This window comes from Flavobacterium seoulense (genome assembly GCF_000695795.1).
GTDB lineage: Bacteria > Bacteroidota > Bacteroidia > Flavobacteriales > Flavobacteriaceae > Flavobacterium > Flavobacterium seoulense.
The window spans coordinates 1-55,340 of sequence record NZ_JNCA01000004.1; the positions used below are offsets into that span (position 1 = coordinate 1).

Here is a 55,340-nt window from a genome sequence, read left to right on the forward strand (position 1 = left end):
TTACAGGCTTTTGAATTTAAGACTAATTTTGATTATTTATAACAAAAAACTATTTTTATCAACACTAAGCTATCTGCAAATCTTAGGTAAATTAGTTGCTCAAATGAAACTACAAATGTAAACTTCAATAAAATATATCATGTTTATTTCTGGAATATTACTATTACCTATTTTAATATTTATCCTTTTAAGAATAAAGGATAAAAAATTATTAGAAACTGTTACCAAATCTAATCGTGGTACGAAGACAGAAAGAAAATTAGTTCTTAAACTTTTAAAATCAGGATTTCCGTCTCAAACAATTTTTCATGATTTATATCTTCGAAATAGATATGGAAATTATTCTCAAATTGATTTGGTTCTCGCTACCAAAGTTGGAATAATTGTATTTGAAGTAAAAAATTACAGTGGCTGGATTTTTGGTTCTGGAAATCAGAACAAATGGACACAAATTTTAGCTTATGGTAAAAAGAAATACTATTTCTACAATCCAATACTTCAAAATAAAAAACACATTGAAAATCTTAAAACAAAACTTACTGATTTCCAAAACATCCCATTTTTTTCAGTTGTGGTATTTTTTGGTGATTGTGAATTTAGAGATGTCAGTTTTATTCCTAAAGATACTTTTTTGACAAAATCGTCAAGAGTAATTGATGTAGTAAACATGATTATCAAAAACAATGAACTAGCCAAATACAAAAGTAAACGTGACATTGTTAATGTATTATCTAGAGCAGTTGAGAATGGAAACTATCAAAAAGTTTTAGATAAACAAATCAAAGACATAAACGATATGCTAGGAGAAGATAGAATATTTCATTAACAAATATCTTTATTTTTGATCTTCAAAAACACGTGTTAAAAACAATAAACATTCACGTATTAAAAAATCACTTAACTTTGCATCTATTAGTTCAACTTAAAAAAACGTGTGTTATGAATACTAAACTCACATTAACAATTGAACAAACTGTAATTGAAAAGGCTAAAAAATATGCCAAAGAAAAAGAACGCAGTTTATCTGATTTAATTGAAAATTATTTGAAAGCATTAACAAAGGATAATGAGCAAAATGATATTGAGTTAACTCCTATCGTAAAGTCATTAAAAGGATTGTTCAATGCTCCAAAAAATAGCTATTACAAGAAAGATTTGACTAATAGATTATCTGAAAAATATTTATAATCTAAATTCTGCTTTCTGAAATCTAAAATCTACAATCTCTTCGCTTCTTCCCAAAGAATTGTAATATTTGAAAATCGAAGATTTTCTAATTACATTTTTTTGGCTTCTTCCCAAAAAACATCCATTTCAGCTAAGGACATATCCATTAAAGATTTGCCTAATTCTCCCGCTTTACTTTCTAAATACTGAAAACGTTTAATGAATTTTTTATTGGTTCGTTCCAGAGCGTCTTCGGGATTGATTTTTAGAAAACGGGCATAATTAATCATTGAAAACAATACATCACCAAATTCGGCTTCCATAGCATCCTGATTGCCTGATTTCACTTCTTCTTGTAATTCCTGTAATTCTTCCTGCACTTTGTCCCAAACCTGATGCGATTCTTCCCAATCAAAACCTACTCCTTTTACTTTATCCTGAATTCGGCTTGCTTTTACTAAGGCTGGCAAACTTCTTGGAACACCTTCTAAAACTGATTTTTTACCTTCCTTTAGTTTCAGTTTTTCCCAGTTTTGCTTGACTTCTTCTTCATCTTCTACCTCAACATCTCCATAAATATGCGGATGGCGATGAATTAATTTTTCGCAAATTTCGTTACAAACATCAGCAATATCAAAATCATTGGTTTCGCTTCCTATTTTAGCATAAAAAACAATGTGAAGTAAAATGTCACCCAATTCCTTTTTAACTTCATTTAGATCATTATCTAAAATGGCATCACCTAATTCGTAAGTTTCTTCGATAGTAAGATGTCTTAGCGTTTGTAGGGTTTGCTTTTTATCCCAAGGGCATTTCTCACGTAAATCGTCCATGATATCTAATAATCTTTCAAAAGCCTGAAGTTGGGTTTGTCTTGTATTCATTGTAATAGGTTTTGGGTAAAAATAAGAAATCCTGTGCTCTAAATAAATTGGAACACAGGATTTTTATAAAAATTCAGAATCAATTATTCTGTTACTTTTGTTGCTTTTTTAGGTTTTTCGGCTGGAGCTTCTGTTTCAGAAACAGCAACTTCTTCTGCTGGAGTTTCTGCTACAAGTAAACCTTTAGCTTGCAATGTATTGTACCAATTTAGGATTTTCTTAATATCTGAAGCATATACTCTTTCTTCATCATAATTAGGTAAAACTTCTTTAAAGTACGCTGCAAGAGTTGCATTGTCTTCTTTATGCGAAATTGCAGCTCCGTTACTTTCTTTCTCAGCGATGCTTTCCATTACTTCTTTCAATGGTTTTTCGCCATCATAAGTGTAAACGGAAATCTCAGATAATAAACTCACATTACTTTTTAAATTTACTGTGATTTTTTTTCCATCTGTTAATGATTCTGCTACAAAACCAGTACGTGTTTGTACTTTTAAAACGTATAAACCTGGTTTTCCAGAAATCGCTAATATTTTTTCTAAATTCATGCCTTTATTGTTATTATTAAGAATTCATTTTATTATTTGTTGCTATTGCTCAAAAACAATACCAAAAGAATCTTTGTTAAAGATTTTTATCTTGCTTTTTTACCAAAGAAACGCATTCTGTAATCCTGAAAAGTTTTACCTTCCATGATGTTTTTTAGTTTCCCTTTGATTAATCGCTTTTTTAAAGACGAAATTTTATCTGTAAACAAAATACCTTCAATATGGTCGTATTCGTGCTGAATAACTCTTGCTACCAATCCGTCAAAAACTTCTGTTTTCATCACAAAATCTTCTTCGCAATATTCCAGTGTTACTCTTTCTTTTCGATACACATCTTCGCGAACATCAGGAATACTCAAACAACCTTCGTTAAAAGACCAGTCGTTTCCTTCTTCTTTAATGATTTTGGCATTAATAAAAGTACGTTTAAAACCTTTTAACTGTTTTTGTTCATCCGCTGCTAAATCTTCGTCATCACTAAAAGGTGTTGCATCTATTACAAATAAACGTATCGCTATTCCTACTTGTGGCGCTGCCAGTCCTACTCCAGATGCATTATACATTGTTTCGTACATATTGGCAATTGTTTCTTTCAAGTTAGGATATTCGGGTGTTACTTCCTCTCCTACTTTTCTCAAAACCGGATCACCATATCCTACAATTGGTAAAATCATTGTTGCTGTATTAAATGTTATTCGCCTTCAATAAAGGTTTTAATCCTCTAATTTAGGATTGCCAAAAATAGTAAAAATTTAGACACAGCTTAAACCGAAAATGATAAATAGTATTTTTAAATTTAATCCTAAAAAACACCTTGATTTATTGAATAGATAAATTACACAATTCATACCTTTGTGTATAATCCCTAATTTATGACTTCTAAAATTCAGAAATTCATTTCCGGTACTGATTTCAGCAACGCTTTAAAAATAACTATTGCCTCTGTTTTTCCTGTATTATTATTTTCATATTTTGACCATTTTCAAATAGGTTTTACCATTGCCTTAGGCGCTTTTTTTACTTTTCCAAGTGACATTCCCAGTAATTTTAGACATAAAATAAACGGATTACTGGTTACTTCATTGATTATAGCCGGAGTAAACCTGATTGTTAATCTTTGTTACTCTTTTTCGTTACTATTTTATCCTGTTCTTATCGTATTACTTTTTTGTATTTCGATGATATCCGTTTATGGACAACGCGCTACAATGGTTTCTTTTTCGGCATTATTATCAATTTCTTTGGCTTTTGCTCATTTAAGTACGGGTTGGGAAATGTTGCGTTATGCAGGTCTTTTATTTACCGGAGGATTATTTTATACTTTTATTTCGATTATATTTTTTTATATAAAACCGCATCGTTATGTCGAATTACAAATGGCCGAATGCATTCGTCTTACCGCTAAATACCTGAAATTACGCGGAGATCTTTGGGAATTAAATTCGAATAGAAAAGCGATTACCAAAAAGCAATTGCATTATCAGGTAGAATTAAACGTTTTACACGAAAACATTCGGGAAGTTTTAATTACGAACAGAACCAATTCTGGTCCGTCAGGACAGAGTAGAAAAATGCTGTTGAGTTTTATTTCATTAGTTGAAATTCTGGAATTAGCTATTTCGACTTCATTCGACCATAATAAACTGCATCAGAAATTTGATGATTATCCAAAAGCTCTGGAAACTTATCAAAATTTAGCTTACAATCTAGGATCAACTTTAAGATCATTGTCACAAAGCATTCATGACAGAAAACCATATGAATCTAAGCAAAATTTAATTGAAGATTTACAAAAATTTGAAAGTGTTATTATAGATTATAAAAAAGATTTAAAAGCCGATTCGTCTTCGGAAGAAGTTTTAATGCTCATAACCATGTTGCATTATGCCGAAAAACAGGTTGAAAAAATAAAAACTTTAGAACGCGCTTACACCGATGATATTAATTCTAAAGATTTAAAAGGAAGAGACAAAGACATTGAAAAATTCTTTAAAACTCAATATTATCCATTAAGTACTTTTGTTGAAAATTTAAGCTTTTCATCTAGCGTTTTCAGGCACTCGCTTAGATTAACCATCACTATTTTACTAGGTTACATGATCGGAAAAGTGCTTCCGCTAGAAAATGTTTATTGGATTATTCTAACAATAGTGGTGATTATGAAACAAGGATTCGGAATCACAAACGAGCGTACTTACCATCGTATTTTTGGAACTTTAGCGGGAAGTTTAATTGCTTTTGGAATTCTATATGTCGTACATGATTCTTACATCATTAGTACCATGGCAATTATCGCGATGCTTTTAGGATTTTCATTCAATCCATCTAACTATAAAATTGGAGCGACATTTATTACAATTTATGTAATTTTAATTTACGGAGTTTTAACGCCTGACAACGGAAATGTAATCGAATATCGAATTCTCGATACTATTATTGGTGCGATGTTATGTTTTTTTGCCAATTATTTCTTTTGGCCGTCCTGGGAATTTTTAAATCTGCCGTCTTATATCAGAAATGCTATTGAAGCTAATCGTAATTATCTAAAACAAATCTCTTATTTGTACAATAAAAAAGGGGAAGTTTCTACAGAATACCGATTGGCCCGAAAACAGGCTTTTATCGAAATTGGTAATTTAATGGCTTCTTTTGAGCGAATGTTACAGGAACCAAAGTCGAAACAAAATAAAATTGATCAGGTTTATAAGCTTACAGTTCTCAATCATTCATTATTATCATCGACTGCTTCATTAGGAACTTATATTCAATCACATGCTACAACAGAAGCCTCTAAAGCCTTTAATGTTGTAGTAGATAAAGTGATCGAAAATTTAGAATTTGCTATAATTATTTTGAGTAATCCTTATCCGGACACCAATTTAATAGCTTCGAATGAAGATTTTGATCAACGTCTTATCGAATTGAAAAATATCCGGTCTAAAGAGCTCAAGCAAGTAAAACTGATTGACGAAGAAGCGTATCAAATTAAAATGCAGGAAGCTCAATTAGTCATCGAACAATTAGTATGGATGACTAGTTTATCTGAAAATATTATAAAAACAACCGAAGTGTTGAAAGGCATAAAAAAAGAAACCCATTAGCAGCGCTAATGGGTTTTTCTTAATATTCTGAATTGATTATTTCAATTTCAAAGTTGTTGCAGTATTTTCTCTAACCTGAGCTAACAATTCTGGGTTTTCATTTAATTTTTGTCCGTAAGACGGAATCATCTTTTTAAACTTTTCCTGCCATTCCGGAGTTTTCATTTGTTCTTTATAACATCTTCCTATTACATCAATCATAATAGAAACAGCAGTTGAAGCTCCAGGAGAAGCTCCTAATAATACTGACAAAGTTCCGTCAGCAGAAGTAATTACTTCAGTACCAAATTCTAACTTACCACCTTCTTTTTCATCTTTCTTGATTACCTGAACTCTTTGACCAGCACGTTCTAAAACCCAATCCTTAGATCTTGCACCTGGAACGTATTCTCTTAAAGCTTTCATTCTGTCCGCCGGAGACTGACGTACTTGCTCGATAAGATATTTAGTCAAAGGAATATTTTTAATTCCAGCCATAACCATAGGAACAATATTGTCTAATTGGATTGATTTTGGCAAATCAGAATAAGAACCATTTTTTAAGAAACGAGTAGAAAATCCTGCGAAAGGTCCAAACAATAATTGTTTTTCACCATTAATCATTCTTGAGTCAATATGCGGAACTGACATTGGTGGTGCACCTACACTCGCTTTTCCGTATACTTTTGATTCATGCTTAGCAATAACTTCAGGATTAGTACATTTTAACCATTGTCCGCTTACTGGGAAACCTCCAAAACCTTTTCCTTCCGGAATATCAGCTTTTTCTAATAATGGTAACGAACCTCCACCTGCACCAATAAATACAAATTTAGTGTAAGCTTTACGTTTTTCTCCATTTCCTAAATTAGTAATTTTTATTCTCCAGGATTTATCTTCACGCTGTCTAAGTTTTCTAACTTCATGGTTAAAATACATATTAACACCTTCCATTTTTGTCAGATGAGTAAACATATTACGAGTCAATTCACCAAAATTCACATCGGTTCCTAAATCCATGAAAGTTCCGGCCACTTTTTCATTTTCTTTTCTGCCTTCCATTACAAGAGGCATCCATTTATTTAATTCTGAAAAATCAGTACTAAATAACATTTCTTTAAAAAGAGGGTTTGACTGTAAAACTTTATAACGTTTTGTTAAGTATTCCACGTTTTTATCTCCCCACACAAAACTGATATGTGGAATTTTTTTAATAAAATTTTCTGGTGCTGATACTTTTTTCTGTTGAACTAAATAGGCCCAAAACTGACGAGAAACCTCAAAAGATTCAGCAATACTAATGGCTTTATTAGGATTAATACTTCCATCAGCAGCTTCTGGCGTGTAATTTAATTCGCAAAAAGCAGAATGTCCTGTTCCTGCATTATTCCAGGCATCAGAACTCTCAGCAGCTGCGCTATCTAATCTTTCGTAAATATCAATGGTAATATCTGGTTGTAATTCTTTTAGAATTAAGCCTAAAGTGGCACTCATAATTCCAGCTCCAATAAGAACTACATCACTATTTGAACGTATGGTTGTATCAGACATAATTATTTTTTTATTAAAGCGCAAAGATACTTTAATATTATCATAATTAAAATAACATTTAGCGGTAAATAGTTACATTTATCACTAAGTTTATCCGATTTGGCAGAGAATTATTAAAACATTTTACGGGATAAATAATCCTGTAACATAATGGTAGCCGAAATCTCATCAATCAAGGCTTTATTTTGACGCTGTTTTTTCTTCAACCCACTATCAATCATAGTTTGGAAAGCCATTTTTGAAGTAAAACGTTCATCAACACGCAACACTTTCATGTCCGGAAAATGATTGGTAAAATGCGTTACAAATCCTTTAATTATTGAAGCACTTTCTGATGGTTGTCCATTCATTTGCTTAGGTTCACCAATAAGCACTAACTCTACTTTTTCTTTAGAAAAATAATCTTTCAAAAAAGCAATTGCTGTTGCACTGGGAATTGTAATCAATCCAGATGCTATAATTTGCATTTCATCGGTAACAGCAATACCTGTACGCTTTTGTCCGTAGTCTATGGCGAGTATTCTTGGCATTTATTTTATTTTTTAGCAAAGATACTATTTTAATTTCCCGATTCTTAACAATAAAGGAAAGCTCACTTTTTTATCATTCTTTTCCCAAGAAATTTCTAGTTCATCACGAATCAAATCAATAGGATTTTTACCGTTTTTTGATATGTAATGTTGTGTTGAAGACCAGGTTTCCAAATAGCCTATTAAATCTTCAAAAGTCCAACGGAATTGATTTTGGAACTTTCTTGTTGGAATTTCTTCAAATGGAAACGGAATTGTTTCATAATTCTGATCCAAATAGCTTCGTTCTTTATCCCAATAAGGCCCTATAATATTATAATAGAAATCACGTAAAATGGTATCCGAATGGGGATTGGTCGAAAACAATCCATACCCCATAACTGCAAAAATTCCATCGGGTTTTAAAATTCGATAAACTTCTTTGTAAAACACCTCAAAATCAAACCAATGTACCGCCTGAGCGACAGTTATCAAATCAAATTGCTGGTTTTCAAAAATTGATTTTTCTGCCGATGCCAGCTGATAAATAATGTTCTCTTTTACAATAGCATTATCTAATTGTTTCTGACTAATATCTGTTGCATAAACGGTTTCAAAAAAAGCAGAAAGTTTACTTGCTACTTGTCCGTTTCCAGTAGCAATATCGAGTGCTTGTTTTTTATTTTTAACAAATGAAATTATATAATCAATCATTTCGTCGGGATATTGCGGACGAAATTTTGAATAACCAGAAGCTTGTTTCGAAAAATTATCTTTCATAATCGTTTTATATCATTAATCCCAATTCTCTTTCTAAGATATTAAATAAATTTGACTTTTTGTTTTTGCATTAAAAACATATCTTTGCCAAAAATTAATTTAACGATGAATAATTTACAAACAATTATAGAACAAGCTTGGGAAAACAGAGCTTTGTTGCAGGAAGAAACTACTACTAATGCTATTAGAGAAGTTATCGAATTATTAGACTCAGGAAAATTGCGTGTTGCTGAACCAAAAGGTGACGGATGGCAAGTAAACGAATGGGTTAAGAAAGCGGTAGTAATGTACTTCCCTATTCAAAAAATGGAAACTTTAGAAGCTGGAGTTTTTGAATTCCACGACAAAATGGAATTGAAAAAAGACTATGCTGGAAAAGGTGTTCGTGTAGTTCCTGGTGCTTCTGCACGTTACGGTGCTTTTATTTCAAGCGGTGTTATTATGATGCCTAGTTATGTAAATATTGGAGCTTATGTTGATGCCGGAACAATGGTTGATACTTGGGCAACTGTAGGTAGCTGTGCTCAAATTGGTAAAGACGTTCACTTAAGTGGTGGTGTTGGAATTGGTGGAGTTTTAGAGCCATTACAAGCTGCTCCGGTAATTATTGAAGACGGTGCTTTTATCGGTTCACGTTGTATTGTTGTAGAAGGAGTTCACGTAGGTAAAGAAGCTGTTCTTGGCGCTAACGTATGTTTGACTGCTTCAACAAAAATTATCGACATCACAGGTGAAGAACCAGTTGAAATGAAAGGTTTTGTTCCTGCTCGTTCAGTAGTTATCCCTGGAAGTTACACTAAAAAATTCGCTGCTGGTGAATACCAAGTACCTTGTGCTTTAATCATTGGTACTCGTAAACCTTCAACTGATTTAAAAACATCTTTGAATAACGCTTTACGCGAATATGATGTAGCGGTTTAATTTTATAAATTAAATATCAAAATAAAAAAATCCAAATTTCAATTTTCAAGATTGTGATTTGGATTTTTTATTTGAGATTACACCTTTATTTTCTGCCAATTTTTCTTTTCAGATATTTCTTCTTAGTGATTTTTCTTTTGAATTGGATTGTTTTTTCCAAAAGTATAATGTGTAATTTTTCTTCAGGCTCATTACTCAATTTTGCATAAGCCTTCGCAATCACTTTTACCATTGTTTTAGACAGCCACATTTTCTTAAAATTATCCATTCGTTCTTCAATCGATAATTTTTTGAAATTCATTCTATTTAAATCAATCAAATAGAAATCGTATTTCCCATCCGCTTTTTTTATAACTAAAGTATTTCCTGGTGAATGATCGAGAAAATTAATTTTTGCTTCGTGCATTTTAAAAGTAAATTCAGCAAATTGTTCTAAAATCACATTTCTTTCCGGAAATAACGGATCATGAATTAATTCCCGAATCGTAAAATCATAATCGATTTGCTCAGAAATATAATAACTGTCTTTTAAAAGCCCTAAACCGTTTCTATTTTCAATATATGCAATTGGAAACGGAGTCAAAATATGATGTTCTGTCAAATAATTAGCATAATCAAAAGAACGTTTGGCTTTAGTACTTCTAAAAAAGGAATAAATAATCGATTTGAATAAACCTGGTTTCTGAAAAAATTTGATATTTACCTTTTTATCGTCAAGAAAATTCGATTTGATTGTATTTCGTGCACCGGCAACAATCATATCTCCTTCGTTAAAAAAATTAGCAACTAATTGAAGAATAGCTTCTTCTTTATTTTTATATTTTGAATGAATGATTATTGGCACAGCTTACAATTATAATTTGGTTTAAAAGTATAAAAAATAGTACTTTGCGGCAAGGAATACTATCACAAAGAAATAAAGCACAACTAACCAATAAAAAACAAATAACTTAGGATGAAAGTTTTAATCATACAAAATAAACGAATTGGCGATGTTTTAATCAGTTCGATAATTGCCAATAATTTTAAAGCAAAATATCCTGATAGTGAAGTTCATTTTATGGCCTATGATTTTACTCACGGCGTAATTACGAACAATCCAAATATTGATAAAATCATTACCATAAATGATAAGGAATTAAAAAAGCTTCCTGTTTTATTCAAATTAATCCGCCAAATAAAAAAAGAGAAGTACGATATTATATTTGATCCGTATTCTAAAACACAAAGTAAACTGATATGTAAGTTTTCTAAAGCCAAACAAACCATTGGTCATAAAAGCAGAAAAAAACTAGGAAACTGGGGCTATTACACACATCCTGTAAAAATTTCGAAAGAAAAAACTAAAATCTGCGGAAAAGCCATTGAAGACCGAATTCATTTATTGAGTCAGTCAGGTAATTTTGAACCTATTGTTTACGAACCTAAAATATTCCTTTCTGAAGCAGAAAAAAAAGAAAATTGGCTTGATAAATATACTGATAAAAAAGTAATTGTTTTAGGGGTTTTAGGAAGTACTCCTCAAAAATCAATGCCATACGAATATGTTGCCAAAATAGTCGATTTTATTGCTTCAAATTATGATGTAAATATCCTTTTTAATTATGCACCTCATCAAAAAGAAGAAGCTCAGAAAATCTACGAAATGTGCCAAAATAAATCAAACATTATCTTAGATATTAATGCTAAAAGTATTCGCGATTTTATTAAAGTAATGAATCAATCAGCACTTTTGGTTTCGAATGAAGGAGGAAGCGTTCACATTGCTAAAGCATTGAACAAACCTACTTTTACTATTTTTTCTCCTTATGTAAACAAAGATCACTGGGCGAGTTTTGAGGATGGAGAATTTCATCAATCAGTACATTTACTCGAAATGAAACCGAACTTATTTGATAGTTTTACTTTTGAAGAACGTAAAAAAATAGAGAAAAATCCAGATGAATTATACAAACAATTGACTCCCGAAATGATAATTCCAGAATTAGATACTTTCCTGAAAAACAATTTATAAACAAAAAAGCATTCGTTGAACGAATGCTTTTTTGCTATTTCTCAATTCCGAAATCAGTTCTTTTTTTCTTTTGAATTTTAGTTTCTTTTCGGATATTTTTATTCTTATTAATAGACTCCGGAGTTGCATAACCTCGAGGATGATCAAGGTGTAAACAAGTGGTACTGTAGCGTATTTGCTTCGGAATTATACCATAATTCACCAGTCGCTCCCCTATTTCTCTGTCCTGACCACCATATTGCATGCGCTCGTCAAAACCATTAACAGCTAAAATATCTTTCTTCCATCCCGAAGCATTATGTCCGTTCCAGCTTGGTTTTGTTGGTGTTAAAAAGTTTAAAACGGTACTTTTTAAACCTGTTGCACTTAATTTATTATTCTTAAAAGAAGCTTTCATTCCGTTTTTCTTTAACCAGGAAACATCAAAACATTTTCCTGAGTAAATATCTTCTTTGGTAATATTTTGAGATAATTGCATAGGCAATTTATGATAACCGCCAGAAAGAAAATAACCTTCTTCTCTAAATTTAATATGCTGTTCTACAAAATCAGGACGCGGAATACAATCACCATCAGACATCATAATATAATCTGTCGTACTAGCTAAAATTGCTTTGTTTAAAATTTGTGACTTTTGGAAACCGTTGTCTTCATGCCAAACGTGAATAATGGGATAAAAAACTTCTTTTTTCAGTTCTTCAATTACATCGAAAGTATCCTGACGGGAACCATCATCGGCAATAACCATTTCGAAATTACGATAAGTTTGTGTATTATATCCCCAAATGACTTTTTTAAGCCATTCGACAGAATTATAAGTACTAATTATAACGGAAATATTCTTTTGCATAATACCACAAAGGTAACCTAAAATTATTAATTTTGTTTTTCTTAAAATAAAAAAATGAGCCGATTAACCGTAATAATTCCTACTTACAACGAGATTGATTATATTGAAGATGCTATTAAATCAATTGAATTTGCCGATGAAATTATTGTGATTGATTCTTTTAGTTCTGATGGAACCAAAGAAAAAGCCATTGAATTAGGCTGTATCGTGCTTGATAGAAAATTTGATAATTTTTCGAGCCAAAAAAACCATGCCATTGCCAAAGCAACTGGAGATTGGGTATTATTTATAGATGCAGATGAGCGTGTTTCCCAGAAACTTAAAATTGAAATTCTATCGGTTATTAAAAACGGAAAACATCAGGGATATAAATTACAGTTTCCACATTTTTACATGAATCGTTTTTTATATCATAAAGTAGATAAAGTGGTTCGTTTGGTAAAAAATGATTCTATTTCTTTTTCAGGCGATGTTCACGAAAAACTGCTATTTAAAGGAACCGTAGGAACTTTGAAAAATTTCATGATTCATTACACTTATAAAGGACTGTTTCATTTAATACAAAAGAAAGATTCTTATGCCTGGTTTCAGGCTAATACTTCTTTCAAAAAAGGAAAAAAAGCAACTTATTTTCATTTAATTTTCAAGCCTTTTTACCGCTTTTTTTCTTCTTATATTTTAAAAAGAGGCTTTATGGACGGTGTTCCTGGATTGGCGTTAGCGAGTATTAATGCTTACGGTGTTTTCTCCAGATATGCTAAAATTATCCTAATCGAAAAAGGATTAAAATAATTTCAGTTTTCCAAAACGGAGTTTGAGTTTAAACTTCAACAAACTATCTTCACCTTTAATATCAATCCGCATAATTTCATACGGATTTTTAAAGGGAAATTTATTGATTCTGTTTCCTATTCTCAATCCTGCTTTTACATTATTTTGTTGTAAAAGAACTGCAAACTTAGATTTATTAGGTTCTTTTTTAGGATAATTACCATAAGGATAAGCCAAAGCCTTATAAACTTTTAAATTATTTTTCTGAATAACTTCAAAACACTTAGAAAAATCTTCATTAATTTCAGCTTCACTCAAAGCAGCATATCGTTTATGCGCAAATGAATGCAAACCTAATTCTATCCTGCTATCCAATGATTTCAACTGCTCAACAGACATGATTTTTTCTTTTCCAGAATTCCATGAATCTACATCATTGATATATGCAAACGGAATAAAAAAAGTGGCTTTCAGATTGTATTTTTCAAGCAGCGGAACTGCATAAATCAATTGATTTTCGGTAACATCATCAAAAGTAATAATCACACTTTTAGAATCAATTGTCTTTTTATTTTCCAATTCAGAAAAATGATAGGTAGTAAATCCTTTGTCTTTTAAATAACGAAATTGTTCGTCTAATTTATCTCTAAAAATAGTCAGTCCAATACTATTTTTATCATCAGAAACATTGTGGTACATCAAGATAGGTAAACGTGTCATTTCGTAAATTAAGTTCAAATTTATGAGTGTAAATTTATTACATTTGCAATTCATAAACTTCTTATGCAGGAAAATAATTTCTTCTTTAAAACCGGTATTGGGTTTGACGAATACAATTCGCAATTAACACTTGAAGCTAAAGAGCTTGCTAATGTATTGTATGAAAAGAAAATCAAACCAAATTACTTTCATCTAATCGTAATTCCTTTTGGAAATTTCATCAAAAATTATTTTTTAAAACTGCAAATTCTAAAAGGTAAAAAAGGATTTATTTTATCTTACATTCACGCTTTTGCAACTTTTAAAAAATATTTGTTTTTATGGTTGAAGTATAGAAAGTTGGAATAAAAAATCACACCTGATACCTATCTAATATTGGTTTCCAAAAAACATTAACCTTAGATTTATTTATACCATGACACCCAAAAGGCAGTTGATTATTAGTCAACTTCATACCTATGTTAGGTTTACGATCCATTCCAAAATAAATACCTTCTTTATAATCTGGAATTTTAAAATTCGCATCCAATTCTGGAGCTTTCAACGACCAGAAAACGTCTTCAATAGCATAAATTTTCTTTTCTTTTTCGTTTAACATATTAGAAATAAATCCCTCATGCTTTTTTACAATAGCTAGATGCGAGGCAACTTTACGAAGAGAAAAACCTCCATTACCTACTTTATAGAAAATTTGCTGCCTTTCTTTTTTCTTTTTTGACCAAAATATTCTTGCTATTTTATCAAAAATCTTCATTCCTATTGAATCTACTGGTGTAGCAATCCAAGGAGAACCAATGTAATCGTAACCTTTATTACACCATGTTGCTAATTCATCTTTAAAAACAAAAGCATCCAACTGATAAATTAAAATATACTCGCTACTTGAAAATCTTTCATAAAACAATGGCTTTAACAACAATTCATTGTAACCATCAATACTATTGAAATAATGTTTAGGAAAGCTCTCAGTTGTAATTTTACTATTCTTTTCTAGTAAATATGAATAATCCAATCCCTCCGGATGTACAATTACAATTTCATAATTGTTTAAAACTTTGCAGCACTGTAAAAATGATTTTTCTTCAAGTTCTCCAAAAAACTCCCTGTAAACAGGAATCACTACTTTAACAAGATTTTCAGACATATTTTCTAAAAGCTTTTTTTAAAATTAAAAACAAAAGTAATCTTATAAATATTAAATTCTGAAATTATTTATAATTAAATACCAGTTTTCCCATGTTAAATTATTTCTTTTTAAATCATCAATTACTGTAAGAAAATGAATATATTTGCCGTTTTTTTATTACAAAATAAGTTATCTATCTAATAAACAACAATATAAATAATTCAAAAATTTAACCATTTATTAATTATTTCATTTTATTAAAGATTAATAAGCAACCTTTTAGATTCAACAACATCTTTAGAATAAATTATATCTAATAATTATTTTCATTAGAGATTAAATAATCAATGATTCCAGATAGAACATGAAAATAATAAAGTCTATAAAGAAATATTTTAAGAAAAAGAAAGCTTTGAAGACACAAAGCATTTCTTTTATTCCTAAAATTGACGTGTTTGATGTTAATCAAAAGACTATTGTATTTATTAGTAATACGTTGCCTAAATACGATCAGGATTCGGGTTCAAATAGACTTAAAGAAATAATTATGTCTTATAAAGAATTAGGATATAATTGTATTATTTGTGCCGAAAACATCTTTGAAGTTGATAAGTATGTTAGTTTTTACAACGACTTAAATGTTATTGTTTTTTTAGAAACTAATTTGCATAAAAATTATATTGCATTTTTAAAATCGATTCCTCATATTGATTATTTCTGGTATAATGGCCCTAGAAATCTTAATAATTATCTCTGCAAACTCTCTAGAATATTTCCCAAGTCGAAATCTATATTTGATATGGTTGATATTCATTTCTTAAGATACAAAAGAGAAATTAAAAAAGATCCAACCAGAATATCACTAAGAAAAAATTATTATCGATACTTTAGAATTGAAACTCAATTAGCAAAAAAAGCTGATTTAATTATTGCTATATCTGAAGTGGAAAAAGAAATTATGTCTCAATATTTGAAAAACAATCATATTCTCACCATCTCAAATGTACATTATTCTAAAATAAAAGAAAACCAAATTACTCCATTTGAAGATAGAGAAGACATACTATTCATTGGTTCCACACACGAACCAAATATTGATGCGATTCATTATTTATATGACGAAATTATGCCTAAAGTTTGGCTAAAATTACCTGACATTAAAGTAAATGTTATAGGTAATGTAAAAAATAAAATCAATTCTATATCACATCCTAATTTTAACTTATTAGGTTTTCTAGAAAATATTGAACCCTATCTGCTGAATTCAAAATTAATGGTTGCGCCTTTACGCTGTGGTGCTGGTGTTAAAGGCAAAATAGGACAATCATTCGAATATTATTTACCCGTGGTCACTACTCCAATTGGAGCGGAAGGAATGTATCTTGAAAACAATAAAAATGCCTATATTTCTGAAAATGCAGATGATTTTTCTAAACAAATAATCAAATTATACAATGATAAGAAGATTTGGCATCAATTATCGCATAATTCAACCGAAAGTCTTTACCCTTTTTCTAAAGAAAAATTAAAATCTGTATTAATAGAAATCTAGAACATGCAAAATACCATTGTTAATTACCATGCTACTTTTTCAAAAACCTCTGGTATTTCTGAAGCTGCGAGAGCTAATTTTTCTGCTTTAAAAAATAAAAACTTTGTACTTAATCAAATTAATTATACCGAAAAAAAGAAACAACTACTTAAACAAAATATTGACATAACAAATAATACCACTCAAAAAACAATCAATATTTATCATATTAACATTAATGATATTCCTTGCTTTTTATTAAATAACGATATTGTATACTCAGCAAACATTTATAATATTGCTTATTGGGCATGGGAATTTGATAAACTTCCGGAAGAATTTATTGTTTTATTAAGACTTTTTGATGAGATATGGGTTCCTAGTAATTTCTGTAAAAATGTATTTGAAAATTATTCTTTGCAACCTGTCATAAAAATACCTCATCTAATAGAGGCTACTAAAATTGAAGATAGTAATAGTAAACCCAAAATTGCATTACCAGGTAAATTCATTTTTTTGTCTATTTTCGATTCACTAAGCACACCTGAAAGAAAAAATACGGATGGACTTATTAAATGTTTTTTAGAAACTTTTTCGAGTGACTCAAATGCTGTCTTGATATTGAAAACAGTGAATCTGGAAAAAAACAAACGTCTATATAAAAAACTCATTGACAAGACGAAAGGTAACAAATCAATTATTCTTATTAATGAAAATTATTCGAAACAAGAATTAATACAACTCATTGATTACAGTCATGCCTACATATCACTGCACCGTGCAGAAGGTTTTGGATTAACTATGGCAGAAGCTATGCTAAGAAATAAAATAGTGATTGGAACTGGCTATTCAGGAAATCTGGAGTTTATGAATGACAAAAACAGTTTCCTAATTCAATATGAATTGATGACAAAGCATAATGATTCCGGTTTCATTAAAAAAGGATATCAATATGCCGAACCTGATATCAAAAATTCTAAAGAAGTTTTAAAGTTTGTTTACGATAATTACGATAATTTGGAACAAATGAAACTGACTGCTAAAGAAACTATTGAAAATTCTTTTAGCAAAAAAAATATTGGTGATTTAATGCGATACAGACTAACTGAAATAAATAATCTTATTCAAGAAAGAGATACTCTTTCAATTAAAAATAATGAATTAATAATTGAAAACATAAGACTCAAAAATACCATTAAAAAATATGAAAAGAATATCCTTATAAAATTAAATAACTACCTAAAAAACAGATAATAAAAAAAACAAACTAACATTAATTATTAATCAATTGACTTTTTTATATTTTGATTTAACATTTCTCAAGAGTTGCTTAACTCCCAATACGCAGGCAATTACTTTACTTTTCTTGATTTTTTTTAATTCCATTTCAAGTTCAATTATCCTGCTTTTATATGATATTAAAAGCATTTTATCTTCATCAGAATTTTTAAAATTTCTTATAATGGACTCTACTCTTTTAGCAATTTTAGACCCAACACTTTTGTAGGATAATTTATTTTGTGTGTCAATTTGAGCTTTTTTAGCTTTCTCACTAGCTAAAACGCGATTATTACAAACCAATCGCATTTTATTAACACTATCAGCTAACAAAGGATCTGCCCAAATGGTTTTTTCACAAAAATTCACATCTGGTTCTTCTATTGAATTAGTGACATAATCTACCAGAAAACTATTCTGATCATTCATAAACTCTAAATTACCTGAATAATTTGTAGCAATTGTTGGTTTACCTAGATACATTGATTCTGCTAATGTTAATCCAAAACCTTCTGAATGATGTAATGAGATATAACAATCACATTGATTTATAAAATGATTTAAATCGTTTTTGTCTAAATCAATATCAATTAGTTTTATATTAGTTCGTGTCCCTATTTCCTTGAGCACTAAAGCATAGTCCTTTGGATTTTTTTTAGCATTTGAACATTTAATAATTAACTCGGCATCATTTTCAACTGGAAAAGCCTCAATAAACGATTGAATCAAAAACAGCGTATTCTTTCTTTTGATTGAACTTCCAAAATTAAAAATAAATAAAAAGCTATACTTTTGTTTATCATAAATTTTTAAAAAGTCGTTTTCTATCAAAGGAGTCAATTCTACTTCGACAGGATGTGGTACTGTCATAACCGGCCCTAAAAAATGTTGCCTGAAAATTTCACAACAATAAGATGACGGAGTCCATATTTCATGAAATAAATGCAGTACTTTTTGTATTTCTTCAGGAACATATTCTGATTCCCAAACAAGAAACAAAATATTATATCTATTTTTTAAAAAAGAAGACGCTTTAAATTTTGCAAAAAAATCAGAAATATCATTTAATGATAATTGAATTAAATTGATATTATATTTAAAAACACTTTCATTAATCGTTTTTTTATTAAGCTTTAGATAGTCAATCTTAACATAAGGTAAATCTACAGATTCCATTGCTTTTAGATTAAGCCGAACTGCTTCACCTAAACCAAATTCCCCATCAATATAACCAATAACATTAATACCTAAACCTAAATTATTCATTCTTATTTTTTAAATTGTAAATCTAATTAACCTCCAATGACTGTAAACTAACCAAATTAGCATAGGTTCCATTCATCTTCAATAATTCTTCGTGAGTACCTTGTTCAACGATTCTTCCTTTACTCATTACCACAATTAAATCAGCAGTTTGAACTGTTGACAAACGGTGTGCGATAACTATAGAAGTCCTATTTTCCATCATATTTTCCAGACCTATTTGTACCAATTGTTCTGATTCGGTATCCAATGCTGATGTAGCTTCATCAAGAATCATAATTGGAGGATTTTTCATCACTGCTCTTGCAATAGCCACACGCTGACGCTGTCCACCAGAAAGCATTCCTCCTCCATCACCTACCGGGCTATTGTATTGCTCTGGAAATTCTGAAATAAAATTATGAGCATTAGCTACTTTTGCAGCACTTACAATATCCTCATGACTAGGATTATCAATACTTAACGAAATATTATTTGCAATAGTATCATTAAATAAAATCGAATCCTGGGCAACAATTCCCATTTGTTTTCTTAACGAATTTGTAGTAACATCTTTAATATTTACTCCGTCAAAAGTGATACTTCCTTCAGAAACATCATAAAGTCGGGTTACTAAATTCGCTAATGTCGACTTACCACTTCCGGACTCTCCTACTAATGCAACTCGTTTCCCTTTTGGAACCGTTAGATTAAAATCTTTCAGTACATATTCCGAATCGTATTTGAATGAAACATTCGTAAACTTAATTTCATTTTTAAATTCGGTAATTTCTATAGCATCAAGATTGTCTTGTAACGGATTGGTTGCGTCTAAAATAAAAGCAACTCTTTCATAAGCGGCATTTCCTCCCATTAAAGCCTGATTTGCTTTAGTAATCGCTTTTGCCGGAGTCAAAATTTGGTAAGCTAATCCCATATAAGCAATAAAAGCACTACCACTCATCGAACCGTCAATCAATACTAAAGATCCTCCGTAAACTAATAGAATAGAAATTACAAAAATCCCTAAAAACTCACTCATAGGTCCCGCTAAACTCATACGGGCTCCCATTTTGTTATTCAAATTATTAATATATTCTGTAGAATTAAAATAACGACGTATAAAGAATTTCTCAGAAGTAAAATTTTTAATCACTTTAATTCCACCCAAAGTTTCTTCAATATCTGATAACAAATGACCTTCTAATGAAAAAATATCTCCCGACTGACTTTTAATGGATTTACTCATTTTTGATATTAAAAATCCAGAAATCGGAAGAAAAAGAAATACAAAAATGGTCAACTTCCAACTGATAAAAAGCATAGATGCCAGTGTAAAAACAATTGTCAAAGGTTCACTCACCATCATCAAAATACTTAAAAAAGCACTTTTTATCGTATTAATATCAGATGTCATTCTCGAAATCAAATCTCCTTTTCTTTCATTCGAAAAGAAAGATACTGGCAGACTGATCACTTTTTGGTACACATCATTTCGTAAATCTTTTAAAATTCCGTTATTCAAATACGTCATATAAACTATCGAAATGAAATTGAACAGATTTTTCAGTAAAAATGTAGTAAGTACAAAAACTACCATCCAAATCAAGGTACTCAAAGCTCCATTAGTTTCTGTATTATGGGTGATGAAATAATTTAAAGACTCTTCTAAGTAACGTTTATCTATACTTTTAATCCCCTCATAAACTGGTTTAACATGTATTTTTTCACCATCATCGAATAATACTTTCATCAAAGGAAAAAGCGAAAGCATAGAAATAGCCGAAAAAAAGGCATACAAAATATTAAAAACTATACTAATTATTAAATTTCTCTTATGAGGTACTAAATACTTTAAGAAACGTTTGAAATTTTTCATTGAATTACTTTAGATTAAGACTAACCTAATTATGTTATAGAAGTCGTTATTTTTTTGCTGCAAAGATAAACTTAAAATAGTTTTAAAACCAGAAAAAACACTCCTGAATAAACCTACAAATCCTAACATTTTACTTTTCATAAGCTCTTTAAATAGATGAGTTTTCTAGAAATATTTTTCGTTCCTTTGCAAACATTAATTTGTCACTAGTATTTTAAATATAAATGGAAAATCTTAACGAAGAAGTCCACAAAGCCTACGAAATAATAAAAGACGGAGGCATCATACTATATCCTACAGATACGGTTTGGGGAATTGGTTGCGATGCAACTAACATAGAAGCCGTAAAAAAAATATACGCTTTAAAGCAACGTGAAGAAAGTAAAAGCATGATTGTTTTAATGAATGGTGAAAAAATGATGTACAACGTCTTTAAGGAAATCCCTGAAGTTGCCTGGCAAATTATGGATTTATCTGAAAAGCCAACTACCTTAATTCTTGACAATCCCAGAAATGTAGCTGCTAATATTATTGCCGAAGATAAAACACTGGGGATTCGTCTTGTAAAAGAGCCTTTTTGCTACAAATTAATGGAGCGAATGAAAAGACCATTAGTGTCTACTTCTGCTAATATTTCTGGCCAACCTACTCCAAAAAGTTTCAAAGAAATTAGTCCTGAAATTATAAAAGGCGTGGACTATGTTGTAAATTTGCATCACGAAAAAATATGCCAGAATCCGTCAACAATTATTAAATTGACTAATGATTCTCAGGTGAAGATTATTAGAAAGTAATTTTTTTTACCGCAAATTCGCAAATTATTTTTTTATATACTTTATGGAGGAAGAATATATCTACAAAAATGAAAATTTCAAGATAGTCGGAATTCTATTTGAAGTTCACAGAAATCTTGGAAAAGGTTTTTCAGAAATTGTATATAAAGATGCTATAGAATATGAATTTAAACAAAATAATATTCCATACGAAAGAGAAAAAGAATTTTCAGTACAATATAAAGACACTGTTTTAAATCACAAATTTTATGCTGATTTTGTAGTTTATGACAAAATTATTCTTGAAATAAAAACAGTAGATTGTTTCAATAACAGTCATTATAATCAATGTCTAAACTATTTAAAAATTTCTAACAATAAGTTAGCAATACTTGCCAATTTCAATTTATTATCACTAGAATATAAACGCATTATAGATTCAAAAAAATAATTTGCGAATTTGCGGTAAATCATTATGAACTACAAAGAAGCCCTACATAATCCTATTTTTGAAATTATTTCACAAGCATCCAAAGCACTCAACGTTGAAAGCTATGTTATTGGCGGTTTTGTGAGAGATTTAATTTTAAAAAGAGACTTCAAAAAAGACATCGATATCGTTGCTGTAGGCAGCGGCATCGAACTTGCCCTGAAAGTTTCTGAATTACTTCCTAAAAAACCAAAAGTACAGGTTTTTAAAACCTATGGTACGGCTATGTTGCGTTTTGAAGACACCGAAATTGAATTTGTAGGCGCCAGAAAAGAATCTTATACTCACGACAGCCGAAATCCTATTGTAGAAAACGGAACATTAGAAGACGACCAAAACCGTCGTGATTTTACTATCAATGCATTAGCATTATCATTAAATGAAACTAATTTTGGTGAATTACTTGATCCTTTTGGTGGTTTAATTGATATCGAAAACAAGACTCTAAAAACACCTTTAGATCCGGATATTACCTATTCTGATGATCCTTTACGAATGTTACGTGCCATTCGTTTTGCTACGCAATTAAATTTCGAAATCGAAGAAAACTCCTTTGAATCCATTCGCAAAAATGCCGAACGAATCAAAATTATTTCCGGCGAACGCATTGTAGACGAATTAAACAAAATCCTTTCAACAGCAAAACCTTCTATTGGATTCTTATTACTTTACAAAACAGGACTTTTAGATTTAATTTTGCCCGAACTAACTGCGTTAAATCAGGTAGAAGAAATTGAAGGTCATACTCATAAAAACAACTTTTATCATACCTTAGAAGTCGTAGATAATATTTGCCCAAATACAGATGATGTCTGGCTACGTTGGGCTGCATTATTACACGATATTGGAAAAGCACCAACCAAAAAATTCAATAAAAAACAAGGTTGGACTTTTCATGGTCACGAATTTTTGGGCGGAAAAATGGTAAAAAAACTATTCGAACGTTTACACATGCCTTTGAACCAAAAAATGAAATTTGTGCAAAAAATGGTTGTAATGAGCTCCCGACCAATTGTTTTAGCACAAGATATTGTTACTGATTCGGCAGTGCGAAGATTGGTTTTTGATGCTGGCGAAGATGTAGAAGATTTAATGACTTTGTGCGAAGCTGACATTACCACTAAAAACCCAAATAAATTTAAAAAATACCATAAAAACTTCGAAATAGTTCGTAAAAAAATCATTGAAGTAGAAGAAAAAGATTCCATTCGTAATTTTCAACCGCCTATTTCCGGCGAAGAAATTATGGCAATTTTCAACCTAAAACCTTCGAGAGAAATTGGTATTTTAAAAGAAGCCGTAAAAGAAGCAATTCTGGAAGGAGAAATCCCAAATGAGTATGATGCTGCTTACAATTTCGTATTAAAACGAGCCGAAAAGTTAGGCTTGAAAAAGGTTTAAACTTTGATTGTTTCATTTCCATATTAAATTACAAAAACTCAACCCCTTGAAAAAACATTTTTTAAAATCAGCCAAAATTGCTTTAATTCTTGTATATGTTGTAATTTTTGCCGGTGCGTTTGTTCGCTTAACCGGTTCCGGAATGGGATGTCCTGACTGGCCAAAATGCTTTGGATATTATATTCCGCCTACAGAAGAACAAGAGTTACTTTTTACTGCTGAAAAAGAATACAACAAAGGACAAGTGATTATAAAAGACGAATCCTTATTGGTTGCCAAAAAAAGTTTTACATCAAAATCAGTTTTTGAAGCCTCAGATTGGGAAAAATACACCAAACACGATTATGCTGTTTTCAATCCGTTGCATACCTGGGTAGAATATATTAATCGTTTGTCGGGTGCGTTGGCTGGAATTGCTTGTTTTGTAACATTTATACTTTCTTTTGGTTTTTGGAAAGACAATAAAAAACTCATTTTACTTACTTTTTTAGTTTGTATTTTAATGGGATTTCAGGCATGGTTAGGAAAAACCGTTGTAGATTCGGTATTGAATCCGGTAAAAATTACTACGCACATGTTGGCTGCTTTATTGATTGTTGCTTTTCAATTAATCACTATTTATACGGTTCAAAACAACCGAAAATCATTGATTTTCGACACTAAATTTCATTGGTTTTTAATTATTTCGTTGATTTTAACGTTAATTCAGGTTGTTTTAGGAACAAGCGTTCGAGAAGAAATTGATACCGTCATTAAAACTGGTGCTCCAGAAATTTTATGGCTTCAAAATCCGAGTGTATCCTTTTATATTCATCGTACTTTTTCGATTGTAGTATTTTTAATTAATTTGTATTTATTTTCCCGAAACAGAAAACTCAATTTAGGTTTTTCAAAAATGAATTGGGTAATGATTTTACTTTCAATTGAAATCCTTTCCGGGATTTCAATGTATTATTTCCATTTCCCTTTTGGCACACAAACCATTCATATTGTATTAGCCAGCATACTATTTGGAGTTCAGTTTTATTTAATATTAGAATCAAAAGCTAAGAAAACAATTTTATAAACTATCTTTGTTTCTGACTATATTGTCGCAATATATTGTTTTTGATATAGTAAAATGTCTAAACTTGCAGCCGAAGATAAATTTTTGGATTTATCCGATTACGGAAGACCTTTTGGTAAATTACTTGCCAATTCATTAAAAAATACCCGATTTACGCCAATTCACGTTACGTTGCTTTTTGGTTTTTCTGGTATCATAGGCATTTTTTGTATTTTGAATAATCACTACGTTTGGGCTGGATTTTTCATACTTTTAAAATCAATTATTGATGCAGCCGATGGAGAATTAGCACGAATAAAAAATACGCCTTCTTATACCGGAAGGTACTTGGACAGTATTTTTGATATTATCCTCAACTTTTTATTTTTTACAACCATCTGCTATGTTTCAACAACATCACTTTGGTTAACATTATTAGCTTTTTGTTGTATTCAATTGCAAGGTACTTTATACAACTATTATTATGTAATTCTAAGAACCAAATCCATTGGAGGCGATTCGACAAGTAAAATTTTCGAATACAAATCACCAAAAGCACTTCCTGGAGAAAGCCAGAAATCAGTTGATGTTTTATTTCAGATTTACACTATTGTTTATGGTATTTTCGACAAAATCATCCACACTTTAGATCCCGAAGCTTATAAGGTAAAAACGTTTCCAAACTGGTTTATGACGTTTGTTTCTTTATACGGATTGGGTTTTCAATTATTACTAATTGCCGTTTTATTGCCTTTAGGCTGGATTGAAATGATTGTTCCTTTTTTCATCGTTTATTCTTCACTGATCTTCATTTTGATCGCGATCAGACGAATTTACATCAAATAAAAAAAGAGCAAAAACGAATGTCTTTACTCTTTTCAAATGATAATTATACTCCAATTATTTTTTGGCCTTAATTGTACAGCCAATAGCTTTAGTCGTTTCTGGTGAAGGTGTTTTTCCGCTTTCTAAAGCTGCAATAGCATTTTCAAGGTATTTTTCTTTCACATCTTTTGCGCTATCCACATTGTCATCAATAGCTCCAATGTATTTTACCACACGATTTTTATCCAATAAAAACGCATGAGGTGTTTTGGTAGCGCCATATTGCGGATAAATCTTTTGTCCTTCATCAAATAAATAAGGAAATGCAAAACCTTTTTCTTTAGCTCTTACTTTCATTAATTCGAAGCTATCTTCAGCCTGAACCGCCGGGTCATTTGGATTAATTGCCAATAAAATATATCCTTTAGATTTGTATTTTTTAGCCAAATCATTGATTCTGTCTTCATATTTCACCGCAAACGGACAGTGATTACACGTAAAAACAACTATAAAGCCTTTTGCGCTCTTATAATCAGACATCGAATATGTTTTTCCATCAACTGATTTTAGTTTAAAATCAGTCGCTGTATCACCTATTTTGTAGGGTGTTGGTGCATTAATAGTAAAAGCAGTTGTAACAACAAAAGCAGCAAATAGTAATAAAGAAGCTATTTTTTTCATGGTATAAAATTGTTAGTTAATATTCGAATTTACATATTGATTTAATTCTTCATAGCTGGCAAACATCTTTTCTACGAATACTTTTTTACCATTTTTAATAATTAAAGTTGCCGGAATGGAACCCGACCAATCTTTATCTACAGTCGGTAGCCAGGTATTATAATCCTTATCTGTTAGTAAAACCACTTCTGATTTTATGGCTTTCTTTTTCAAAAAAGGCAGCAATTTTGCTTCATACTGATTCTTAAAATCCAAACTCACAAGCACTACTTTCACCTTTTTATTCTCAGCATTGAGCTGCTCAAAATGGGGTAATTCTTTCACACAGGGAGCACACCAGGTGGCCCAAAAGTTAACTACATAAGTAGTATTAGTATCACTTAAAACTGCTTTTTCCAAGGCAGCATAATTATCGTAAACTGCAATTTTCTGGGCTTGAATTTGAACCGAAAAAAGAAACATCACGGCAAAGAAAATATAATATTTCATATCTGTTTTTTAAAATTTTAATCGAACGAATTTACAATCTTTAAGTTGTTTTTGATACTCTGTTAACAAAAAATTATTACCCGATTCACAGAATAAATAATTTAAAAAACAGGAATAAAATCTAAAAAAAACAGCTTAAAAACTAAGCTCAAAAAAATCATTTTTGAGTTAGCAAAAAGCATCGTTTTTCATTACAAAAAAACACGATTTTCATAGCGTATTTTTCAGCTACAAAACGCACAAAAAAACATCCAAAAGTAAGTCAAAAAAACGCCTAAAAAAGAGATCAAAAAACGACTTCGAATGATATACTTTTTACTGTTCATTTTTAATTAAAATTTTCTACAAATTTATTCTGATTTCAAAAACGCAATTCAAAAAAGTAATTTTTAAAATCAAAGAAAAATGTATTCAGGAGGGATCAATGTAAAACGAAAAATATTTTTTGAATACGAAAAACAAATAATGACATTTCACTTTTCACCAAAAACACAAACACTAAAAGAGCTTAAAAAACTAACCAAAAAACATCTTTAAAAAAGATTAAACAATAAAAAAACAAAACTATATTTTCATTGTTAAATGCAAAAATTAACCAAAAACAAAAATCATCATTTTTAAAAAAATTTCAACAAAAAAAGTCTTTAAAAAGTCACTAAATAGCCTAAAAAGGGTGAAATCAATCCAATAGAAATAATCTATAACAACTATTTAAAATATTATTTACCAATATTTTAAAACAACACACATAAACTTTAAGTTTAATATTTAGAATTTAAACTTTTTAGTCGTCAAAAAATAATTTCAAAAACAACACTGCCTTCAAATTAAAAAAACAAACAAAACAAAAAGTATTTTTATGTAAAGTAAAACTTTAAGTAAAAACAATGGCTAAATCTTCATTTTTAATTCTCAAAAAACAACTCTTCTCTTCTTCTATTTCTTCTCAAAATCGATTAAAAAATAACTCTTATTGAAATTCAAAAACAGTTTTAAAAAGCTTTATTCGAATAATTAAATTTCAAAATTGTTTCACAAAAACAATTTCTGAATTTGAATTTTGATTTATATTTACAAAAAACAAAGCTTTAAAAAAGTAAAACTAACTGAGTAGATTTAACCGGAAAAAGCACGAGAAAAAAATCATTTTTTCATCACTATTTTCCGCCTAAAAAACAACACTAAAACCGACTAAAATCAGAACCAAAAATCAACTCGAAAAACAACTAAAAAAAGACAAGAAAAAACAATCAATAAAATCATCATAAAAAATGAAAACTGAGAAAGAAAAAATGATCGATGGAGAGTATTATTTAGCAGGAGATACCACTTTAGTAAAAGACCGAAGAAGAGCTAAAAATTTACTCCATCGATTAAACGTTACCGAATACCGATTGACAAAAAAAGCGAAGGATATTTTAAAAGAGTTAATTCCAAATGCAGGTTCGAATTTATATATTGAACCACCTTTTCATTGTGACTATGGATACAATATTATTTGCGGAGAAAATGTATATTTTAATGTTAACTGCGTGGTGTTAGATTGCAGCACTGTAACTATTGGTTCCAATGTTTTTTTCGCTCCAGCTGTACAACTTTATACCGCTACTCACCCGCTCGATGCCGAGCTGAGAAAAACACTTGAAAATGCCTTACCAATAACTATTGGCGACGACTGCTGGATAGGTGGCAATTCAGTAATTTGTCCCGGAGTAACTATTGGTAACGGATGTGTAATTGGAGCTGGTTCAGTCGTGACTAAAAACATTCCCGACAATTCTCTTGCAGTAGGCAATCCTGCCAAAGTAATTCGGAAATTAAATCAAGAATAATTCAGCATCCTAAAAAATGATTCAACTAAAAAACATTCATCATATCGCTATTATTTGTTCGGACTACGAAAAATCAAAATACTTTTACACCGAAATACTCGGACTAGAAATTGTTCGGGAAGTATATCGCGAAGAACGAAAATCTTACAAACTTGATTTAGCACTAAACGGAAATTATTGTATCGAATTATTTTCTTTCCCAAATCCTCCCGAAAGAACTTCGAGACCAGAAGCCAGAGGATTACGCCATCTTGCTTTTGCTGTTGAAAATTTAGATCAAACAGTTTCTTTCTTAAATTCGAAAAACATTCACGCAGAACTTATTCGCATAGACGAATTCACAGGAAAGCGATTCACTTTCATTGCTGACCCCGACAATTTACCTATTGAATTCTACGAACTTTAATTTATTTCTAAACCTAAAAAAAACCAGATTAACCAATCTCTTTCATTGTAAAATTTCATTAGTAATATAAATCAAAACAGATATTTGATGTTTTTCTATAGTTAAAAAAAACTTGTTTTTTGTTGCGAAAACGCAGGTTTTTGTTTTTTTTACATAATTTTGCCGTTCAATAAAGATTTCAAGTAATGAAAACTACCGCACAAATTAAAAAAAACTACCAATTTATTAAATTTCAAAAACTAGTAATCGTCTCTCTTTTAATCGGTTTCCTCTCTGCTTTTTTAGGAATAACTTTAAAAAAAATGACCGAACATTATGAAGAAATATTTTTTCATCAGGCCAATGTTAATCCGTATTTCTATATTTTATTTCCTGTTTTTGGTTTATCGGTAATTTATTTTTTACGTGAATATGTTTTCAAGAAAAAAGAAAACAAAGGAATTAAAGAAGTGTTTGAAAGTACTAATTCTAAAACTAAAAATCTTCCTTCCTACAAAATCCCTTCGCATACCATCAATGGTTTATTAACCGTAATTTTTGGAGGATCAACCGGCATTGAAGTTTCTACTGTTGTTGCCACTGCTACCATTGGTTCAGTAGCACATCAAAAAGAAAATGTTTTTCGTCAATACAAAACCGAACTTATTTGCGCAGGAGTAGCTGCCGGAATTACGGCTTTATTCAGCAGTCCTATTGCCGGAATTTTATTCGCCCTTGAGGTAATTTCGAGAAAAGTAACCCGAGCGTTTGTTATTGCTAATTTAATTGCTGTATCGATTGCTTTTGGATTATTAACCATTTTAAAAGAAGAACCTTTATTTGCTGTTTCTATTACAACCTGGCATTTAAGAGCAATTCCTTACATTATCTTATTAGGGATTTTAGCCGGAATCAATTCGGTTTATTTGACAAAATGTGTGTTGTTTTTCAAATCGCAATTTGCTAAAATCTCAAAACATTATCATAAAATCATTATTGGTTCTGTAATTTTGAGCGCTTCTCTTTTTATCTTTCCGCAATTGTATGGAGAAGGTTATCATGCTATAAAAAACATCATTATTAGCGGTAACAACCAACTTCCATTAACACTAACATTAGCTTTTACATTCATCGGAATTTTGATTCTAAAACCTATTGTAACCTCTGTAACTCTTGCTTCAGGTGGAGATGGCGGAGTTTTTGCTCCCAGCCTGTTTATAGGCGCCTTTTTAGGAATATTACTAGCTTCTATACTAAATACTTTTTTCGATACTCAAATCCTGCCTATTAACTTTATGGTAATTGGTATGGCTGCCATGTTAAGCGCTAGTATCCACGCTCCTTTTACCGCTATCTTTTTAGTGTGCGGACTTACCAATAATTACACTTTATTTTTTCCAATATTAGCTGCCTGCCTTATCTCTAAATATACCGCAAAAATGATTTATCCTAAAACGGTTTACACTTTTGCTCCAACTGTTTAAATTTAAAATCACGCATCATGCCTACAACTAAAATTAAGCGAGGTTATCGCAAGACTCGTTATGTTTTATACAAAGAAACACTAATTGATTACAAAGAGCATTTTTGGTCTTTCTTAGGTTCATTTGTTGGAATAGGCCTTATTGCTTATTCACAAAGCCAGCAATTTTCACATCAGGATGTGGTGTATCTTATTGGCTCTTTTGGTGCATCAAGTGTTTTAGTTTACGGGATTATCCAAAGTCCGTTTTCACAGCCCCGCAATCTTATTGGGGGACATTTAATTTCGGCTTTAGTGGGTGTAAGCGTTAATTATTTATTTCCTACCATCATGTATATTGCCGCACCACTGGCAGTATCCTTATCGATTGTTTTAATGCAAATAACTAAAACACTTCATCCACCCGGAGGAGCAACTGCCCTTATTGCAATTATTGGTACTCCAAAAATTAAAGAATTAGGTTATTGGTATGTTGTATCTCCGGTTTTAACAGGTGTACTAATATTATTCCTTACTGCTTTAATTTTTAATAATATGACTCCAAGTCGTAAGTATCCTACGAGCAATAGCAGCTACAAACGTTACCATAAAATGATTAAGCGTATTCTTAAAAACAACTGATTCAGTATCAAAACAGTTAGCGTTTTTTTGATAAAAATTCACTCATCGCATTGGGATTAAAAAGGATTAAATGTACCTTTGGCTTTTCTATAAAAAACAACTATTATGGTTTATAAATTTAGAGTAATCTTAGACGCTGAAGAAGATATTTTTAGAGATATCGCTATACTTGATGATGATACTTTAGAAGATTTACACAATGCTATCTTTAATTCTTTTGGATTCGATGGTATGGAAGTCGCTTCTTTTTACACTTGCGATGAAACCTGGAATCAAGAAGATGAAATTTCGCTTTTTGATACCGGAGATGTTCCTGGCGAACAACGTATCATGAGTGATTATAAACTTTCGGACATTCTTGACGAAGAAAACACTAAAATCATTTATGTTTATGATTTTATCAACATGTGGACTTTCTTAGTAGAACTAGCCGCTATCGAAGAACAATCTGCCGGAGCTATTTATCCGGAAACTTTATTTTCTCATGGTGAAATGCCTGATGAAGCTTTAGAGAAAAACTTTGAAGCAGATAATGCTGACGATTTCTACGACGAATTTGAAGACGGTCTGGACGATGACGACATGGATATGTTTGAAGGAGACGACAGCTACGAAGATTACGGCTTTGAAGAAAATTGGAATTAGGATAAACCAATAATATAAGAATCAAGAGCCAAGATGAAAGACTTCAACAACTGTCTTTTTTCTTGGCTCTCGCATCTAAAACAACAACTACACTATGATCAACCTTTTCAACACACACATCGACACACTTTCTATTCATAGAGTAGGAAATAAAAGCCGAAACGAGGCTATTTTTTTATCAGAGCAACCCTATAAGCTACAAGATGAAATTGTGCCGCTTATCAAAGAATTCTTTTTTAAACCTTTTAGAGAAAAAGAAGAAAACTATTTTCAATTTGCCCACGAAGTTGATTTAGATTACAACGATATGTACAAATATGCTACTGAAATTTTTGAAAACCCAAGCACATTGCACGAAGGTTCTAAAAAAATAACTAAGCATTTATTTGAACAATCAAATCATCCGCATATTAAAAACGGGGAAGTTTATGTTACTTATTTAACTAACATAAACATCGACAATAATGTGGTAGATGCTATTGGTATTTTTAAAAGTGAGTTACAAAGCGACTTTTTACAGTTTGAAGAAAAAGAATCTAATTTAGAAATGATCCTGCAACAAGGAATCAATTTGAATAAATTAGATAAAGGCTGTTTGATTTTTAATCATAAAAAAGAAGAAGGTTACAAGATTTTAACTGTAGACAGCAATCGTTATGATGCCCGTTACTGGTTAGAGCACTTTTTATCAGTTGATGCTTTTGAAGACGAAAATTTCATCACAAAAAAATATTTGAAATTCTGTCAAAACTTTGCTAAAGATGTAGTTTTCCCTGCCGAAGACAAAAAAGAAGAAGTAATGTTCATGAACCGTTCGGTAAATTATTTTGCAAAGAATGATGAATTTGAAGAAACCGAATTCCTAAACGAAGTTTTAGATAATCCTGATTTGATTCCGGAATTTAAAAACTATAAGGTTGATAAAGGCGAAAAATACAGTATTGAAGATGTAACTTCGTTTCCTATTGCTAATGCTGCTGTAAGTGATGCCCGAAAATCAATCAAAAACGTAATCAATTTAGATACAAACATTCAAATCAAGATGGATTTCATCAATCCTGAAAGTGCCGAAAAGTTTGTAGAAAAAGGCTGGGACGAAGAAAAACAAATGTATTATTACTTAGTGTATTTCAATAAAGAACAAAAATCTTAATCATTTAAGATTTGAATTTCACTATAAAATCAATCTCCAATTGTTTAACAGTTGGAGATTTTTTTCAAACAGCTTTTTATCAAATTCAATTATTCTTTAAAAAAGGACAAAACAAGCCATTAGCACTTTTAAATAAAAGACAACAAACGAGATAATTCACTATTTTTGTAGTGCTAATATAATTTCAAATGAATCATCTTTTATTTAAAGAAAGTCCTTTTAAAACTTTAATTTCTTTTCATAAACTCATTGAGTCGCTAGAAGAAATCGCACAATCAGATGTTGATTATCGCTCTAATTATGCCAAATCCTTACTAAAGGAAATTGAAAATTTCCCTGAACTAAAAACCGGAATTGAAGATTTCTCCATTATTGAGGAAAACAAAAAACTCATTAAAAATTTATTAGCCGATTTATTCCCTACAGCTCTTACCAATAATGAAATTAAGGCCGTAGCAATTCCGTTTCAGAACGTAACTTTCAATTACACTAAACGATTTAAAAAGATAGTAAAGAACGCTGGGAATTTTGATTTGATAATCGACAATTTCAATCAGGATCAATTTTATGTTTTTAGTTGTATTCTAATTTTAAATACGCATTACAATCAAAATTTTGATTACAGCATCCCTTTATTTTACGATATTCCCGATGCTGACGGAATCATAAAGCATTATCGTATTCTTTACAATGCTGATTTTATTGATGTTTATCCTACTGAAAAAGCTCCCGATTTGACTCAGGAAGACATTGACGAATTAATGAATAATTTTGAAAATACAGCCTTATGGAAAGAAAAATTTCCAATAGAAAGCTGGGTTTTAAAAGGATTCGGAATCATTAGTTTATTTGATACAACCAAAGAAAGTGCTATTTCGAGTTTAAAAAGTCATCTTTTAAAAAGAGACAAAGAATCGGTTGACAATAGTGAAAATCTTTCAGAAATATTCAAATCTATTTTTAAAGTCCCTGATTTACGAATTGGAATCAGCATTTACAATGATGAAGAAAAAAAATTCGTCAAAGTACCTTTCGAGCAAAAGAAAATTGGAAGTTTTATTCTTAATGATAAAAACGAAATAGAATGCTGCAATGCTTTTTGCGGATGCTCGCTGGAGAAACTTTTAAACGATAAAGAACCTATTTCTATTTCGAATGTAGCTGCTTTTGGAACAATTACCGGAAATTCAAAATTTGCCCAAATATTATTAGATCAGGATATTCAAAGCTGTATTTTTACTCCGGTTGTCAAGGATGATAAATTATTAGGAATTATCGAATTAGCTTCGGCTACTCCAAGAGCATTAAACAGCGTAAATGCTAATAATATAAAATTAATTCTTCCAAATATTGTTGATACCTTAGAACGTTACAATACTGATTTTCAAAACGAAATTGAAGCCATTATTCAACGTGAATATACAGCAATTCATTCGAGCGTTTATTGGAAATTTAAAGCCGAAGCTCAGAAAAACTTAGAAACTAAGACCATTGGAAGCGAAAACCTTTTTAAAGAAATTGTCTTTAAAGAAGTGTATCCATTGTATGGTCAAATAGACATTAATGGTTCTTCTGAACACCGAAATAATACCGTAAAAGAAGATTTAAAAAATCAATTACAAAGTATTTTACAAATTTTCGAAAATTCGAAATCAATACACAAATTGCCTTTAGTCGAACAACGCAATTTTGAATTAAATTCTTTCTTTAAAGAATTAGAAAAAGAACTAAAAGCAGATACTGAACAGCAAATTCAAAGTTATATTGACAGAGAAATTCATCCTTTGTTACGAAATGCCATTATTGCTAACGAAGACAAAGCACTGATTGATGCTTATTTTGAAAATCTAGATCCTAAAACACACTTGTTTTACCAGGCTCGTAAAAATTTTGACGATGCAATGGCTATTATAAACAAAAAAATGACCACTGTTTTAGACAAAGAACAAAACGAAGCGCAACAAATTTTCCCGCATTATTACGAGCGTTTCAAAACAGATGGTGTAGAACACAACCTGTACATTGGTGCATCCATTACTCCTACCCAATCTTTTGATTTAATGTATTTAAATAATCTAAGATTATGGCAGCTGCAAACTTTGTGTAAAATGGAATTAGAACACCATCGATTGAAACAAATTTTACCTTACAAACTGGATGTAAGTTCGTTAATACTGGTTTTCAGTTCTCCTATTTCTATTCGTTTTAGAATGGATGAAAAACGTTTTGATGTAGACGGAACGTACAACGCTCGTTATGAAGTCGTTAAAAAACGTATCGATAAAGCTCATATAAAAGGAACTAAAGAACGAATTACTCAAAAAGAGAAAATCACGATTGTTTATTCGCATCAATATGAAGAAGCTGAATATTTAAAATACATTCAGTTTTTACAATTTAAACAAATTCTTGAGCCAACCATTGAACAATTTGAAGTTGAAGAACTTCAAGGAGTTTATGGTTTAAAAGCAATTCGAATAAAAGTAATCAATACCGAAGGAAATATCGATACAAAATATACTTATCAGGAATTATTAGCAAGCTTACATTAAAAATTCTGGATGGAATGAAACGCTAAGAAAAATGCAAGAAACGAAACAATTATTCCTATCATAAAGATATTATAGGTAATTCGTAATAACTTGTATTTTTTCTCTAATACAATTCCTAAAAAGTACAAATCCTTAATCATCGAATTGTATAAATAAGTATTGTCTTTCATTATTTCGTTCATTGCCCATTCGTATTCTTCCAAAGGCATTTTGTAGAAATTACCAAAAAACAATAAATTTACTTTTCTATCCTCAATATCCCTTCTTGTAAAAACGCCGGTAGTCACTTTTGGACGTGTTGAAAGAATAGCAAAAATAATAGATACCACACTAAAAGTCAATAAAATAAAAGTAGGAATAACTAAATGAGCATTACGCGGACTATCTAATTTTGGTACAATTGTAGACAAAGCAATCGAAATAATAATAGCATTAACTGATAATAAAATATTCGCTTTACTATCGGCAATTCCGCTTAAACGGGTATGATTACTCAGCGTAATTCTAAACAAAGTATCAATTCCGCGATCTGGTTTGGCTGCTTTTCCCTGTTTATCGCCTTTATTTTTTTTCTCTTTTTTTACTTCCTGACCACTTTCCATACTTTTAATTTTTTCTTTAATTATGCTAATATTTTTCTCTTTTAGCGGCTGCCAGTTAGCAATTGCATAATCAGTATAAAATTGATGACATTCAGTAAGAACGGCTAAATTTTCCTGAGCCCATTCTAAATCTGAAGTTTGTTTTTGTTTCACACATTCCCATTCTCCTCTCAAAAGTTCGCATCGGTCACAATAATTAACGGTTGTAAAATGATAAAAATCGGCATCCTTTATTATTTTCTCAAGAACATTTTGCGGTACATAATGATATTCTGTTGCTCTAATTAAAGCATTTACCTGATCGATATATTCAGTTGTTTTATCATATTGCTTTAAAAATTCAGTTGCAATTACAATACTTCTTTCTTCATGATTTTCAAATCCATGAATATAACCTGTATCGTGAAACCAAGCGGCAACTATTGCTATTTCAGACTCTAAAGCACTTATTTTTTCCTGTTCTGAAAGTATTTTTACTGCCTTAACAACATCCGAAGTATGGCTGAAATTATGGTAAATAAATGAACTAGAAAGTTTATCTTTGAGTAAATTATAAACAAAATCCTGTACTTGCTCTATAAAGGTCATAAGTAAAATTTTATACTACTAAATTATGAAATTGTTTCCAGTTATGCGATTCATCAAAATTAAACTATTTTTCTACTCCGTTGTTGCGCTTTTAATCATTAGTTCTTGTGCAACACACGATTCACAATTTGGAAAAAATTCGAAAAAAATCACATTTACTAACGACAAGGATACAACAAAAATTGCACACCGTTTTTTTTTAATTGGCGATGCAGGAAATGCTGATGAAGAAAAAGCGCAAAAAATTCTGAAATCTTTACAAGAACAGCTTCAGCAATCAGATAAAAATGCTACACTGCTTTTTCTGGGAGATAATATTTATCCTAAAGGAATGCCAGGCAAATCTGAAACTAAAGAGTATAAAATTGCTTTAGAAAAAATCGAAGCACAATTAGCTATTTCGAAAAATTTTAAAGGTAAAACTATATTTATTCCTGGAAATCACGATTGGTATTCAGGCATTAACGGATTAAAACGTCAGGAAAAAATAGTTAACAATTATTTGAACGAAAAGAAAGCTTTTCTTCCTGCTAACAGCTGCCCTATTGATGACAAAAAAATAAATGATCAGGTTTGTCTGGTTACGATTGACAGTCAATGGTTTTTAGAAGATTGGGATAAAATTCCAACTATCAACGATGATTGTACGATAAAAACACGTGAAGATTTTTTTGAAGAATTTGAAAGTATTTTAAACAAAAACAAGGACAAAACTGTAGTTGTTGCTATCCATCATCCATTAATGAGTAACGGAACGCATGGCGGACAGTTTTCGCTTGAAAAACAACTATTTCCACTAGAACAAAAAATCCCATTGCCTGTAGTAGGATCGTTTGTTAATTTCTTACGAAAAACATCTGGAGTTAGTCCGCAGGACCTTCAAAACAAGCAATACCAACTTTTAATAAAACGTATCAAAACGCTGTTACAACATCAGGAAAATGTAATTGTTGTTTCGGGACACGATCATAATTTACAATATATTGAAAGCGAAAAAATCCACCAGATAATCAGTGGTGCCGGATCAAAATCAGAAGCAGCCAGAGCTATTAACGCTAATGATTTTTCGTATGGTAAAAATGGTTTCGCAACATTAACCACTTATAAAAACGGGAAATCAGTTGTGCATTTCTACGGAATTGAAAACAATCAAACTACAATTTTGTTTCAAAAAACTATTTTCGAACCTAAAAAAACAGACACAATTACTTATCCGGATTCTTTTGCTTCTAATACAAAAGCATCCGTTTACAATGCTAAAATGACTTCAAAAAGTGGATTCTATAATTTTCTTTTTGGTAAACATTATCGAAAATATTACAGCACTCCTATCGATGTTCCTGTTGTTACTTTAGACCAACTTTATGGCGGCGTTACGCCAATGAGAGCCGGTGGCGGACACCAGTCTAAATCCTTGCGTCTTGATGATTCTCAAGGAAGAGAATATGTAATGCGTGCCTTGAAGAAAAGTGTTGGGCGTTTTTTACAAAGTGTTGCTTTCAAAGATCAGTATGTAGAAAACGAATTCGAAAACACTTTTGCCGAGAATTTTCTTTATGATTTTTATACCAGTTCGCATCCTTATACTCCGCTGGCTGTTGGAAATCTGGCGGATAAAATTGGTGTTTTACACAGTAATCCAAAGCTTTATTATATTCCAAAACACAAAGCATTGGGTGAGTTCAATACCAACTTCGGGGACGAACTTTATCTGGTTGAAGAAAGACCTTCAGACAGTCAAAAAGAGTTGGTAAGTTTTGGAAAATCAGAGTCAATTATTGGAACTAATGATTTACTTGAAAATTTAGAAAAAGACGAAAAATATGCTATTGACGAAAACGAATATATAAAAGCCCGTTTATTTGACATGCTAATTGGTGACTGGGACAGACATTACGATCAATGGCGATGGGCAGAATATAAAACAGCTAACAAAATTATTTACAAACCTATTCCTCGTGACCGTGATCAGGCCTTTTCAAAATATGATGGCACTTTATTATCATTATTGATGAATATTCCAGCGTTGCGACACATGCAAAGTTTTAAAAATGATATTAAAAATGTAAAATGGTTCAATAGAGAACCTTATCCATTAGATTTAGCATTATTAAAAAGTGCTACCGAAAACGAATGGATTGCACAAGCTAAATTTATCGAAGAGAATTTGACTGACGAAAGTATTGATACAGCTTTTAATAGTTTGCCAACTGAAATTCAAGACGAAACAATAGCAGGGATAAAACAAAAATTAAAACACCGAAAAACAGCATTAATCGCTTATGCAAAGCAATACAATAAAATTTTAGAAAAAACAGCAATTGTTGTTGGCACCAATAAAAAAGACATTTTCCGTATTAAATCTATTTCTAAAAACAAAGTTGAAATCACCGTTTTACGAAGCAAAAAAGAAGGAGAAGAACTTGTTTTTAATAAAACCTACGACAAACATTCGACAAAAAACATCTGGATTTACGGTTTAGATGACGAAGACGTTTTTGATTTTGAAGGTGTTCAAAAATCAGATATTAGAATAAAACTAATTGGAGGTCAAAATAATGACAGCTATAATATTGCCAATGGAAAAAACATTACTATCATTGATTTTAAGTCGAAAAAGAACAATTTTAATATTAATTCCAGCACAAAAAAACGTTTAACAGATGATTATGAAACCAACTTATACAATTATGAAAAGCCGAAATACAATGCTTTTTCAGGTTTGCCAACTATAGGTTTTAATCCTGATGACGGAGTGAAATTAGGAATTATTGCTAATTATACTGTAAATCATTTCAAGCAAAATCCGTATACTTTTAAGCATGTTTTAAAAGCTAATTATTATTTTGCGACTGATGGTTTTGAATTAGGATACCATTTTGATGCTCCGAAAATAATAGGAAAATGGAATTTTGGTTTTGACTCTCAATTTACAAGTCCAAATTTTGCCATAAACTACTTTGGTTACGGAAACAACAATCCAAACTCTGATAAAACAGATGGAATGGATTACAACAGAGTTCGCATTCGAATGCTCAAGTTTGCTCCTAAAATTGAAAAAATAGATCGATTAGGAAGCCGCATTAATTTTCAGCTTGCGTATGAAAACTTTAATGTAGAAAATACTGCTGACCGTTTTATTTCGATTCCTGATATTGTAAATCCTGACATTTTCAATCATCAGCAATTTGCCGGAGCTACAATTGAATATGGTTATGAAAATTATGATAATGCTTCATTACCAACAATGGGAATGGGATTTTTAATTTCGGCTAACTGGAAAACAAATCTTGATGATAGCAAACAAAATTTCCCAACATTAGAATCAAAAATCAATTTTAATCATAAAATAGACAAACAAGGAAAAATTGTATTGGCCACTTTATTAAAAGGAAAAATGATTTTAAACAATAATTTCGAATTTTATCAGGGCGCTGCTTTAGGCGGAGATTATGATTTAAGAGGTTATCGAAATCAACGTTTTCTAGGAAATCATTCGTTTTTTCAAAGTAGTGATCTTCGTTTTTCTATTGGAAAAATCAAAAACAGTATTGTACCAATGTCTTATGGCTTTTTTGGAGGTTACGACTACGGAAGAGTCTGGCTCGACGGAGAAACTTCAGACAAATGGCATCAGGCTGTAGGCGGCGGTTTATGGCTGAACGGAATCAACACATTAACAGCAAAACTCAGCTATTTTAAAAGTACTGATGACAAAGCCCGAATTAGTTTCGGGCTAGGTTTTGGATTTTAATTAATTGAATTTAAATTGAGTTCATACACAATTCCACCTATTTTTTTTGTCTTTTCATCGGCAATTAAAAGGGTGGAATTGTCTTTAAAACAAATCGCTTCTTTTTGCGAATAATGATTAAGTTGTACTCTTTTTACTTTTCCCAAGAAAAAATTATCCGATTTAAAATTATCAAAAATCCATATTTGGCTGTGACTTAACAAAACCACTTTTTTGCCATCAGGACTAATGGTCGCACTTGTTATTGCTGCATTTTGGTAACCGCCTTCGGCTTTGAACTTTCCTAATAATTTTGCCTGATGAAATCCTGCTTTGTTAGGAACTTTGTACAAAAATGTAGTTCCATCAAAACCTTTGCTTCGATTTTTAGTAAACAAATAAAAATTATTCTGGTATTCAATGAAAGCTTCAACATCATAAAAAAGTTCTGTTTTCTTTGGCGGAAATTGAGTTTGTTCAGGATAAGCAAAACTAATTTTATACGAAGGAGTCACTGATTCATTATACAAAGAATCTTTATCAATTTTATAAATTGCTAAGTCTTTTCGAATATTATCATTATTTCCAAAATCGCCAATGTACAGATTTTCCCTGCTATCCTTTGTGATATCTTCCCAATCTATATTTTGGGTTTTAGCAATGGTTATTGTTTTCTTCAGTTTTCCTTCGCTGTTTAATCCGTAAATTTCATTGGCATTGCCACTATCTTCAAGAACCCAGGCTAGCTGAGAATTCGTAGTAAAAACAATTCCTGAAACTTCTTTCAACTTTTTTGGTAAAGCATAAAGTTCAGCAATTATAGCCGGATTTCTTTGACAAAAACATAATAAAGACGACAATAAAACGATAGGTAAAATCTTTTTGATCATAAAATTTATTTTATAAACCTGGTTTAAACAAATCAGGATGTTTGAAATTTCTGGTAACAAATTTAAAAGCGGCACTAAGAACATATCCCATAGAAGTCGCATTTTTAAAATTCAAATCATTGGTATAACGATACAACTCTAATTTTAATTGTTTCAAATGCGCATCAGGAGCAATATTATCATTAGACATGATTCGAAGTATTTTCTGGATTCGTGTTTCGGCAGAAAGAATTCTTTTGGCCAAAGCCGCACGTTCTTCGTTCTTATATTGTTCAATAGAACTATCCTGCAATTTTTCTTTTATCAATTGTATCATCGGAAAATTTTCCTTGAAAAACTGCGGACGATAAATTTTAAAATTTCCTTCGTAACATTGCTGATCAAAATCAATGGCTCTAATTTTATACACTACCTGATCAAAATCATGAATAGGTACAATTACGTAATTGTAAGCCCGCATATCGCCTAAAAGACGAATCATACAACGTTCATTAAACTTAACAAACTCTTTAGCTATTTGAGATTTTTCGGTTTCAGAACAACTTTCTAACAATGTTTCTATAAAAACATCGCCCGGAATTCCTATAATATGTTCTTCAATCAATGTGTCTTTATACACCAAAAAATTGATTTTATCAGGCGATAGAATATGCTCTAATTCTAAACCATAAATACGCGAAGCATCGGCTTTTTTTATGTAAAAATGTACATAGTTATCATTGAGTACATTTCGAACTTTTATTCGAAAAGGTTTCGAATTTCCGAAAGTACAGTAATCAATCGCATCGACATTCAAAAATTTGATGATATCCGAATTTCCATCTGAATGTAGTAAAGAATAGACTTTCTTTAAATACAAATCAATTTCTGCTCTTTCATATTCATTATAAAAAACACGTACCCATAAAGTGTCTTTATCAAACTTATCATAAACATTTATGGAACCTGAAAATCGCAATAAATCATCATAAGAAATGGCAACTTTTGAAATTCGGTCAAAACGTTCTAAGTAATCTAAAAGCGACTCGTTTATAGGATAACTTGGCTTTTTAAACAATGGAGAAATATCGCTCATTCACAGTATTATTTATGCAAATTTACGCTAATTATTTGAAAGCTGATTTTTAAAAAATAAACCAGAATAATCCCGAAACAAAAAAATGAGTTAGAATTCTAAAAAACACTTAATTACTGATTACCAACCGCTAGGAATAAGTGATTTTTCAACACATATAGTAGCCTTAAAGAAAAAGATGTTGTTCATCGATTTTATTTGTATGCTGTAGTATAGTTAAGTATTTTTATTTTTTAAGATGAATTAGTTACGTATAAACACCTACTAAAACACCTAGAAAATTCGTATATTTTAAATATAGACATAACCCCCAAAACAAAAATCAATGTAATGCGTTACAATAACTTTTTATGAAAAATAAACAGGAATTTTGTATTAAAGAAATTTTTGAAATTGGAATTTGGGAAGTCAATTTAAAAACAAATACTCTTTTTTGGGATACTAAAACCAAAGAACTATTTGAAGTAGCTGAATCTTTTATCCCTGATTATAAAAACCTTTCTAATTTTATAAACAGAAAAAATTTAATCGATTTAAAAACACTTATACAACAAGCGACCAAATACAAAATACCAATTCACGGCAAATTTCAAATAACGACAGCTAATAAAACAATTAAAACCCTGGACTGTATATGTCAGGTTGATGTAATTGATGATAAGCCTGTTCGAATTTACGGTACTTTTAAGGACATTAGTTTAGAAGAAGAACGTGCCATGGTTATGGAATCGGCAGCTGAGAAATTCTCATCTGTTTTTTCCAGCGCTAATGACGCTATTATTATTTTTGATACTGAAACTGGGAATATTACTGATTGTAATAATCGGGCGTATGAACTCACAGGTTATAATGATACCGAATTAATAGGCTTTCATAATTCTATTTTATTCCCTTTAGACCATAAATCGGAAATTCAGTCTTATATCCGAAATAAAATCAAGCTAAACACTTATTTCGTTAAAGAAACCAATATAAAAAGTAAAAACGGATTCATTATTCCTGTTCAGGTTGCCTCCGGAAGAACGTTTGTAATTGATAATCAAAGTTATTTGGTTTGTTTTTTTAGAAACATGACTAAGAAAAAGCAAATTGAAGAAAATCTGGCGCTTTTATCTCTTGTTGCTTCTGAAACTACCGATAGTATTATTATCACTAGTGCCGAAGGAAAAGCCATTTGGGCAAATCAGGCCTATATGAAACTTACGGGTTTGACATTAGATGAAATTATTGGGCATCCGCCAAATTACCTGTCATTTGAATCAGAAATCAATTGCGAAACTTTTGAAAAAATTTCTCAGGCAATAAAAGACAAAAAAGAAATCAAAGTTGTTTTTCAACATTATAATAAACATAAAGAAAAATATTGGCTTGAATTAAACATTACTCCTGTATTTGATAATGATGGAAATTGCAGCAAATTTATTGCTATTGGCAGAGATGTTACCGCTGCAAAAGAGAAAGAACTGGAATTAAATAACATTCTGCAAGTTACCAGTCAACAAAACAATAAGCTATTGAATTTTGCGCATATTGTTTCGCATAATATTCGTTCGCATACCAGTAATTTACTAATGGTTTTAGATGTAATCGAAAATACAGATGATGTAAATGAAAAACTATCATTCATCGATATGTTCAAAGAAGCAACAGAAAAACTGTCTGATACTATCGAGAATTTGAATGAAATGATTACCATAAAAAAGAATGTAAACATTAAAAAAACAACGATTAACTTAAAATCAGAAATTGAAAAACTTGCTGAACCTTTTAAGAGTCAAATTACAATTACAGATACAATACCAAACGATTTAACAATAAACGCGATTCCTGCTTATCTAGACAATATTATACAAAATTTGCTGAGTAATGCTGTAAAATACCAATCGCCAAAAAGAGCTCCTCAATTAGAAATTAGCTATGAAGCAAAAGATGGTTTCCAGATTATCAATTTCAAAGACAATGGCTTAGGCATCAATCTGGATAAAAACAAGCATAAACTATTTGGAATGTACAAAACCTTTCACGGCAATGAAGATGCTAAAGGCATTGGTTTATTCATAGTAAAAAATCAAATTGAAGTCATGAAAGGTAAAATTGAGCTGGAAAGTCAAGAAGGACTAGGAAGCACTTTTAAACTATATTTTAATGAAAAATAAAATTACTTATGTCATCGATGATGATAAGTTATCTATTAAATTAATGAGTATGCTCATCTCAAAAAACAATTTTTGTGATGAAATTATTTCATTTTTCAACCCTCAAACAGCCTTAGACGAACTTAAAAACAATGCTTCTACTCCATCAAAACTGCCTGATGTTATTTTATTAGACTTAAATATGCCAATACTTGATGGCTGGCAATTTTTAGACGAATTTACTCTAATAGAATTTTCGAAAAAAATAATCGTTTTCATCGTTTCCTCTTCTATCGATCCTTCTGATTTAGAAATGACAAAAAAATATCCTATTGTAAAAGATTATATCATAAAGCCCCTTAATGCCGAAAAATTGAAACACGCTTCTCTCTTAATTGAAAATGAAGTTTGTTAATTTTATACATTGAAGCTTTAAACAAAAAATCAAATCGCTACAAAACAGAGAATTATACTAACTTTGCAGGCCTATGAAAGCCTCGCAAATTATTTTATTATATTGTTTTATTATTTTTTCCATCAGCACACAACTGCAAGCCCAGTTTATTAGTGTTAATGATGCTAAAATTGCCGATGAACTCGTTAATTTATTGACTAGTAATAGTTCCTGCATTGAAACCGCGAATCCATTTGTTTCCGGAGATAATTTCACTCTGGGAAAAAACAGTTATGGTACTTTTATTAATACTAATGCTAACTTTCCGTTTCGTTCAGGAATTGTTTTAAGTACCTGGAGCAGTACGCAATCTGAAGGTCCATTTGTTAGAAACCTAGGCGGCGGAGGTAATTTATGGCTTGGTGACACTGATTTAAATCAAGCGCTTAATATAAATTCAATCAACGCCACTGTTCTCGAATTTGACTTTACACCGCTCACAAACAATATTAATTTTAATTATTTTTTTGCTTCCAATGAGTATCAGGATGATTTTCCTTGTCATTACTCAGATGGTTTTGCTTTTTTGATCAAGGAAAAAGGAAGTACAGCAGCTTATCAAAATTTAGCTGTAATACCTAATACTACAATAGCAGTTTCGTCTACTAATATTCATCCGGCAATTAATTTTAATGACAAAGGCAAACTAAAAACCTGTCCTGCAAGTAACGAAAACTATTTTGGACAATACAATGATAATCCTGCTAATTTGAGTCCTATTAATTATGCCGGACAAACTAAGGTTTTAAATGCTTCTGCTAATGTAATACCAGGTACAACTTATCATATCAAATTAGTTATTGCTGATGATAGAGTGGACTATTATGATTCGGCAGTTTTTATTGAAGCAGGTAGTTTTAATTCTAATGTTGATTTAGGAACCGACAAATTATTGGCTACAAATAATGCTGTTTGCTTTGGCGAAGATTATATTCTTGACACAAAACTGTCACCAACTTATACCTATAAATGGTACAAAGACGGGATTTTATTAAACTCTGAAAATAATCCATCATACACTGTAAAAAGTCCCGGAATTTATACAGTTGAAATAACCTTAAATCCATCTACCTGTTTTGTTACTAATGCTGTTACAATTGAATACACTCCTGAAATTATTTTAAAAAACAGTAATTTAATTCAATGTGATATTGATAATGATGGAAAATCATTTTTTGATTTAACACTGGCTGAAACTGAGATAAAAAATAACATTCCTAATTTAGGTACTATCACTTTTTTCGAAAATTTGAATGACGCAATAGCTGATACTAATCCTATTTTAAACACAACTAATTATACTAATAAATCGCATCCGCAAACACTAATTGCTAAAGTTGCTAATCCTTACAATTGCTTTAATTATGCCGAATTAACATTAGAACTTTCTAATGATATTCCTAATCGGGTGGCAACAATAACAGCTGTAAATACAACTCATTTTGGAGGAAATAAAAATTCAGCTACTATTGAATATACAGGTTCGAGTGATTATGAATTTTCTATAGATGGAAATCATTATCAGGATAGTCCAAGTTTTGAAAATATTCCCGCAGGAAATTATACAGCATTTGCTAAAGATAAAAACGGTTGTGGTATCTCTAATCCATTTTCTTTTAGTATTTTAGATTATCCTAAATACTTTACGCCAAATGGTGATGGCTACAATGACTTTTGGACAATTAAAAATTTAAATTTGCTGCCCCCGGCTACCATACATATTTTTGATCGTTACGGAAAACTGTTAAAACAATTTAATTCTTCAAATTTAAATTGGAACGGAACTCTAAACGGTCTCTTACTTCCTGCTGATGATTATTGGTTCAGTCTAATTTTTGAAGATGGCAAAAAAATAAAAGGTCATTTTTCATTAAAAAGATAGAACAATTTATAGTTAATAAATTTATCTAATGAGAAAGTTAATTTTAGTATGTTTTCTTTTAATGGCAGTAAACTGTTGGGCACAGTTTAGTAAAACGCATTATATTCCGCCAATTACAAGTCAAAATGAAAGCATGCATGCTGAAGATCATTATTTATATATTTCAACTCCCAGTACAAAAAACGTTGGTATAAAAATAATTGCTATTGGCGGCCAAATTATAAATGCTACAGTTAGCAACACTTCACCTTATATTTATTCGATAGGAAGAGGCGATAACACTCAATTATTAACTCCAAAAGGAATCACCGGAAAAATCACAAATAAAGGATATATCATTGAAGCCGAAGATTTAATATATGTTAGTGTCAGAATCAATGCAAATGCTAATGATGACAGAAGCAGCTATAATCACGCAGGAGGTCTCGTTTCTAAAGGAAATAGTGCTTTAGGAACAACATTTAGACTTGGTGCTATGTTAAATCCTTTATTTGACCCTACATTACTTAATTTTGGATCTATACTCGCCACCGAGAACAATACTACTGTCACTATTTCTAATATTCCAAATGGAACCGTTTTAGTAAATGGTTTTATTGTAAATGGCCCTATTACGGTTAATTTAAATAAAAACGAGAGTTATGTTATTGCTTTAGAAAACATCCAAAATATTCCTAATAACAGTGCTAAATTAATAGGTGCGCTAGTCGAATCAGACAAAGCTGTTGTGGTTAATTCGGGTTCATTTGGAGGCAGCAACAGTACCGCACTACGTAATGGCAATCCTAATGGTCGTGATCTTGGCTTTGATCAAATTGTTTCTTTCGAAAAAACTGGTAAAGATTACATTTTTGTAAAAGGATTAGGACCTGATGAATTAGAACGAGTTCTATTGATTGCACATAATCCTAATACAGCTATTTATATAAATGGCAGTACAACTCCGTTTACAACACTCGTCAATGCTGGTGATTATGTAGCTATTGATGGAAGTCAATTTGTTAACGGTAATTTATATGTCAGCGCTTCTGAAAAAATCTTTGCTTATCAAAGTATAGGAGGATTAGCTCCTATTTATAATCAGGCAAATGCCATCACAAATAGTCCGGCCGCTAATCAAAATATGTTTTTTGTTCCTCCATTGAATTGCGCTACTCCTAATATTGTTGACAATATTCCACAAATTCAAGCCATTGGCACTACAACTTTTGCAGGAGGAATAAATATAGTGACCGAAACTGGAGCAAATGTTTTAATAAATAACAATCCTATTAATGCTACTCCTATTGCTATTACAGGAACTGCTGATTATGTTCGCTACACAGTCAATGGTCTTAACGGTAACGTAAGTGTGAAATCGGACAAGCAGGTTTATGTGTCTTATTTTGGTACAAATGGAGCTGCAACCTATGGCGGTTATTACTCAGGATTTGATACCAAGCCTGAAATTAGTTCAGACAAAATCAATGTTGGAACATCAAATTGTATTCCTAATTTAGTTTTACATGTAAGTACAATTTTAAATTATGATACTTTTGAATGGTTTTTCAATAATACTTCTATTCCAAATGCCAATTCTAATTCCTATTCTCCCGCACAACCTGGATTTTATCAGGTAAAAGCCAGTATTTCAGGATGCGGAACCACCGCTTTCTCTGATATTATCCCAGTAAGCAACTGCCCTACTGATGTTGACAATGATAGTATAAATGATAATATCGACCTTGACAACGACAATGACGGAATTACTAATTGTACGGAATCATACGGAAATCAGAATGTAAATCTTTCAAATATTACTGCTGGTACTATTAATATTGGTACTTATTCAAACTCTTTTACTGGAAGTGTTTCGAAATCTACTATTGCTTATCCAATTTCTTTTAGAGGAAACTCAGATGGCAATCTTGTTTCTGCAATTCCGGTTGGAAAAGGAAATTTCACAAAATATACAATAACTTTTGCCAAACCAATAAGCATAGGAGTCGAATATGTATCAGCTACAAATTCAGCAAACTTACTAAATGCAAATACCGAATATGTTCTTGCAACTGATGTAGACAAAACAATCACTGTACTTAATCCTAATAATCAATTGTTAATTGATACTAATTATGATGGCATTTACGAAAGTGGTGTTACCGAATATTCTTCGTTCGAAATTCGATTCCAATTAAACGGAATTGTTCCTTTGGCAGCAGGAACGGGTACTTTTAAATTTTTGACTCATTTAGTTAATTCGATTAGTTTCACTCATAGAAATATTTCAGAAACTGAAACCAATAGAAGTGCCTTAAAGTTTTTTACTGTTTGCGTACCTAAAGATTCTGATAACGATGGAATTCCTGATCAACTAGATGCTGATAGTGACAACGACGGAATTCCTGATATAGTAGAAAGTCAGGAAAATAGTTTTGTTTTAAACTCGACTACAGATGCAAATCGTAACGGAATTTATGATATTTTCGAATCAAGACTTAATCCCATTGATACTGATAACGATGGAGTTCCTGATTATCTTGACTTAGATAGCGATAATGACGGAATTTATGACGCTTTCGAAACAGGAAGCAACAATACTGATACAGATAATGATGGAATAAAAAATTACAGAGATCTTGATAGTGATAACGATTTATGTCCTGATGTGATTGAAGCTGGTTTTACAAGCAGCAACAATAGTACATTAGGAAACTTATTTCCTCCAACAGTAAATTCGAATGGAGTTGTAACAAGCCGTACCAATGGTTATACTACACCAAATTCAAATTACGATACTGCTGCTCCAATAATTATTACCACACAACCTATAGCTACACCTACTTGTCTAAACCAAAACACCACTATTCCAATAGTTGTAAATGGAGATAATTATCAATGGCAGCTTTCTACTGACGGAACTTCTTGGAATAACCTTATTAATAACAGCACTTATTCGGGAGTTTTAACAGCTGCTTTAAATATCAATTCAGTTAGTCAGCTAATGAACGGATATAAATACCGAGTATTCATTAACAGAACCGGAAATTCATGTGGTTTAATTTCGAATGAAACAACACTATCTATTTTAAGCTTACCAACTGTCAAAAATATCAGCATTACACAATGTGATGACGATTTTGACGCTAGAACAAGTTTTAATTTGACAGTAAAAAATAATGCGATTTCGAATAATTACCAAAATGAAACTTTCAATTATTTTACAACATCAGCAGCTGCAAATACAAATGATACAACAAACAAAATCACAAATCCATTAGCTTATGTTGCTGATAACGGAACTATAGTTTGGTCTCGAATCGAAAATACAAACAAATGCTTTTCGGTAGCACAAATTACATTAAACGTTTCATCCACTCAAATTCCGTCTACTTTTAATGTTTTATTAGAAAATTGTGATGATTATATTAATGCTTCCAATGATGATTATGACGGTGTTTCAGTATTTGATCTTAGCAATGCCGAACCAACAATTTTAGCCTCACTTCCATCTCCAAATAATAATTATTCGATAAAATATTATGAAACGGAAGCAGATGCATTATCAGAAACAAATGCAATTACTAATACAACTTCTTATCGAAATACAATTTCACCTAACGAACAAAAAATATGGGTTAGAGTAGATAATAATTCAGATAATAGCTGCTTTGGTATTGGACAACATCTGATACTTAAAGTAAATCCAAAACCTAATATTGATATTAATTCAAATCGTCTTGCCGATGTATATGTTTGTAATAATTTACCTGAATTCTTTGTGACACTTGCTGCAGGAATTCTTGACGGAAGCCCTACAAGCAATTACACTTACGTTTGGTCAAAAGACAATCAAGAATTAATTGGTCAAACTAATGTTACTTTAGATGTTAATGCTGCTGGTATTTATAGTGTAATCGTGAGCAGTCAATCTGGTTGCAACAGAACAAGAACAATTACCGTTACTGCTTCAGAAATTGCTAAAATTAAAGATATAGAAGTTAATGAACTAAGTAACAACAATAGCATTTTAGTTCTTGTAGAAGGCATCGGAAATTATGAATATAGTTTAGATGATAATAATACTTATCAAGATGCTAATCTTTTTGAAAATGTTCCTGCAGGAATACATGAAGTACTTGTTAAAGACAAAAATGGCTGCGGAATAGCTAACCAATCAGTCGCTGTTTTAGGAGTTCCAAGGTATTTTACACCTAACAATGATGGCTTTAATGATTATTGGAACATAAAAGGAATTAATGAAGAGTTTAATTCGAAAACGGTTATCCGTATTTTTGACCGATATGGAAAATTTTTAAAAGATATTAATCCAAAAGATCAAGGATGGGACGGAACTTTTAATGGAAAACAATTACCATCCGATGATTATTGGTATACAGCTAAACTAGAAAATGGAAAAGAAATAAAAGGTCATTTTTCATTAAAAAGATAAATAAAATAAATTCCAATTTTTTGAAATTCCAAATTCCAATATTTACTAAAAAAAAAGAATCCCAAACTCCTTAAAATTGGAATTTGGGATTTTTAATATTAGTATTTAAAAACTGTTAGATTTTAAATCTTTTTCTATCGTTTTCAGTTAAATAAATCTTTCTTAAACGTAAAGATTTTGGAGTAACTTCAACATATTCATCTTTCTGAATGTACTCTAAAGCTTCTTCTAGAGAGAATTTGATAGCTGGAATAATTCTAGCTTTATCATCAGCTCCCGAAGAACGTACGTTAGAAAGTTTTTTCGTTTTAGTAACGTTAACTGTCATATCGTCGCTACGAGTATTTTCACCAATTACTTGTCCTTCGTAGATATCTTCGTTAGGATCAACAAAGAATTTACCACGATCTTGTAATTTATCGATAGAATAAGGAATTGCTTTTCCGTTTTCCATAGAAATCAATGAACCGTTATTACGTCCAGGAATTTCTCCTTTGTATGGTTCGTATCCTATGAAACGGTGCGCCATAATAGCTTCACCGGCAGTAGCAGTAAGCAATTGATTTCTTAATCCAATGATTCCACGAGATGGAATGTTGAATTTCACAATCATACGCTCTCCTTTTCCTTCCATAGAAAGCATTTCTCCTTTACGGATAGAAACAAATTCTACAGCTCTACCTGAAAGGTTTTCTGGTAAATCGATAGTTAATTCCTCAATTGGCTCACATTTTACACCATCAATTTCTTTGATGATAACTTGTGGCTGACCAATTTGTAATTCGTAACCTTCTCTTCTCATTGTTTCAATAAGAACTGACAAGTGCAATACACCACGACCAAAAACCATGAATTTATCAGCAGAATCAGTTTCAGCAACTCTCATCGCTAAGTTTTTCTCTAATTCTTTTGTCAATCTCTCACGAATATGTCTTGAAGTAACAAATTTACCTTCTTTACCAAAGAAAGGTGAATCGTTAATTGTAAACAACATACTCATTGTAGGCTCATCAATAGCAATAGTTTGTAAAGCTTCCGGATTTTCAAAATCAGCTATGGTATCACCAATTTCAAAACCTTCAACACCTACAACTGCACAAATATCACCTGCAATTACCTGCTCTACTTTTTTACGCCCAAGACCTTCAAAAGTATGTAATTCTTTAATTCTAGATTTGATAATTTTTCCGTCTCTTTTTACTAATGAGATTGGCATACCTTCAGTCAAGACACCTCTTTCAAGACGACCAATAGCTATACGACCTGTAAAAGAAGAGAAATCTAAAGAGGTAATTAACATTTGAGGAGTTCCTTCAGAAACCTTAGGAGCTGGTACATTCGCAATTACCATATCTAATAATGGCTCAATGTTTTGAGTTTGAACTTTCCAGTCTTCAGACATCCAGTTGTTTTTAGCTGAACCGTAAACAGCAGGGAAATCCAATTGTTCTTCAGTAGCACCTAATTCAAACATTAAGTCAAAAACTTTTTCGTGAACTTCTTCCGGAGTACAGTTTTCTTTATCAACTTTATTGATAACCACACAAGGCTTAAGACCTAAGTCAATCGCTTTTTGTAATACAAAACGAGTTTGTGGCATTGGTCCCTCAAAAGCATCTACTAACAAACAAACACCATCAGCCATGTTCAATACACGTTCTACTTCACCTCCAAAATCGGCGTGACCAGGAGTATCGATAATATTGATTTTTGTTCCTTTATATTGAACCGAAACGTTTTTAGAAGTAATAGTAATACCTCTCTCACGCTCTAAATCGTTATTATCAAGAATTAAATCACCTGTGTTTTCGTTGTCACGAAATAATTGACAGTGATACATAATTTTATCAACCAAAGTGGTTTTACCGTGATCGACGTGGGCAATAATTGCAATGTTTCTAATAGATTCCATCTGTGATTTTTAATGGCTGCAAAGGTACACTTTATTTTGATATAAAAAATATTTCTCAAATACTTTACAATTAATAAACGTTTAACACATATACTATTCTTTTAAGGCAGGAAATATGTTAACAGAGATATTTTGCTATTAACAATTATTAATTATATTTGATTAATGAAAAGTAAAACCAACCAAATAACAATAATATACTTACTTATTGCCGTTGTGCTGGCGACTTTTCTATATAAAATTACTTCCCTTTATTTAAAGCCTGAAGATTACCTTCTCTTTAATTTATCTAAAGATTTTATTTTAATCATTTTGACAGGAATTGCCTTTAGATATATTTTATTTAAAAATGAAACTAAGAGTAAAATTATTTTCGAAAAATTAGAAAATACAAATAATGAAATTAAAGAGTCAAATCAAAAATATGATATTGTAGCCAGAGCAACAAGTGATACCATTTGGGATTGGAAAATCCCCGAGGATAAGATGATTTGGAGCAAAGGAATAAAAGCTGTTTTTGGATACGAAGAAGATCAGGTAGGAGATAATTCCAGTTGGTGGTTTGGAAATATTCATCCCGAAGACAGTATCAAAATGTCAATAAAATTATATTCTTTTATCGAACAAAAAACGGAAAAGTGGCAAGATGAATATCGTTTTAAATGTGCTGACGATACTTATAAATATGTACTTGACAGAGGATTTCTTCTAAAAGATGAAAATGGAAAAGCCATTCGAATGATTGGGGCACTTCAGGACATCACTAAACAAAAGGAAGAAGAATTACGATTAAAATTATTAGAAACAGTAATCTTACAAACCAGAGAAGCTATTGTGATTACTGAAGCTAATTTCAATAAAAATCTTTTACCAAAAATTATTTATGTAAATCCTGCCTTTACAAATATGACAGGATACAATCCGGAAGAAATAATTAATAATTCCCTTGGAGTACTAAGAGGAAAAAATACTGACATAAGCGTTTTAAAACGAATCTTTGAAATTATAAAAAACAAAGAAGAAGCAAGACTTGAAATAAAATGTTATAAAAAGGATAAAACCGAATTTTGGCTACGTTTTACATTGATTCCAATTTATAATTCAGAAAATGAATTATCAAATTGGGTTTCTATACAAAGAGATGTTACCGAAGAAAAAAATCAGGAAAAAGAAAAAGAACAACTCATTAAAGAGCTTACCCGAAACAATAAAGATTTAAAACAATTCTCTTACATTACCTCTCATAATTTAAGAGCTCCAATGTCTAATTTAACAGGCTTATTAAATCTTATAGAAGACATTGAAATTGAAGATCCTGAATTAAAAGAAATTATTAATGGTTTTAACAAATCAACTCATTTGTTAAACGAAACTATCGAAGACTTAACAAAAGTCATGATTATTAAGGATAATAATTTGATTCAAAAAGAAAATATTTCATTAAAAGATGTTTTCGAAAATGTGTTTAGCCAATTAAATAATCAAATAGAAACTCACAAACCTATTTTAAAACTTGATCTTGACAATGTAAGTGTTTTAAACACCAACAAAGCCTATTTAGAAAGTATTCTACTCAACTTACTAACTAATTCTTTAAAATATAAATCTAAAGACAGAACACTTAGAATAGCAATAATTGCTCAACAAAACGGCAATTCAGTTGAACTTATTTTTAAAGATAATGGTATAGGTATTGATCTTGAAAAAAATAAAGATAAAATTTTTGGACTATATCAAAGATTCCATGACTACCCAGACAGTAAGGGTTTAGGCTTATATTTAGTAAAATCGCAAGTAGAAGCTATGAAGGGAAATATAAGTATAGAAAGTAAAGTCAACCAAGGAACTACAATTACATTAACTTTTAAAAACAAATAGATGTTAGATCTTATTCTATGTGTCGATGATGACCCAATAACACTTATGTTATGTAAAAAAGTAATCAGCAAAGCCACTTTTTCAAACACTATTATTACCGCTAAAAACGGTGAAGAAGCTTTACAATACCTAGATTTAATATTAGATCATAAAGAAAACAAATTACCTAATTTAATTTTTTTAGACCTAAATATGCCCGTAATGGATGGATGGGAATTCCTGGAAAATTTCAACACAGACAAATACGCTAAAATAAATAACACTAAGATTGTTGTTCTTTCCTCTACAATTGATCCCGAAGATCTTCAAAAATCTAAAAATTATCCAATGGTTATCGATTTTTTGTCAAAACCAATAACAACAGATATGCTCAATTATTTAGAATCTAAAATTTAATTTTAGGAATTTTCAACCAAAAAATAGAACATGAGTCTTGTTGATAATAACTAACATAAAAAATTAGATTAATTACTTTTCTCTTATTCTTTAATTTATTTCTTTGTTTGAAGAGCCATTCCTAAATAATATCTTCA

The 55,340-nt window shown here is 30.9% G+C and carries 46 protein-coding genes; 28 read left to right on the plus strand and 18 right to left on the minus strand.

Translation table 11 applies throughout. The features are described from left to right. Positions 1 to 139 precede the first annotated feature (139 nt). Together FEM21_RS02580 and FEM21_RS02585 are read left to right on the plus strand one after the other, a co-directional pair. Positions 140 to 826, plus strand: coding sequence for a nuclease-related domain-containing protein (locus tag FEM21_RS02580; RefSeq protein ID WP_051627458.1), 687 nt, complete (start codon positions 140 to 142; stop codon positions 824 to 826). A 113-nt stretch (positions 827 to 939) separates the two neighbouring features. Then, positions 940 to 1,188: a DUF6364 family protein gene (locus tag FEM21_RS02585; protein ID WP_035657440.1), complete on the plus strand. Its 249-nt coding sequence runs from the start codon at positions 940 to 942 to the stop codon at positions 1,186 to 1,188. 89 nt (positions 1,189 to 1,277) lie between these two features. On the opposite strand, the gene mazG is transcribed toward FEM21_RS02585, so the two are convergent. From mazG to def, 3 genes are all read right to left on the minus strand, one after another. Further along, positions 1,278 to 2,051, minus strand: coding sequence for a nucleoside triphosphate pyrophosphohydrolase (gene mazG / locus FEM21_RS02590; protein WP_035657441.1), 774 nt, complete (start codon positions 2,049 to 2,051; stop codon positions 1,278 to 1,280). Between the two features lie 83 nt (positions 2,052 to 2,134). After that, the gene (locus FEM21_RS02595; protein WP_035657442.1) at positions 2,135 to 2,599 is read right to left on the minus strand and encodes a DUF5606 family protein; all 465 of its coding nucleotides are present in this window, start codon (positions 2,597 to 2,599) and stop codon (positions 2,135 to 2,137) included. 86 nt (positions 2,600 to 2,685) lie between these two features. Further along, the gene (def, locus tag FEM21_RS02600) at positions 2,686 to 3,273 is read right to left on the minus strand and encodes a peptide deformylase (protein ID WP_035657445.1); all 588 of its coding nucleotides are present in this window, start codon (positions 3,271 to 3,273) and stop codon (positions 2,686 to 2,688) included. Positions 3,274 to 3,471: 198 nt separating this feature from the next. Between def and FEM21_RS02605 the strand changes: the two genes are divergently transcribed. Further along, on the plus strand, positions 3,472 to 5,700 hold the full coding sequence (locus FEM21_RS02605) for an FUSC family protein (protein ID WP_035657447.1): 2,229 nt from the start codon (positions 3,472 to 3,474) through the stop codon (positions 5,698 to 5,700). A gap of 36 nt (positions 5,701 to 5,736) precedes the next feature. Here FEM21_RS02605 and FEM21_RS02610 read toward each other — a convergent pair whose 3' ends face one another. From FEM21_RS02610 to FEM21_RS02620, 3 genes are all read right to left on the minus strand, one after another. Then, entirely contained in the window at positions 5,737 to 7,230 is a 1,494-nt protein-coding gene (locus tag FEM21_RS02610) for a malate:quinone oxidoreductase (protein WP_035657448.1), read from the minus strand. 113 nt (positions 7,231 to 7,343) lie between these two features. Then, positions 7,344 to 7,760, minus strand: a complete 417-nt coding sequence (gene ruvX / locus FEM21_RS02615) for a Holliday junction resolvase RuvX (RefSeq protein WP_035657450.1) — start codon at positions 7,758 to 7,760, stop codon at positions 7,344 to 7,346. Between the two features lie 24 nt (positions 7,761 to 7,784). Then, positions 7,785 to 8,519 carry a class I SAM-dependent methyltransferase gene (locus FEM21_RS02620; RefSeq protein WP_035657453.1) on the minus strand — a complete coding sequence of 245 codons (735 nt, stop codon included), beginning with the start codon at positions 8,517 to 8,519 and terminating at the stop codon, positions 7,785 to 7,787. Positions 8,520 to 8,624: 105 nt separating this feature from the next. On the opposite strand from FEM21_RS02620, the gene FEM21_RS02625 reads away from it, so the two are divergent. Further along, positions 8,625 to 9,440: a 2,3,4,5-tetrahydropyridine-2,6-dicarboxylate N-succinyltransferase gene (locus tag FEM21_RS02625; protein ID WP_035657455.1), complete on the plus strand. Its 816-nt coding sequence runs from the start codon at positions 8,625 to 8,627 to the stop codon at positions 9,438 to 9,440. 85 nt (positions 9,441 to 9,525) lie between these two features. Here the strand turns inward: FEM21_RS02625 and FEM21_RS02630 are convergent, their stop codons facing one another. Next, entirely contained in the window at positions 9,526 to 10,284 is a 759-nt protein-coding gene (locus tag FEM21_RS02630; RefSeq protein ID WP_035657458.1) for a lipopolysaccharide kinase InaA family protein, read from the minus strand. Between the two features lie 111 nt (positions 10,285 to 10,395). Between FEM21_RS02630 and FEM21_RS02635 the strand changes: the two genes are divergently transcribed. After that, positions 10,396 to 11,454, plus strand: a complete 1,059-nt coding sequence (locus FEM21_RS02635; RefSeq protein ID WP_035657459.1) for a glycosyltransferase family 9 protein — start codon at positions 10,396 to 10,398, stop codon at positions 11,452 to 11,454. 34 nt (positions 11,455 to 11,488) lie between these two features. Here FEM21_RS02635 and FEM21_RS02640 read toward each other — a convergent pair whose 3' ends face one another. After that, positions 11,489 to 12,304 carry a glycosyltransferase family 2 protein gene (locus tag FEM21_RS02640; RefSeq protein WP_035657461.1) on the minus strand — a complete coding sequence of 272 codons (816 nt, stop codon included), beginning with the start codon at positions 12,302 to 12,304 and terminating at the stop codon, positions 11,489 to 11,491. A 54-nt stretch (positions 12,305 to 12,358) separates the two neighbouring features. Between FEM21_RS02640 and FEM21_RS02645 the strand changes: the two genes are divergently transcribed. Then, positions 12,359 to 13,096 (plus strand): glycosyltransferase family 2 protein, encoded by a 738-nt coding sequence (locus FEM21_RS02645; protein WP_035657463.1) that lies wholly within the window; start codon positions 12,359 to 12,361, stop codon positions 13,094 to 13,096. On the opposite strand, the gene FEM21_RS02650 is transcribed toward FEM21_RS02645, so the two are convergent. Further along, positions 13,088 to 13,813 (minus strand): polysaccharide deacetylase family protein, encoded by a 726-nt coding sequence (locus tag FEM21_RS02650; protein ID WP_316930333.1) that lies wholly within the window; start codon positions 13,811 to 13,813, stop codon positions 13,088 to 13,090. The two genes, FEM21_RS02645 and FEM21_RS02650, sit on opposite strands and share 9 nt — an antisense overlap. A gap of 45 nt (positions 13,814 to 13,858) precedes the next feature. Here FEM21_RS02650 and FEM21_RS02655 point away from each other — a divergent pair, with 45 nt between their 5' ends. After that, complete coding sequence (locus FEM21_RS02655) at positions 13,859 to 14,143, plus strand: glycosyltransferase family protein (RefSeq protein WP_051627459.1); 285 nt, start codon at positions 13,859 to 13,861, stop codon at positions 14,141 to 14,143. Positions 14,144 to 14,147: 4 nt separating this feature from the next. On the opposite strand, the gene FEM21_RS02660 is transcribed toward FEM21_RS02655, so the two are convergent. Next, the gene (locus FEM21_RS02660) at positions 14,148 to 14,939 is read right to left on the minus strand and encodes a DUF5672 family protein (RefSeq protein WP_035657468.1); all 792 of its coding nucleotides are present in this window, start codon (positions 14,937 to 14,939) and stop codon (positions 14,148 to 14,150) included. A 346-nt stretch (positions 14,940 to 15,285) separates the two neighbouring features. On the opposite strand from FEM21_RS02660, the gene FEM21_RS02665 reads away from it, so the two are divergent. Together FEM21_RS02665 and FEM21_RS02670 are read left to right on the plus strand one after the other, a co-directional pair. Next, on the plus strand, positions 15,286 to 16,473 hold the full coding sequence (locus tag FEM21_RS02665; protein WP_051627460.1) for a glycosyltransferase: 1,188 nt from the start codon (positions 15,286 to 15,288) through the stop codon (positions 16,471 to 16,473). 3 nt (positions 16,474 to 16,476) lie between these two features. Further along, the gene (locus FEM21_RS02670) at positions 16,477 to 17,706 is read left to right on the plus strand and encodes a glycosyltransferase (protein ID WP_051627461.1); all 1,230 of its coding nucleotides are present in this window, start codon (positions 16,477 to 16,479) and stop codon (positions 17,704 to 17,706) included. A gap of 30 nt (positions 17,707 to 17,736) precedes the next feature. Here the strand turns inward: FEM21_RS02670 and FEM21_RS02675 are convergent, their stop codons facing one another. After that, positions 17,737 to 18,996: a glycosyltransferase family 4 protein gene (locus tag FEM21_RS02675; RefSeq protein ID WP_035657471.1), complete on the minus strand. Its 1,260-nt coding sequence runs from the start codon at positions 18,994 to 18,996 to the stop codon at positions 17,737 to 17,739. Positions 18,997 to 19,018: 22 nt separating this feature from the next. Then, the gene (locus tag FEM21_RS02680; protein WP_035657473.1) at positions 19,019 to 20,851 is read right to left on the minus strand and encodes an ABC transporter ATP-binding protein; all 1,833 of its coding nucleotides are present in this window, start codon (positions 20,849 to 20,851) and stop codon (positions 19,019 to 19,021) included. A gap of 224 nt (positions 20,852 to 21,075) precedes the next feature. On the opposite strand from FEM21_RS02680, the gene FEM21_RS02685 reads away from it, so the two are divergent. From FEM21_RS02685 to FEM21_RS02705, 5 genes are read left to right on the plus strand one after another with little or no spacing between them, the layout of a single operon-like run. Beyond that, positions 21,076 to 21,645 carry an L-threonylcarbamoyladenylate synthase gene (locus tag FEM21_RS02685; protein ID WP_035657475.1) on the plus strand — a complete coding sequence of 190 codons (570 nt, stop codon included), beginning with the start codon at positions 21,076 to 21,078 and terminating at the stop codon, positions 21,643 to 21,645. Between the two features lie 43 nt (positions 21,646 to 21,688). Continuing rightward, the gene (locus tag FEM21_RS02690) at positions 21,689 to 22,075 is read left to right on the plus strand and encodes a GxxExxY protein (RefSeq protein ID WP_035657477.1); all 387 of its coding nucleotides are present in this window, start codon (positions 21,689 to 21,691) and stop codon (positions 22,073 to 22,075) included. Between the two features lie 24 nt (positions 22,076 to 22,099). Further along, the gene (locus FEM21_RS02695; protein WP_035657479.1) at positions 22,100 to 23,515 is read left to right on the plus strand and encodes a CCA tRNA nucleotidyltransferase; all 1,416 of its coding nucleotides are present in this window, start codon (positions 22,100 to 22,102) and stop codon (positions 23,513 to 23,515) included. Between the two features lie 46 nt (positions 23,516 to 23,561). After that, positions 23,562 to 24,581 (plus strand): COX15/CtaA family protein, encoded by a 1,020-nt coding sequence (locus FEM21_RS02700; RefSeq protein WP_035657482.1) that lies wholly within the window; start codon positions 23,562 to 23,564, stop codon positions 24,579 to 24,581. 54 nt (positions 24,582 to 24,635) lie between these two features. Beyond that, positions 24,636 to 25,406: a CDP-alcohol phosphatidyltransferase family protein gene (locus tag FEM21_RS02705; RefSeq protein ID WP_035657484.1), complete on the plus strand. Its 771-nt coding sequence runs from the start codon at positions 24,636 to 24,638 to the stop codon at positions 25,404 to 25,406. 54 nt (positions 25,407 to 25,460) lie between these two features. Here FEM21_RS02705 and FEM21_RS02710 read toward each other — a convergent pair whose 3' ends face one another. Next, the gene (locus FEM21_RS02710; protein ID WP_035657485.1) at positions 25,461 to 26,066 is read right to left on the minus strand and encodes a thioredoxin family protein; all 606 of its coding nucleotides are present in this window, start codon (positions 26,064 to 26,066) and stop codon (positions 25,461 to 25,463) included. A gap of 12 nt (positions 26,067 to 26,078) precedes the next feature. Further along, entirely contained in the window at positions 26,079 to 26,555 is a 477-nt protein-coding gene (locus FEM21_RS02715; RefSeq protein WP_035657488.1) for a TlpA family protein disulfide reductase, read from the minus strand. A 1,271-nt stretch (positions 26,556 to 27,826) separates the two neighbouring features. On the opposite strand from FEM21_RS02715, the gene FEM21_RS02720 reads away from it, so the two are divergent. The 7 genes from FEM21_RS02720 to FEM21_RS02750 all read left to right on the plus strand — a co-directional run bounded on the left by FEM21_RS02720 (position 27,827) and on the right by FEM21_RS02750 (position 35,226). Further along, positions 27,827 to 28,387 carry a sugar O-acetyltransferase gene (locus tag FEM21_RS02720; protein WP_035657490.1) on the plus strand — a complete coding sequence of 187 codons (561 nt, stop codon included), beginning with the start codon at positions 27,827 to 27,829 and terminating at the stop codon, positions 28,385 to 28,387. 16 nt (positions 28,388 to 28,403) lie between these two features. After that, on the plus strand, positions 28,404 to 28,793 hold the full coding sequence (gloA2, locus tag FEM21_RS02725) for an SMU1112c/YaeR family gloxylase I-like metalloprotein (RefSeq protein ID WP_035657493.1): 390 nt from the start codon (positions 28,404 to 28,406) through the stop codon (positions 28,791 to 28,793). Between the two features lie 185 nt (positions 28,794 to 28,978). Further along, complete coding sequence (locus FEM21_RS02730; protein ID WP_051627463.1) at positions 28,979 to 30,256, plus strand: chloride channel protein; 1,278 nt, start codon at positions 28,979 to 28,981, stop codon at positions 30,254 to 30,256. 17 nt (positions 30,257 to 30,273) lie between these two features. Continuing rightward, positions 30,274 to 30,876 (plus strand): HPP family protein, encoded by a 603-nt coding sequence (locus tag FEM21_RS02735; protein WP_035657495.1) that lies wholly within the window; start codon positions 30,274 to 30,276, stop codon positions 30,874 to 30,876. Positions 30,877 to 30,981: 105 nt separating this feature from the next. Next, a complete protein-coding gene (locus FEM21_RS02740; protein WP_035657498.1) occupies positions 30,982 to 31,521 on the plus strand; it encodes an IS1096 element passenger TnpR family protein in 540 nt (179 codons plus the stop codon). Between the two features lie 94 nt (positions 31,522 to 31,615). Continuing rightward, positions 31,616 to 32,674 (plus strand): nucleoid-associated protein, encoded by a 1,059-nt coding sequence (locus FEM21_RS02745; protein ID WP_035657499.1) that lies wholly within the window; start codon positions 31,616 to 31,618, stop codon positions 32,672 to 32,674. 188 nt (positions 32,675 to 32,862) lie between these two features. Beyond that, on the plus strand, positions 32,863 to 35,226 hold the full coding sequence (locus FEM21_RS02750) for a GAF domain-containing protein (protein WP_035657501.1): 2,364 nt from the start codon (positions 32,863 to 32,865) through the stop codon (positions 35,224 to 35,226). Here FEM21_RS02750 and FEM21_RS02755 read toward each other — a convergent pair. Continuing rightward, the gene (locus tag FEM21_RS02755) at positions 35,223 to 36,416 is read right to left on the minus strand and encodes a Pycsar system effector family protein (RefSeq protein ID WP_035657503.1); all 1,194 of its coding nucleotides are present in this window, start codon (positions 36,414 to 36,416) and stop codon (positions 35,223 to 35,225) included. The two genes, FEM21_RS02750 and FEM21_RS02755, sit on opposite strands and share 4 nt — an antisense overlap. A gap of 25 nt (positions 36,417 to 36,441) precedes the next feature. On the opposite strand from FEM21_RS02755, the gene FEM21_RS02760 reads away from it, so the two are divergent. Continuing rightward, positions 36,442 to 40,170, plus strand: coding sequence for a metallophosphoesterase (locus FEM21_RS02760; protein ID WP_035657506.1), 3,729 nt, complete (start codon positions 36,442 to 36,444; stop codon positions 40,168 to 40,170). Here FEM21_RS02760 and FEM21_RS02765 read toward each other — a convergent pair. Together FEM21_RS02765 and FEM21_RS02770 are read right to left on the minus strand one after the other, a co-directional pair. Then, positions 40,167 to 41,036 carry a hypothetical protein gene (locus FEM21_RS02765; RefSeq protein WP_035657532.1) on the minus strand — a complete coding sequence of 290 codons (870 nt, stop codon included), beginning with the start codon at positions 41,034 to 41,036 and terminating at the stop codon, positions 40,167 to 40,169. The genes FEM21_RS02760 and FEM21_RS02765 overlap by 4 nt on opposite strands. A gap of 13 nt (positions 41,037 to 41,049) precedes the next feature. Continuing rightward, positions 41,050 to 42,114 (minus strand): hypothetical protein, encoded by a 1,065-nt coding sequence (locus FEM21_RS02770; RefSeq protein ID WP_035657509.1) that lies wholly within the window; start codon positions 42,112 to 42,114, stop codon positions 41,050 to 41,052. Positions 42,115 to 42,464: 350 nt separating this feature from the next. Here FEM21_RS02770 and FEM21_RS16120 point away from each other — a divergent pair, with 350 nt between their 5' ends. The 4 genes from FEM21_RS16120 (at position 42,465) to FEM21_RS02790 (ending at position 51,017) form a co-directional block, all read left to right on the plus strand. After that, the gene (locus FEM21_RS16120; RefSeq protein ID WP_051627464.1) at positions 42,465 to 44,270 is read left to right on the plus strand and encodes a sensor histidine kinase; all 1,806 of its coding nucleotides are present in this window, start codon (positions 42,465 to 42,467) and stop codon (positions 44,268 to 44,270) included. Continuing rightward, positions 44,260 to 44,664 carry a response regulator gene (locus FEM21_RS02780; protein WP_035657512.1) on the plus strand — a complete coding sequence of 135 codons (405 nt, stop codon included), beginning with the start codon at positions 44,260 to 44,262 and terminating at the stop codon, positions 44,662 to 44,664. The genes FEM21_RS16120 and FEM21_RS02780 overlap by 11 nt, the downstream gene beginning before the upstream one ends. Positions 44,665 to 44,737: 73 nt before the next feature. Next, positions 44,738 to 46,585 (plus strand): T9SS type B sorting domain-containing protein, encoded by a 1,848-nt coding sequence (locus tag FEM21_RS02785; RefSeq protein ID WP_051627465.1) that lies wholly within the window; start codon positions 44,738 to 44,740, stop codon positions 46,583 to 46,585. A 28-nt stretch (positions 46,586 to 46,613) separates the two neighbouring features. Beyond that, entirely contained in the window at positions 46,614 to 51,017 is a 4,404-nt protein-coding gene (locus FEM21_RS02790) for a T9SS type B sorting domain-containing protein (protein WP_035657515.1), read from the plus strand. A 115-nt stretch (positions 51,018 to 51,132) separates the two neighbouring features. Here the strand turns inward: FEM21_RS02790 and typA are convergent, their stop codons facing one another. Continuing rightward, positions 51,133 to 52,929, minus strand: a complete 1,797-nt coding sequence (typA, locus tag FEM21_RS02795) for a translational GTPase TypA (protein ID WP_035657517.1) — start codon at positions 52,927 to 52,929, stop codon at positions 51,133 to 51,135. 165 nt (positions 52,930 to 53,094) lie between these two features. Here typA and FEM21_RS02800 point away from each other — a divergent pair, with 165 nt between their 5' ends. Then, a complete protein-coding gene (locus FEM21_RS02800; protein WP_035657518.1) occupies positions 53,095 to 54,807 on the plus strand; it encodes a PAS domain-containing sensor histidine kinase in 1,713 nt (570 codons plus the stop codon). Further along, the gene (locus FEM21_RS02805) at positions 54,808 to 55,203 is read left to right on the plus strand and encodes a response regulator (protein ID WP_035657519.1); all 396 of its coding nucleotides are present in this window, start codon (positions 54,808 to 54,810) and stop codon (positions 55,201 to 55,203) included. The last annotated feature ends 137 nt before the right edge of the window (positions 55,204 to 55,340 follow it).

Coding starts and splice junctions, on each gene's coding strand:
- FEM21_RS02720 (WP_035657490.1), top strand. CDS start 27,827: ATGAAAACTGAGAAAGAAAAAATGATCGATGGAGAGTATTATTTAGCA.
- FEM21_RS02735 (WP_035657495.1), top strand. CDS start 30,274: ATGCCTACAACTAAAATTAAGCGAGGTTATCGCAAGACTCGTTATGTT.
- FEM21_RS02770 (WP_035657509.1), bottom strand. CDS start 42,114: ATGAGCGATATTTCTCCATTGTTTAAAAAGCCAAGTTATCCTATAAAC.
- FEM21_RS02655 (WP_051627459.1), top strand. CDS start 13,859: ATGCAGGAAAATAATTTCTTCTTTAAAACCGGTATTGGGTTTGACGAA.
- ruvX (WP_035657450.1), bottom strand. CDS start 7,760: ATGCCAAGAATACTCGCCATAGACTACGGACAAAAGCGTACAGGTATT.
- FEM21_RS02805 (WP_035657519.1), top strand. CDS start 54,808: ATGTTAGATCTTATTCTATGTGTCGATGATGACCCAATAACACTTATG.
- gloA2 (WP_035657493.1), top strand. CDS start 28,404: ATGATTCAACTAAAAAACATTCATCATATCGCTATTATTTGTTCGGAC.
- FEM21_RS02785 (WP_051627465.1), top strand. CDS start 44,738: ATGAAAGCCTCGCAAATTATTTTATTATATTGTTTTATTATTTTTTCC.
- FEM21_RS02755 (WP_035657503.1), bottom strand. CDS start 36,416: ATGACCTTTATAGAGCAAGTACAGGATTTTGTTTATAATTTACTCAAA.
- FEM21_RS02680 (WP_035657473.1), bottom strand. CDS start 20,851: ATGAAAAATTTCAAACGTTTCTTAAAGTATTTAGTACCTCATAAGAGA.
- FEM21_RS02740 (WP_035657498.1), top strand. CDS start 30,982: ATGGTTTATAAATTTAGAGTAATCTTAGACGCTGAAGAAGATATTTTT.
- FEM21_RS02595 (WP_035657442.1), bottom strand. CDS start 2,599: ATGAATTTAGAAAAAATATTAGCGATTTCTGGAAAACCAGGTTTATAC.
- FEM21_RS02665 (WP_051627460.1), top strand. CDS start 15,286: ATGAAAATAATAAAGTCTATAAAGAAATATTTTAAGAAAAAGAAAGCT.
- FEM21_RS02800 (WP_035657518.1), top strand. CDS start 53,095: ATGAAAAGTAAAACCAACCAAATAACAATAATATACTTACTTATTGCC.
- FEM21_RS02750 (WP_035657501.1), top strand. CDS start 32,863: ATGAATCATCTTTTATTTAAAGAAAGTCCTTTTAAAACTTTAATTTCT.
- FEM21_RS02580 (WP_051627458.1), top strand. CDS start 140: ATGTTTATTTCTGGAATATTACTATTACCTATTTTAATATTTATCCTT.
- FEM21_RS02685 (WP_035657475.1), top strand. CDS start 21,076: ATGGAAAATCTTAACGAAGAAGTCCACAAAGCCTACGAAATAATAAAA.
- FEM21_RS02620 (WP_035657453.1), bottom strand. CDS start 8,519: ATGAAAGATAATTTTTCGAAACAAGCTTCTGGTTATTCAAAATTTCGT.
- FEM21_RS02645 (WP_035657463.1), top strand. CDS start 12,359: ATGAGCCGATTAACCGTAATAATTCCTACTTACAACGAGATTGATTAT.
- FEM21_RS02730 (WP_051627463.1), top strand. CDS start 28,979: ATGAAAACTACCGCACAAATTAAAAAAAACTACCAATTTATTAAATTT.
- FEM21_RS02780 (WP_035657512.1), top strand. CDS start 44,260: ATGAAAAATAAAATTACTTATGTCATCGATGATGATAAGTTATCTATT.
- FEM21_RS02760 (WP_035657506.1), top strand. CDS start 36,442: ATGAAATTGTTTCCAGTTATGCGATTCATCAAAATTAAACTATTTTTC.
- FEM21_RS02690 (WP_035657477.1), top strand. CDS start 21,689: ATGGAGGAAGAATATATCTACAAAAATGAAAATTTCAAGATAGTCGGA.
- FEM21_RS02635 (WP_035657459.1), top strand. CDS start 10,396: ATGAAAGTTTTAATCATACAAAATAAACGAATTGGCGATGTTTTAATC.
- FEM21_RS02605 (WP_035657447.1), top strand. CDS start 3,472: ATGACTTCTAAAATTCAGAAATTCATTTCCGGTACTGATTTCAGCAAC.
- FEM21_RS02710 (WP_035657485.1), bottom strand. CDS start 26,066: ATGAAAAAAATAGCTTCTTTATTACTATTTGCTGCTTTTGTTGTTACA.
- FEM21_RS02745 (WP_035657499.1), top strand. CDS start 31,616: ATGATCAACCTTTTCAACACACACATCGACACACTTTCTATTCATAGA.
- FEM21_RS02640 (WP_035657461.1), bottom strand. CDS start 12,304: ATGCAAAAGAATATTTCCGTTATAATTAGTACTTATAATTCTGTCGAA.
- FEM21_RS02610 (WP_035657448.1), bottom strand. CDS start 7,230: ATGTCTGATACAACCATACGTTCAAATAGTGATGTAGTTCTTATTGGA.
- FEM21_RS02670 (WP_051627461.1), top strand. CDS start 16,477: ATGCAAAATACCATTGTTAATTACCATGCTACTTTTTCAAAAACCTCT.
- FEM21_RS02705 (WP_035657484.1), top strand. CDS start 24,636: ATGTCTAAACTTGCAGCCGAAGATAAATTTTTGGATTTATCCGATTAC.
- FEM21_RS16120 (WP_051627464.1), top strand. CDS start 42,465: ATGAAAAATAAACAGGAATTTTGTATTAAAGAAATTTTTGAAATTGGA.
- FEM21_RS02790 (WP_035657515.1), top strand. CDS start 46,614: ATGAGAAAGTTAATTTTAGTATGTTTTCTTTTAATGGCAGTAAACTGT.
- FEM21_RS02660 (WP_035657468.1), bottom strand. CDS start 14,939: ATGTCTGAAAATCTTGTTAAAGTAGTGATTCCTGTTTACAGGGAGTTT.
- FEM21_RS02675 (WP_035657471.1), bottom strand. CDS start 18,996: ATGAATAATTTAGGTTTAGGTATTAATGTTATTGGTTATATTGATGGG.
- mazG (WP_035657441.1), bottom strand. CDS start 2,051: ATGAATACAAGACAAACCCAACTTCAGGCTTTTGAAAGATTATTAGAT.
- FEM21_RS02625 (WP_035657455.1), top strand. CDS start 8,625: ATGAATAATTTACAAACAATTATAGAACAAGCTTGGGAAAACAGAGCT.
- typA (WP_035657517.1), bottom strand. CDS start 52,929: ATGGAATCTATTAGAAACATTGCAATTATTGCCCACGTCGATCACGGT.
- def (WP_035657445.1), bottom strand. CDS start 3,273: ATGATTTTACCAATTGTAGGATATGGTGATCCGGTTTTGAGAAAAGTA.
- FEM21_RS02715 (WP_035657488.1), bottom strand. CDS start 26,555: ATGAAATATTATATTTTCTTTGCCGTGATGTTTCTTTTTTCGGTTCAA.
- FEM21_RS02695 (WP_035657479.1), top strand. CDS start 22,100: ATGAACTACAAAGAAGCCCTACATAATCCTATTTTTGAAATTATTTCA.
- FEM21_RS02585 (WP_035657440.1), top strand. CDS start 940: ATGAATACTAAACTCACATTAACAATTGAACAAACTGTAATTGAAAAG.